The sequence below is a fragment of the Paenibacillus flagellatus genome, from assembly GCF_003217775.1.
In the GTDB taxonomy this organism is placed as follows: Bacteria; Bacillota; Bacilli; order Paenibacillales; family NBRC-103111; genus Paenibacillus_AB; species Paenibacillus_AB flagellatus.
The window spans coordinates 115,344-173,014 of record NZ_QJVJ01000013.1; the positions used below are offsets into that span (position 1 = coordinate 115,344).

Consider the following 57,671-nt stretch of genomic DNA (forward strand, 5'->3'; position numbering starts at 1 on the left):
AGGCGGTCGACGGCGCGGACAAGACGCTGCTTCCGGGCGCCGCGCAGCGGATGACGGTGAAGGCGGCCGTCCCCGACGGCGGCGCGACCGGCCAGTGGTCGCTGCTGTTCGCGAACGGAACGGGTACCGACGCCGTCGTGCTGGACAGCTTGCCGATCGGCGGCGGGCGGAAGGCCGCGACGATCGGGGAAGCGCGTCCGCTGAAGGACGGGCAGGGCCGGGAGACGGTATCGGTACGTGCGTCGTCCGCCGTCATCACCGAAACCGAGGCGGGACTGTGGGTACGCGCCGACGTGACGGTGTCCAACGACAAGCCGCAAGTCGCGGCGCTGCCCGGCTTGTCGGCGGTGTTGCAGGCGAGAGGGGACGACGTGAGCGTACCGGCGAACGATACCGGGACGCATCCGGCATACTTGTCGCAGGGCGAATCCGAGACGTATTCGTTTCGCGCTTTGCTTCCGAAAGGAGTCGCCCCGGACGAGCTGGAGCTGGCGCTGTTCGGCACCCGCGGCGGAAGCGTCTCCTCCGCGGCCGCGGCCGACTCGCAGCGGTCGTCTCCGGCTTACCCGGTGCTGATCGTCGACCTGCGCGGCGCCGAGACGATGCGGCAGGACGAGGGAGCTGACTACCGGCTTGGAGACGCGATCGGCTTGGCGCTCGACGGCAAGCTCGAGGCGTCCGTCACCGAGCTCGAGCTGTACGACAACGAAACGTACGGCTTCAAGACGGCCGTCGCCAAGGTGAAGCTGACGAATGCGGATACGGTGTCGCTGCCGCTTCCGGATCTGGGCTTAGCGCTTGCGGACGATAGCGGACGCGTCTACAGCGGTACGGTCCAGTCCGGCGCCGTCGAAACGCTGGCGTCGGGCTCGAGCTACATGAGGACGTATTCGTTCATGATGCCCGAGGCGGACGAGTCGGGCCGTTACGAGCTGCGGTTCTACGACGGCTCGGACGCATCGGTCTCCCCGCCGCCGCTCGGGTCGGTCCGGCTCGCCTTCGGCGACGACGACTCGTCGGACGACGTATGGAACGTGTACCCGTACCGGATCGAGCTGCGCGACTCCGACTTGATGCTGAACGGTACGCTCGGCACAACGTTTGCCTACGCCTTGACATTCAACGTCCGGCTCGAGCGCAAGGAGCCGGTCGTAAGCGACGCGACCGTCTCCAAGCTCCGGTTCGACCTCGTCGACCCGTTCGGACTCGTCATCGCGAGCCAGTCGCTTCCGTTCCAAGGCGCGACGAAGCTGCTCGACGGCGGCAACAGCGTAACGTTCTCCAACCTGAAGGTCGACCAGTTCAGCTCGACGAACCGCGTATTGGTTTACGAGACGGTGGAGACGCCGAACGGGACCGTGTCGCGAAAGCTCGGGGCGTTGGAATAAAGAAATATGAACAACGAAAGCGTCCCCGGCCGTTGCATCCCGGGGACGTTTTGTTATGCGATGGAGCCCGTTACCGCTGAGGCGCCGTCAAATCTTCGGCGATCCGGATCAATTGTTCCTTGGTCAGCGGACTGTCTTGGATATCCGATAACGTGAAATGCAACCGAGCTGCTCGTTCAGCCATCCCAGCCGGTTTTTGCCCGCCTCTACGGGATGGCTTCCTTCGCCCGCTTGGATATAATAGGCTTCGATTCCGTGGACGAGCAGCTTCTCGGCCGTATCCCGGTCGTTCTGCGTGACCTAATCCGCCGGCGGCCTCGCTCCACCATGCCGAACGGGTTGTCCTCCCCGCGCTTTGAAGGTATGCTGGGAACGGAGCGAACGTTCAGCGGACTTTCAGGCTGCGCTCAGGATGATTTCAGCGGTCCGTCCGATAATAAGACCAAGGACGAAAGCGAATTGCGGAGGGCACATGCCATGCGGCAGATGAAAGGGATCAAACTGTTGCTCGTCGACGACGAGCCGAATATTTTGCAATTTTTGGAGCTCGGGCTCGTGAACGAAGGCTTCGAGGTACAGACGGCCCAGGACGGGCTCTCCGCGATTACGATCGCGAAGCAGTTCCAGCCGCACGTCGCCATCCTCGACGTCATGATGCCCGGCATGGACGGCTTCGAAGTGTGCAAGCTGCTGAAGAAGACGGAGAACGTGGCGGTCATCATGCTCACCGCGAAGGACGAGGTGGACGACCGGGTGAAAGGGCTGACGCTCGGCGCCGACGACTACGTCGTGAAGCCGTTCAGCTTCGAGGAGCTGCTCGCCCGCATCCACGCGCGGGTTCGCAACCAGTTCCCGAACTTGCTCGGCGAGGTCGCGGTCGGCCCGTTCCGCATCGACGACCGGCGCAAGGAGATCGTCTACGACGGGCGGGTGCTCGAGTTGTCTCCGACCGAGTACGAACTGCTCAAGTTCATGGTGATCAATCACGGGATCGTGCTGAGCAAGAGCATGATCTTGGATAAAGTGTGGGGATACGACTTCGGAGGGGAAGAAAATATCGTGGAAGTGTACATCCGGTCGCTGCGCGACAAGCTGAAGGACAAAGAGCATCGCGTCATCCGTACGCTGCGGGGCGCCGGCTACCGGATCGATGCGACATGAAGAACGCCCGTCTCCGCCTACCGCCGATGCTGACGCCGCATTCGCTGCGGTTCCAGCTGCTGTCGCGCTCCCTGCTCGTCATGACCGTCATCCTGCTGTTCATCGGCATTTTCCAATACGTATTCATGCGCGAATTTCTGTTCCAGAACAAAGCGGAAACGATGCAGAGCCAGCTGCGCTCCGTCTCCCGCGACGTGCTGCCTAATATCGTCGGAGGAGTCGACGGAGAGCCGTCCGGCGTTCCGCAAGGAGGTTCCCAACGGGGAGGGCAGGGCGGCTCCCAAGCAGGGCCGCAAGGCGGGCCCGACGGGGCCGGTCCGGGGCGGAAGCCGATGTTTGTTTTCCCGGATATGGCGTTTGCCGTCATCGACAATGCCGGAACGTTCACAAACATGTCCGACTGGCCGGGGGCGGGAACGCCTCCGCAGCTGGCCCCGGAGCAATACGAAGCGGCGAAATCGAAACGGATGGACGCCAACGCCGAAGTGAATTATACGATCGCGCGCGACGCCGAAGGGGACGAGCAGCTCGTCGTCCTGCAGCCGATCGACATGCGCGGCCGCCTGTTCGGGGTCGCCCAATTGAGCATGAAGACGTCGCTGATCATGGATGTGGCGGTCAGCCAGCTGATCGCGTTCGTCTCGCTGTCACTGCTCGCGCTGCTGCTCGGTCTGCTCGCGTTCGTGCCGGTGCTGCGGCGGACGCTCGTCCCGCTGTCGAAAATCGTACGCACGGTGGAGCGGATCGACGCCGGCAATCTCGACGAACGGTTCCCCGCGAAGCAGGGCCAATTGGAGCTGGACCGGCTGGCGATGTCGTTCAACGGCATGCTGGAGCGGCTCGAGGCGTCTTTCGAGGCCGAGAAGGAGGCGAAGGAGCAGATGCGCCGGTTCGTCGCCGACGCCTCGCACGAGCTGCGCACCCCGCTCACGTCGATTCACGGCTTTCTGGAGGTGCTGCTGCGCGGCGCCGCGAACCAGCCGGACCAGCTTCACCGGGCGCTGAACAGCATGTACGGCGAGTCGGAGCGGATCAACAAGCTGGTGCGGGACTTGCTGCTGCTCGCGAAGCTGGACCAGGCCCCGGCCTTCGAGAGAAAGGAAGGAGAGCTGGACGTCCTGCTGCAGGAGATGGAGCCCCAGCTCCGGCTGCTAGCCGGAGGCCGCGACGTCGCGTTCCGCCTCGCTCCCGAGGCGCGCTGCATGTACGACGCCGACAAGATGAAGCAGGTCGTGCTGAATTTGTTCCACAACGCCGTCCAGCATACGGACCCGGAGAGCGGACGCATCGAGATCTCCGTCGGCATCGTTCCGGACGGCGTGGAGCTGACGGTGAAGGACAACGGGCCCGGAATTCCGGAGGAGCACCTGCCCCGCGTCTTCGACCGGTTTTACCGGAGCGAATCGTCGCGCACCCGCAAGTCGGGCGGAGCGGGGCTCGGCTTGTCCATCACGCGGTCGATCGTCGACCTTCACGGCGGCACGATTCGGGCGGAGAGCCGAGCCGGGGAAGGCGCGGCGTTCCATGTCACGCTGCCGGCGCCGCGCACGGCGGCCGTTTCCGCGGACGGATAACCGGGAAGCCGCCGAAGACAATCGCCTATAAGCGAAAGACGCCATGATCCGTTCATGGCGTTATTTTTGCGTTCCCCGAATACTCCCGCAAGCATAAGATGGGGCTTGCCGACAAAGGATAAAAACGCCAGTTTTGGCCATCATCTTGCGGGGGGTCGAGCGATGCGGCCGGACAAACCTTTCACCGTCCTGCAAATGTATGTCGTCCTCATGCTTTCCGTCGGCATATCCAATCACGTCATCTTGACGCCGGTGCTGCTCGGCATCGCCAAGCGGGACGCCTGGGTCGGCGCCGTCGCGGCGACGGTGCCGACGGCGCTGTGGGCGGTCGCGCTCGTGGCGGCGATTCGCAGAACCGGGAACGGCTCCTTGGCCGACTGGATCAAGGAGCGGTGCGGCCGATTCGTCCGCGGGGTCATCCTCGTACCGTTCGCCGCATACCTGTTCGTGACCGCTTGGGTATCGCTAACCGACACGGTTACGTGGGCGCAGGTGTCGTACTTGCCCAGGACGCCTCGTATCGTGATCGTTCTTTTCTTCATGACGGTATGCTTCTTCGCCGTCAAAGCGGGCATCCGGGCGATCGCCATCACGTCGGGGCTGCTGCTGCCCGGCGTCGTCCTGCTGGGCGACATGGTCGCAACCGCCAACCTGAAGTACAAAGATTATACGCTGCTGCTGCCGTTGTTCACCCACGGCTACGGCCCCGCCCTGAAGGCGATGGCGTACACGTGCGGCAGCTTGTTCGAGCTGGTCGTCATCCTGCTCATGAAGCATCGGCTTTCGACCCGTATCCGGATCGGCGGCATGACCGCATTCGTCGTCCTGCTGATCGGACTGACGGTCGGCCCGGTGACGGGAGCGATCTCCATGTTCGGACCGTTCGAGGCGGCCGAGCAGCGGTACCCGGCCTTCGAGCAATGGCGCATGGTGACGATGGGAAAATTCATATCCCATCTCGACTTTTTCTCGATCTACCAATGGATCGCGGGCTCGTTCGTCCGCGTCTCGCTGCTGCTCTTGCTGCTGTCGGAGACGATGGCCGGTGACGGCGCCGGCAAACGGACCTGGCTGTCCGCCGGGCTGTGCGCCCTGCTGGCGGCCGGAACGCTGCTGCCGCTGAACGACGCGGCGCTGATGGCCGTTATTGTGCACGGGTACTATCCGTCGGCGCTCGTCTTCGCGGCGTGTTTGCCGATATTGCTGCTGGCACTGTCTTTGCTGCCGGCGCGAAGAAAGGAGGGGACGACCCCATGACCGTCGAGCTGCCGGAACTGAACGAGCCCAAGCTGCGGGAGCTGTTCGCCCGCTCGGACGATATCCGCATCGAATCGTGCGAGTTCGGCCCGGCACCCGTCCGGCATCAAGTCGTGCTGCTTTATTGCGAAGGAATGGCCGATACGAAGCTGATTCATCAGCTCTTGCTCCCCCGCCTGCACGAGATGCTCGGCGGGGTGCGTACGATCGATCGGGAGCTGGTGGAGCGGAACGAAACGCTGCTGCTCCGGCCGATCCCCGGCGTCGGCGGGAAGGAAGGGCTCATGACGAGCTTGTACTCGGGGATGCTCGTCCTTTGGTTCGAGTCCGCGGGCTTGTGGTACGCGCTCGATATTTCCGATCCGCCGAACCGCAAGCCGGAGGAATCAAGCACGGAAGTGTCGATCAAGGGGCCGCGGGACGCTTTTACCGAAAGCGTGACGACGAACGTGGCACTGATCCGCAAACGGTTGAAATCCCATTCGCTGCGCTGCGAGAAGACGGATATCGGCGTACGCAGCCGGACGACCGTCGCCCTGCTCTACATCGACGATGTCGCGAACCCCGAGATGGTCGGCGAAGCCCGGCGAAGGCTCGCGAGGATCCGGATCGACGGCTTGGTCAGCAGCAAGCAGCTCGAGGAGGAGCTGGTCGACACGCCTTTCTCGCTGTTCCCGCTGATGAACTATATCGGGCGGCCCGATTACGCCGCGGACAGCCTGCTTCGCGGCCGCATGTGCCTGATCGTGGAAGGCTCGCCGATGGCGCTCATCGCTCCCGCCAACCTTGCGTTGATCGTCAAATCGCCGGAGGACGTTCATTTCCCGTTTTACTATGTGGCGATCGAGCGGATGCTGCGTTTTTTCGGACTGCTGCTCGCCATTTTTTTGCCCGGCTTCTACATCGCCGTGACGGCGTTCCATTTCGACCAGATCCCGTTCCCGCTGCTCGCGACCATCACGTCGGTGCGGATCGGCCTCCCGCTATCCGGCCCGATGGACTTTTATATCATGCTGTTCCTGTTCGAGCTGTTCCGGGAAGCGGGGATGCGCCTGCCCAAGGCCGTCGGGCAGACGATCGCCGTAGTCGGAGGCCTCATCGTCGGCGACGCGGCCATCCGCGCGGGGATTACCGGCCCGGCTACGCTCGTCGTCGTGGCGATTTCGACCATGGCCATGTTTACGCTCGTCAACCAATCGTTGGCGGGCTCCGTGACGCTGCTGCGCATTATCATTTTGATCGCCTCCACGGTTCTCGGCATGTTCGGCTTCATGACGGCGGTCGTCGCGCTCGCGCTCTACTTGGCGACGCTGGAATCGTTCGGCGTTCCTTATATGGCTCCGCTGTCGCCTCCGACGTTCCGTGACCTCTTCCTCGCGATCTTCGCGAAGCCGTTCCGGTGGATCGTGCGGCGTCCTTCGTTCCTCCGTCCGGTCGACGGTACGAGGAAACGGGGCGATTCCTCGTGATCCGGCGTCTGGGCAAGCCGGCGATCGGAATGGTGCTTCTTCTTCTGCTGGCCGGCTGCTGGGATATCAAGCCGATCCAGGATACGAACTACATGACCGCCATCGGCTACGACTACGAGGACGGCAGCTATATTGTTTACGGCCAGCTGCTCGACTTCGCCAACGTGTCGAAGCAGGAGGGCGGAAAAGCGAGCCAGCCCGCTCCGGTTTGGTCGGGACGGGAGGAGGGAAGCACCGTCATCGAGGCGATGACCCGGCTCGTCAAAAGCTCGCAGCAGCCCATGTTCTGGGGGCACGTCTCCTCGATCGTCTTCAGCGAAAGAGCGCTGCGGCGCGGAATCGATACGTATTTGGACGGGCTCATCCGGTACCGGGAATTGCGGTATACGCAATGGGTATACGGCACGAAGGAGCCGATCGACCGGCTGTTCGCCGTCAAGCCTTTTTTCAATCTGTCTCCGCTGGCTTCGATTTTGCACCAGCCCGAGGACAACTATCGGCAGCGCTCCTACATTCGTCCGATCCGGCTTCACCGGGCGGTGGCCCACCTGAGGGAGCCTGGTTACACCATGCTGCTTCCTTCGCTCGGCATCGATGCCGGGGTGTGGAAGCGGGACGGCTCGAACGATCCGAAGCTCGTCATCGGCGGCGTGTTCGCCATCGCCCGCTCGAAGCCGGCGGTCTGGATCCCGGAATCGGAGCTGACCGGACTTCGATGGCTGGAGGAAGGGACGAGACGGTCGAGCGTGATCGTCAGCCGGAATGGAGCGGAAGCCGGCACCGTCACGATCGAGCGGCCGCGCGTCGAGGTGTCGGTGCTGCCGTCCGGCGGGAACGGCAAGCCGGAATTCGCCGTCCGCATCCGCGGCAAAGGGAACGTGTCGGAGCTGCTGACGGAAATGGACGTTTCGGAAATCGAGAAGGAAGCGAGCCGGACCATCGTGTCCGAAATCGAGCGAACGTATGCATACGGGCGCAAAAACGGAATCGATCTGTATCACCTCGGCCACGAGCTCTACCGGCGAAAATTTCCGCTCTGGAGCAAGCTGACGCGCTACGGGGAGTCTCCGCTGACGGACGCCGTCCTGAAGTCGATCCAGGCGGACATCCGGGTCGCCCATACGGGGATGTACAAGCTGGATACGGTGAAGTCGGACTATTGACGAATAGGCTCCTTGTTTCCGGACTGGGCGGTCGGGTTCTTTACGGGATTGGGGCCGGACGCTAGCGTCATCCGCCCCGAATCGGTTCGGGAGGGGATCCGGGGACGACTGAAGCGGCAGTTGGACATGTATGCGGCACGAACGTGAGGCCTGATCGCGGCCGCGTGCGGAGGTCCTCTCTCGCCAAAGGACGGTTGAATCGTTCCTCGGGCCAGCATACAATGTCAGTAACGGTCGCCTGACGAAAAATCGGGCTCATGGCGCGGATTTTTCGCGGATCGGGCATCCTATAACCCGAATACTATCCGCATGCGGGGAAGGGCGTGATTTCATGGTGGAGCAGCGGTTCGTGAAGGAATCCCGGTGCTACAAGACGTTCCGCGTATTTCCGACGGACGTGAACAATTACAATACGCTGTTCGGCGGCAAGCTGATGGCCTATATCGACGACATCGCCTCCATCTCGGCCGCCAAGCACAGCCGATGCTCGGTCGTTACCGCGTCCACGGATTCGGTCGATTTCCTGTCACCCATTCCGATGACCAGCTCGGTATGTCTCGAATCGTTCGTGACGTGGACGGGGCGCAGCTCGATGGAGGTGTTCGTCAAAGTCATTACCGAGGATCTGATGAGCGGGGAGCGGAAAATTGCGGCAACGTCGTTTCTGACGTTCGTCGCCTTGGACGACGAGCTGAAGCCGAAGCCGGTGCCGAGGGCGGTACCGGAGACGGAGGAGGAGATCCGGCTGCACGAGACGGCGACGGTTCGCGCGGATATGCGAAGACACCGCCGGGACGAGAGCAAAAAGTTCGCCGATGTGCTGACGACGACCTACTCCTGGGAATAGGGCGCGGGTTTATACCCGTTGCAGGATGGCGCGCTCGAGACGAGCTTCGGCCGGGCGCAGGCGGCGATGGAGGCGGAGCCGGCCGGCGCCACGCTCGAAACGATCGTCCTCGATATCGCGCGGCGCGAAGGCATCGGCTGATTCCGCCCCGATTCGCTCCGCTCCTTTCTTCAAGAGGGAAGGGCGGCGGATGGCCGTTTCCTCCCCAGGACGGCGTTCAGCCGTTCCGTAAGCAGCAGCATGGCCCCGGCCGATAAGACAAGATAGATCGGGAAAATCCCGATGGACGAGAAGCCGGCAACCCATCCGAGAAGCGGCGGCATCAACGTGCTGCCCGTGTACGCAACCGCCATTTGGTATCCCATAAGGGTGGAAGCGTTCGACTTGCCGAAGCGGACCGGCGTCTCGTGCAGCATGCACGGGTAGATCGGTGCCAAGCCGAGGCCCGCGATCAGAAATCCCGCCAGCGCGAACGAAGGTGGCAGCGGCAGCAGCAAGACGATCACCCCGGTCAACGCCACGACCTGACCTCCCCGAATGAGCAGCCGGTTGTTCACTTGGAACGTGATGAAACCGGTGACGAATCTCCCGACGGTAATGCCTGCATAATAAAGGGACACCCATTTCGCCGCCGTGTCTGCGGGCAATTCGTGTTCGCGGACGAGAAAGCTGCTTCCCCAAAGGCCGAGCGTGGATTCAACCCCGCAATACAACAAAAACGAAAGCAAGGCAAGCTTTACGCCCTTCGCTTTGAGGGGCTTCGCGGCGCCATTCCCCGAATCGTCCGCCGATGCCGACACCGACACCGCTTCGGTCGAAGCGCGCTCCGCGGTCCCTCGTCCAAGGGAGCGGCGGTTCCACAACGGTAACGACGCCAGCAGCACCGCCACCAGCAGGCACTGAATGCCGGCAACCGCCAAATAGCCGTCCCGCCAAGCGGCTTGCTGCGAGATAAAGTGCGCCATAATCATAGGACCGGCGGTCGCGCCGACTCCCCAGAAGCAGTGCAGCCAGCTCATATGATGCGCCTTGTAGTGCGCGGCCACGTAATGGTTCAGCCCGGCATCGACGGAGCCCCCGCCTAGTCCGAGCGGAATGCAGCACACGATCAGCCAGAAGACGGACGGGACGAAGGCGAAGCCCAGAAGCGCGCCGGCCGTCATGACGCAGCTGAAGAGCGTTACTTTTCCGGTCCCGAATCGACGTAGCAAGGCTCCGCTCGAAAGACTGGAGACGATCGTCCCGCCGGCAATGACCATGAAGAGCACGCCGGCCATTCCCAAGGGCGCTTGCAATTGCGGCTGCATGGCGGGCCAAGTCGCGCCCAGCAAGGAATCGGGCAAACCGAGACTGATGAAGGCCAAGTAAATGATCACAAGCAATATCGTTCCCATGCGTCTACCTCTCGCTTCCTATTCGATCCGATCTTGCCGGCGCGGCAATCATCAGCTCGATGCCGAGCTGCCGCAAGCCGTATAAATAGTCTTCTTTCCAGTCGCTTGCCGTAAGCTTCGGGAGATGCTCCCGGGGGAAGTAAGCCGCGCTTCGTTGCGCAATGCTCTCCAGTAGGATGGGGTCGACCTCGTTATCGCTGAAAATGAACGTGTCGGGGTTCAATATGGCCGAGATCGCGGCCACCAACCGGCCGACCGCGTCGACCCCGTCTCCCTCGTTCCACCGCGGGCTTCCCGATGCTTCGCTTCCGGTCAGCGCCTGCAAAAAATTCCGGTCGTCATATTGTGGAACGAACGATACTTCTCCCGCGAAAAACGTACTGCCTCGCACCACGTCTCCGTTGACCAGAATGCCTGCGCCCGGACCGTTCTGGCCGAAATAAAGGTAAACCATCGTAGGAGGGCTCGCGATGCTCCGCTTCTTGTAATACCCCCGGACGGCGGCGTTCATATCGTTCTCTACGAGGACGGGAATGGAAAATCGCGCTTCGAGATACCTCTTCAGGTCGAAACCGCGATAAGTCTCATACCCGGGAGTATAGATGATGCGGCCGTTGTCGACGGATGCGGGCACTCCGATCGCCAAAGCGCCTACCGATGGGTGGGAATCGACGACGGATTCGACGAAGGCCGCCAGCTTCTCCACGCCTTCCGTCAGAAAACTCGAAGTGACGTCCGCGTCCTTTATTTCGCCGAAACCGTTGTATAGCGTAAAATAGGTTTCCGTCTTCTCCAAAATAACGGCAAGTCCCAGCCGATAATCCGGATTGTAGGCGTAACGCTGCGCCCTTCGTCCTCCGCTCGATTCGTCGAGTCCGACGAGGGACAGCTCCCCGTCGTTCTCCATTAGGGTTAGAAATTTGCTTGCCGTCGGGAAGCTGATTCCGAGCCTTTCGCTTAGCTCCGCCTTCGTCTTGCTCCCCTCGTTAAGCAGGACCGCTCTTATTCCGCTCCGAATTCGTTGGCCGTTCTCTTTCGGGTTCGCGGGACGCTCGATCATGAAGCTATCACCTCCGATAACTTATTAAACAGATTTAATAAGTGCTCATTCATCATAACCGAAAAGGACGGCAAAGAGAAGAGCCGCATTGCCGTTACCTTTGCCCCAAAAAGCCCGAGGGACCGGTCGAACGGTGACATTCGGTGTCACCGTTTCCTGCTGCGATAATCGGGAAAGTCATTGACGTTCCTGTACCTTCAATGTTACGTTGTAATAATACCCATTTTATGGGTCTTATTTTAAGGAGTGTTTGGCATGAAGTTACCCGTCCATGAACGATTCATTGAGAAGGCTGTGGAGTGTTTACGCCAAGATCGACGATTTACAGGTCTGCTTGCGGGCGGCTCTATGGTGTACGGTGCAATGGATGAGTATAGCGATCTGGATTTGATCGTGGTCTACCGGGAAGAATTCCAAGGCGAGATCATGGAACAACGCCTTCGTATTGCGGAGAGTCTCGGCCACCTGCTGTCGGCATTTACCGGCGAGCACGTAGGCGAGCCCCGTTTGCTTATTTGTTTATACGGACCCGAGCCGCTCCATGTCGATCTCAAATTCGTACAAGCGCGGGAGCTTGGATCCCGCATCGAAAATCCGCGCATTCTTTGGGAAAGAGGTTCCGATATTACAACGGTGCTGAACCAAACAACGCCGAAACCCCTTTGCCTTGATCCGCAATGGATCGAGGATCGCTTCTGGATCTGGATTCACTATGGAGCAACGAAGCTGGGGAGAGGCGAGTTGTTCGAAATCATAGATCTTCTAACCTTTATGCGAAGCACCGTATTGGGGCCGCTGGTGCTCATTCGGAATGGACGGCAGCCGCGGGGAGTCCGAAGACTGGAGAAGTACGGTGCCGAAGCGCTGGAAGAGCTTAAAGAAACGGTTCCTTCCCACAGTTTTGAAAGCTGCTACCGGTCGTTAAAGATTACGATACAGATGTACCGACGTTTACGGCAAGATTCGGACCTGGTAAAGAAAGAGGAGGCGGAACGCGTCGCCGTCGAGTATCTAGACCGAATATACGCAGCCGGCGAGCAATAAGAAGGGATTGATGTACACAACGAACAGTTGCCGCATTGCAGCTGCTCGGGTCGCAAGGAATGCGAGGCGGCCTTGGGCATTGGAGCTTCTTCAGCTTGAAATACTTCCGAACGGTAGCCCGATTGGAGCCTATGACCGAGGCTGCGGGGGAATTGTATATTACGCAATCCTCGTTGAGCAAGACGATTCAACGATTGGAAGAGGACTTGGGCGCCTCCTTATTCGACAGAAGCAGAAGCGGTCGCAAGTTTCGGCTCAACGAGTTCGGACATTGCTTTCTTCAGCGTGTGGAGAGGGCTTTGTTCGAATTGGAGGAAGGGCGACGGGAAATCGCCGACATGACCGGCGCCGGTCATGGTACGCCGGCATTGGCTGTCAACACGGCTTACATGCGCGAACAACAAGCTTCTGATGTACAACCCATCATAAGGAACATGCTGCATCGATTCAAACGCGTTTGAATTTATACAGCGATTGACTGGAAGGAATACCGAAACGGTTGCGAATCGGTATCCCCGGTCTCCCGACGGGATCGATCTGTCAACCGTTCGCCATGCCGGGAGAAGCGGGCCTAAGCGGGGCATACTGAGAAGCGTATATGCCATTTTGCCGCAAAGGCGCGAAAGGTTGGAGAATGTTCATGATAGTGGCCGAACCGAAAATCGCCAAGCAGCTGTCCGAGCTGAAGCCGCTGATCGTCCGGGAATCCCGGGAGTTGACCGCATTCCGCATGATCGAGCAAGACGTTCCCGGTGCGTACCGCCCCGATTTCGACGATTCGGGCTGGCGCGATTTCCGCGTCGGGGACGAATGGGGCGGCTACGACGTAACGGCCTGGTTTCGCGGCATCGTCGAGGTGCCGGACGGCTGGAGCGGCGAGAAGGTCGCCCTGCAGCTGCGCGTCGGCCCCCGCGACGGCGGAGAATCCGCAGCCGAGGCGCTGCTGTACGCCGGCGGGGAGCCGCTGCAAGGCATTGACGAGCATCACGAGGAGGCGTGGCTTCCGCCCAAGCTGCTCGCCGAAGGCCGGTTCCCGATTGCGATCAAGGCGTGGAGCGGCGTGCCGAACGTCCCGGAGCGGCGCCGCTTCCGGACCGCCCGGCTTGTCCGGATCGACGGTTCCGCCGAGCGGTTTTACTACATGGCGGATACGGTGTTGAAGGCGGTGGACGAGCTGGCGCCGGAAGACTTGAGAAGGACGCGGCTGCTTCGCCTGCTCGACGATTCGATCCGCAAGCTCGATTGGCGCCAGCCGCAGTCGAACGCGTTTTACGAATCGGTCGGCGAGGCGCTCGCCTTCTTGTCGGACGGGCTCGCCGGCTTGGCCGAGACGAAGGAAATCCGGCCGAAGGTAATCGGCGTCGGCCATTCGCACATCGACATGGCTTGGCTGTGGAGGCTTTCGCATACGAGGGAGAAGGCCGCACGCACGTTCTCGACCGTTCTTCATCTGATGAGCCAATATCCCGAATTCCGTTACCTGCACACGTCGCCGCAGCTGTACCGGTATTTGAAGGAGGATTACCCGGAGCTGTTCGCCAAGGTGAGGGAAAAGATCGCTTCCGGCGAATGGGAAATATCCGGCGCCATGTGGGTCGAGCCGGATACGAACGTGCCGAACGGCGAGTCGCTCATCCGCCACATTTTGCTGGGCAAAGCGTTTATCCGCGACGAGTTCGGACAGGAGACGAACCTCGTCCGGCTGCCGGACGTCTCCGGCCATACGTGGGCGCTGCCGCAAATCGTCCGCAAAAGCGGCATCGAGCGGCTGTTGACGTCGAAGACGAGCCGGAGCTCGTTCAACCGGTTTCCGTACGACACGTTCGTCTGGAGAGGCATCGACGGAACCGAGCTGCTGACCCACTTCGTCACGACGCCGGAGGAAGGGGGCTCCTGCTCCACGTACAACGGCAGTGTCGACCCGCGTTCGGTCAAGGGGCTCTGGGACGAGTACCGGCAAAAGGACGTCAACGAGGAGCTGCTGCTCCCGTTCGGCTGGGGAGACGGCGTCGGCGGGCCGACGAAGGACATGCTCGAGGCGGGCCGGGCGCTCGCAAGCATCCCCGGCCTGCCGCAGTTCGAGTTCGGCAAGGCGGAGCCGTTTTTCGACCGGCTCGCGAAGCGGCTCGAGAACGCGGAGCTGCCCGTCTGGGACGGCGAGCTGTACCTCGAATCCCGTCGCGGCACCTATACGTCGCACGGCTGGATCAAGCGGGCGAACCGGAAGGCGGAGACGCTGTATCACCACGCCGAATGGTTCAACGTCGTGGCCGATTTGCTGACGGGCGGAGACGGGTACCCCGCCGAGGCGCTGCGGAAAGGGTGGGAGCTGCTTCTCCTGAACCAGTTTCACGACATTTTGCCGGGCACGTCGCTCCGGCAAGTGTACGAGGACGCCCGCGAGCATTTTCGCGAAATCGCCGATATCGGGGAGAAGGCGTTGGATCGCGCCGAGCGCGCCTTGCTCGGCAAGCTCGGGCTGGAGCGGGACAGCGTCGTCGTGTTCAACAGCTTGTCCTGGGAGCGGAGAGGTGTCGTCGAGCTGCCGCTGACCGAGGCGGTCAACGGCAAGACGATCCTCGGTTCGGACGGCTCGCCGGCCCGCACGCAAATCGTCGAGGAGGACGGCGGCGAGCTGCTGCTCGTCGAAGTGGAGGACGTGCCCGCGATGGGCTACGCCGCTTACGCGCTCGTGGCGAGACCGCTGCCCGACGTGCCGTCCGGCTCCGCCGAAGGTGACGACCGGGGCGGCGGTAGAGGCGATAACGAGCTGAACGTGAGCCGCGATTCGCTCGAAAACGCGTTTTTCCGCATCCGTCTGAACGAACAGGGCCAAATCGAATCGCTGTACGACAAGAGAGCGCGGCGCGAGGTGTTGGCCGAAGATCGGCCGGGCAACGTGCTGCAGACGTTCGAGGATCGGCCGCTGCGGTTCGACGCGGGGGATATCGACATCGATTACCGCGAGAAAATGACCGAGATCGGAAAGCTCGCGGAAGCGGTCGTCGAGGAGGAAGGGCCGGTGCGCGGCGTCCTTCGGCTCGTCTGGACGTTCGGCGATTCGCGCATCGTGCAGCGGCTGACCGTGTACCGCTCTGTCCCGCGCATCGATTTTCGCACCGAGGTCGACTGGCGGGAGAAGCGGACGCTGCTGAAGGCCGCATTCCCGGTCGACATCCGGGCGACCCGGGCGACGTACGACATCCAGTTCGGCGCCATCGAGCGCCCGACGCATTGGAATACGAGCGGGGATAGGGCGCGCTTCGAAGTATGCGCCCACAAGTGGGCCGACTTGTCCGAGGGCGGCTACGGCGTCAGCCTGCTGAACGACTGCAAGTACGGCTACGACGTCAAGGACGGCGTCATGCGCCTGACGCTCATCAAGTCGCCCGTCCTTCCGGATGAGACGGCCGATCAGGGGCGCCATACGTTCACGTACAGCCTGTACCCGCACTTCGGGGATTGGCGGTACGGCCAGACGCCGCGCGCGGCTTACGACTTGAACGTGCCCCTGCAGGCGGCCGTCGCCGGACCGGGCAGCGGGGCGCTGCCGTACGCGTACAGCTTCGTATCCGTCGACGCCGACCACGTCTTCGTCGAGACGGTGAAGCAGGCGGAGGCCGGCGACTGCGCGATCGTGCGCGTCTACGAGGCGATGCAGTGCCGCAACGGGGCGGTAACGCTCCGGTTCGGCCAAAATATCCGCAAGGCGGCCGAATGCAATTTGGTCGAGGAGGGCGAGGAGCAGGTCGAATTCGCCGGCGCCGAGCTGACGTTCCCGATCCGGCCGTACGAGATCAAGACGTTCAAAGTCTGGTTCTGACCGCGGCGAATAAGTTCATATTCAGTTCATAGAACCCGGTTATAGTGTTCCCATCGACCTTAAGGAAGAAGAAGGAGTGGGAACGATTATGACCAATGCAAAACCGAAAGTCGGTCTCGTCTTGACCGGCCTGCTGCTGGGGATGCTGCTCGGGGCGCTCGATCAGACGATTATGGCGACCGCGATGCCGACCGTCATCCAGCAGCTGGGGGGCTTGTCGCTGTACAGCTGGGTGTTCTCGGTCTATATGCTCGCCTCGACGACGAGCATGCCGATCTTCGGCAAGCTGGCCGACCTATACGGGCGGCGCCGCATCTATATCGTCGGCATGGCGCTGTTCATCGGCGGGTCCGCCTTATGCGGGCTCGCGACGAACATGACCGAGCTGATCGTCTTCCGCGGCATCCAGGGCATCGGCGCGGGCGCCTTGATGCCGCTCGCGATTACGATTCTCGCCGACATCATGCCGCCCGAGCGTCGCGCCAAAATGCAAGGGATATTCGGCGCCGTCTTCGCGCTATCGAGCATCGTCGGCCCGGCGGCGGGCGGCTTTATCGTCGACCGTCTGAGCTGGAATTGGATATTTTACGTGAACCTCCCTATCGGCCTCGCCGCCATCGGCATCATCGCCGTCGCGCTGAAAGAGAATCGGACGGCCGGCAAACGCTCGATCGATTGGCTCGGCGCCGTCCTGCTCAGCGGCTCGATCGTCTCGATCCTGCTCGCGCTCGTCTTCGGAGGCGGTACGGGCGAGGCGTCCACGAGCTACGGCTGGGGCTCCATGCCGGTGCTCGGCCTGTTCGCCGCCGGCGCGGCGCTGCTCGCCCTGTTCCTCTGGGCGGAGACAAAGGCGAAGGAGCCGATTTTGCCGCTCGACATGTTCCGCAACCGCGTCATTACCGTTTCGTACGCGGCCGGCTTCCTGATGAACGCGGCGATGTTCGGCGCGATTACGTACATCCCGCTTTACGTGCAGGGCGTCATCGGCGTCAGCGCCTCGCTCGCCGGCTACATTCTGACGCCGCTCATGCTGTCGGTCGTCGTCTCCTCGATCGTGTCGGGCCGGCTGCTGGCGAAGGTGCCGTTCCGCGTCTTGATCGCCGGCGGGTTCGCGATCATGGCCGTCGGCTTCTGGCTCATGTCGACGATGGACGTCGATACGACGAAGACGACGGTCGTGCTGTACATGATCGTGGCGGGACTCGGGATGGGACCGCTCTTGCCCGCGATCAATACCGCCGCTCAGGAAGCGGCCGACAGCCGGATGCGCGGCGTCGTCACCTCGTCCGTCCAATTTTTCCGTTCGATCGGTGGGACGATCGGCGTCAGCGTTCTCGGCGCCCTTTTGTCGGACCGGCTGAACGACGGCTTATCCGGGCTCGGCGCGAAGCTTGCGCACATTCCGGCCGACAAGCTCGCCCACATGGCGAACCCCCGCCTGCTGACCGACAAGGCGGCGATGGCGGCGCTTCCGCACGAGGTCGTCGCGGAGCTGCAGCGTTTGTTCACGGGTGCCGTCACCGGGCTGTTCCTGGCCGGCGCGGTTATCGTCGCGATCGGCATCGTCGTCAGCTTCTTCATGGGCAACGCCAAGCTGTCGCGGGAACGGCACGCGGAGCGAGGCTCCGTTCCGGGCGCCTCGCCGGGATCGGCGGTCCGCGAGCCGGACGTCGCGGCGAAGAGCGCGGAGCTCGTCTGAGCGAGAAGCATGGTGTATGCTAGAGGAAAACGGAGGAGGGGGCGAAGGCGATGACCAAGCTGCTGATCGTCGACGACGACCCGCATATTCGCGAGCTGGTTAAGCTGTTTTTGGAGCGGGAGGGGTTCGAGGTCGCGGAGGCGTCCGACGGCAACGAAGCGCTTGCCGTGATGGCGTCGGCGCCGGTGGAGATGGTCGTGCTCGACGTCATGATGCCGAACATGGACGGCTGGGAGCTGTGCCGGGAGCTGAGGGAGCATTACGACCTCCCTCTGCTCATGCTGACGGCCAAAGGGGAAACGGCGCATAAAGTGAAGGGGTTCGAGCTGGGTACGGACGATTACCTCGTCAAGCCGTTCGAGCCGGCCGAGCTGATCGTCCGCGTCAAGGCGCTGCTCAAACGGTATCGCATCGCGACGTCCCAGACGGTTCAGGTGGGCGAGCTGTCGCTCAACCGGAAAACGTACGAGACGGTCGTCGGGGGCCGTGCGGTGACGCTGCCGCTGAAGGAGTTCGAGCTGCTGTTCAAGCTGGCGAGCTATCCGGGCAAAACGTTTTCGCGCGACCAGCTGATCGAGCAAATATGGGGGTTCGATTACGAGGGCGACGAACGGACCGTCGACGTTCACGTCAAGCGGCTGCGGGAACGGTTTCCCGAAGAACGCCATTCGTTCAAAATCAGCACGATCCGCGGACTCGGCTATCGGCTGGAGACGACGCCATGAAGCGGGGGCCGGAGTTCGACCATGGCGGAAGCCCGCCCGCCGGCGTGAAATTGATGCAGAAGCCGCCGCTATCCAAAGTCGCGCAAGCGATCCTGCTCCTGTTCCTCGTCTTTTACGGAATGTGGACGGTCGCCTACGCGGCTTCTTCGCTCATCCATAGCCGCGCGGACAAAGAGGCGCTGTGGGGCGCCTTGCTCGAGGAGCTCGATACGCTTTCCGCCGTCCGGGAGGAAACCGGGGGAGAAGCCGGACCGTGGGCGGACCGGCTCGCCCGCACGATGGGCATTCGCGCGGGCTGGCTCGATCCGCAAGGCGCCGGACGATGGTACGGCGAGGAGCCTTCGCCGTTGTCGGAAGGCATAGGCGCCGCCGAGCTGGAACGCGTCTATACGGGAGACACGGTCCGCAAGCTGGAGAGGCCGAACCCGTTCCGCAGCGGCATCGCGACAGTCGGCCGATCCGTACCGATCGGGCAGGGCGGCGCGAGAGCGGCGCTATTCGTTCAGGCGGAAGCGCCCGGCTTGTTCCACGGCTTCGTGAAACAGCTGACGCCGCTATTCCTCATCAACGCGATGCTGCTGCTGATCGGCATCCTCGCCTTCATTCACGGCACCCCGCACCGGATCCGATTATGGACGACGGTCTTCGGCGCTCTGAACCGGATCGCGAAGGGGGACTACAACGTGACGATCGACATCGAATCGATGCAGGGCCGCAAGCCGAGCCGTCGTTTCCGCCGGGGCGGGAAGGGCGGGGGGCAGCGGAACGACTTCATTCAGCTGACCGAAACGATCAACGACATGGCGGCCGGCTTGAAACGGATCGAGCGGATGCGCCAGGAGTTCGTCTCGAACGTCTCGCACGAAATCCAGTCGCCGCTCACCTCGATCGGCGGCTTCGCGCGGGCGCTGCGAAGCGGCAGCCTGACCGACGAGGAACGGGAGCGGTATTTGTCCATCATCGAGACGGAGACGGGACGGCTGTCCAAGCTGAGCGACAACCTGCTCAAGCTGACGTCGCTCGATTCCGAACGGCATCCGTTCGAGCCGAAGCGGTACCGGCTCGACAAGCAGCTGCGCCGCGTCGTGCTGGCGTGCGAGCCGCAATGGGATGCCAAGCGGCTCGAGATGGACGTCGAGCTTCAGCCGACGGAAATCGCCGCCGACGAAGATTTGATGAGCCAAGTATGGACGAACGTGCTGCACAACGCGATCAAGTTCACCCCGGAAGGCGGAACGATTCGCGTCCGGGTCGGGAGCGGTCAGGGAGAAGCGGTCGTCGCCGTAACCGATACGGGCGTCGGGATGGCCGAGGAGGATCGGCTGCATGCGTTCGAACGGTTTTACAAAGCCGACAAGTCGCGCAACCGGTCGGCGGGCGGAAGCGGCCTCGGACTGGCGATCGCGAAGAAGATCGTCGACATGCACGGCGGGGCGATCCGGTTGGACAGCAAACCGGGAGAAGGGACGACCGTCACCGTGGCGCTTCCTTTCTGGGATCGGCAAGCGAGCGGCTGACGCCGATAGCGGCTTTCGCAAACCGCGCTTCGCGGGCGTCCCCCGACGATATCGTGCGTCTGTATGAAAGATGCCCGTATATGGCAATCTAAAATGCGGAGAACCGTTTGCAATTCAGACGGCTCATGATAAAATGAGGGGGATCGACGATTGGAAGTCGTCGGTTTTAGCCCCGCGGGGGAACGAAGCATGGACGCGCAAGCGGATATGAAGGCGGAGCCGATTCATCGGCGGCTCCAGTATATAAGCAGCTATACGGGCAAGCTTTTACGGCAAAAGTTCGGGCGCGGACCCGAAGCTTGCTTCGCTTTTGCGGGAGGCCCGTTCCTTCTTATCGAAATCGGCGGCTTCGTAACGCCGATGGAGGAAGCGCTCTTCCGTCAAGGGCAGTCGATCGCCGTCGACACGGTTCGCCAAGCGATCATGACCGGTATTCTGGAAGAGCTGAAAGGCGTTATTCAATCGATGCTGGAACTGGAAGTTCGGATGATGTTCCACGATTGGAATTTTCCGAACAACTCCGGGCTGATCGCCGCCGCTCTCGATCGGGAGCTGCCGACCGAGGCGCCGAAGACGCCGTCCTTCGAGCCGGACTACCGGTTGGTCGAGCACGAAGTGAGCCGGCTGAGCGCGCTCGTCCAGAAAGTTCCGGAAGAAGTGCGCACGTATCGGATCAATGAACGGTTTTGCGTCGTCATTCGCAGAGGGATTCTGGTCCCGATCGAGAAGGCGCTGATCGCCAAAGGCTACGAGCAAGAGCTGCTGAATACGAAGGACGATTTGGAGAAGACCTACTTTCACCGGGATGGGACGTTTTCAGACCTTTTCCGCGCGCCGGTGGCCGACATTTTTCTCGACTGGTCGTTTCCGAACGATCTCGGGTTCATCTGTTTCGTACTTGAATCTCGAAGGTAAATGTGTGAATTTATTGCGCTTCGCAAATAAACGTCACTTACATGACCTAACTTTTCGCCCGAGGGGCCGAAGGTTAGGTCTTTTTATTTGCCTATCCGAAAGGGGATGCTCCGCCATGCTGCATAACCGTACCCGCTTCCCGAACGTACCGCTGCCGATCTGGCTGGCGGCCGCGGCGGTCCTGCTCGTCGCCGCCGATCAATATGCCCTGTACCGGCCCGTCCGGCCATGGGGAGAGGCGGTGTGGGAATCGCTGCTTCATGCGGCGGGGACCGTAGTCGTCGGTTGGGCGGCTTATCGGATCGGCCGGGGGCGGAAAGCTGCCGGTTTCCCGGCGGGCGAACGGGACGAGCTGACGGTGAGCCGCCGGAAGCTGGAGGAGTCCGAGAAGCTGACCACGATCGGCGTATTGGCGGCCGGAATCGCGCACGAAATTCGCAACCCGCTAACGAGCCTGAGAGGCTTCGTCCAGCTGCTGAAAGCGGGAGGAGCTTCCTACACGGATATTATGCTGTCGGAAATCGACCGGATTAACGGGATCGTCGGGGAGCTTCTGCTCATCGCCAAACCGAAAGAAGCGAAGGTCGAGGATGTGGACGTCAACCGGCTTCTCGAACAAACGGTACAGTTCATGCTGCCCCAAGCGATGCTCTCCGGCGTTCGGATCGAGCTGAGGACGGATGGAGCGTTGAACGGCGTTTCCATTCGGGGGGACGAGAATAAGCTGAAGCAGGTGCTGATCAACGTCATCAAGAACGGGATGGAAGCGATGCCGAAAGGCGGGACGATCGTCGTAGCCGCGGAGCGAAGCGGAGAAGAAGCCGCCTTATTCGTCACCGATTCGGGGACGGGCATGGCGCCGGAGCTGCTCGAGCAAATCGGACGGGCCTTTTATTCGACGAAGGAGGAAGGCACCGGTCTCGGACTAATGGTATGCAGCAGCATCGTAAAGGAGCACGGGGGTACGATCGAGTTCGACAGCGCGCCTGGAGACGGCACGACGGTACAGATCCGGCTTCCCGCGGACATGAGCGCGGAAGCCCCCGCACCTGGACGATAAACGATTTGGAGGAGACGGACAAGTGAAGGAATCGAAGCAAGCGCAGCAGCCGCCCGCTCCCTCGCAGCCGTTGCAGCACATGCAGCAAACGATCGGCAGCTACGTGGGCAAACGGCTGCGCGATACGTTCGGCAAAGGGCCCGAATCGGTTTTCGTGTCGATCGGGCATACGTACATTGCGATTTATTTGCGAAATTTTATGGCTCCGCCCGAACGCGTGCTGCTGGAGCAAAAGCAGGAGGCGATCGTCCGGCGCATGCGGGATTATTTGATGAAGCCGCTGCTGCCGGATGTGGCGGATTATATCGGGACGGTCGCGGGCATCCGTCCGAACGAGGCTTTTTACGACTGGGAGCTGTCGAACCGCAGCGGGATGATCGTATTCGGCTGTGGCGATCCGATCGCGGACAGTCCGCCGCCGGACGGCGATTATCCCGGCAAGGAGGAGGTGGAACGCGAGCTGGCCTCCGCAGGCGTGCACCCGCTGATCGATCGGGACGGCGTCCGCTCGTTCGAGATCAACCCGCGTACCATCGTCGCGATCCGCCACGGCATTCTCCTTCCGATCGAGAGGGAGCTGCTGAGGCTCGGCCACGGCGAATCGTTGAAGGAGCTGAAGCGGTCGATCGAGAAGCAGCGTCCGGACCGCCGGATGGCGTTCGAATCGGCCCTTCGGCGCACGGTCGTCGATCTGTTCGTCGACTGGGATTTCGAGCGGGACAAGGGCGTCTTCGTGTTCGTGTTGAGTCCGAAGCCGCCGCGGTAACGCACCGGACGAATCAATGCGGTCTGCGTCTGCGGAAAAGCCGGACGATCACGAGGATGACGGCAATCCATATGACGAAGCTGAACAAGGATAAGACGGGAAAGCCCAGCGAAAAGCCGGCGAACGGATTGAACAAGGAGCCGAGTATCGTGCCTAGCGCCAAGCCTCCGAACATGCCCCCGAGAAATCCGCCGAAGCCGGTCCGCGGAGCGGGCGTCGTGCGGGGAGCGGTCGGAGTGCGCGCGGCATTGTCCGGCCGGGCGGGCGTCGTCCGGTTGACGTTGCCTGTACCGGCGCCGGCACCGGGATTGTACGTGCGCGGCGGCGAACGGTAGCTGCCGCGCTTCAGCGGGTGCAGCGTGCCCGACTCGTCGCCTTCTTCTTGAACGGCATCGGCCGTCTCCCCTCGGACGATCGGCGTCGAGCAGCCGAAGAGCAAGGTAGCCGCGAGCAGTGCGGTTAAAAGTCGTTTCATGGAATGAGTCACACCTCCACCCGTAGCGTACCCTAACCCGTCGAGAACATTCGAGGGTGTCCGAGGGGGCCGCGGTAGAGGAAACGGCAAGACCGCCGAAACGTTGGACGTTCGGCGGTCTTGCCGTTTTCAAGCTCTTGAAAAGTGATCCGCAGGCTATGCCTACTTCCACTTTTCGAATTCCGCCTCCAGCGTGTGCTTCGTCACCTTGCGGCGGTGTAGGGAAAGGCTGGGAGCCTGGACGTTCATCTGGACGATTTTCCGGTTAATATCGTGAATGTGCTCGTCTAAAGCCGGATGATCGGGATCGGCTCGCAGCAGCTCGAGCGCGTACTCGATCGAGGTTTGGATATCTTGACGCAGCATGATCCATGGAGGCGGTACTTTGGCATTTTTCAAAATCGACGTGAGCACGTCTTCCGTCGGGACTTCGATCGGCCGCCCTTTGCCGGGCAAATCGTCGAAGCCGCCGTTTTTGCGGCAGTTCTCGAACGCTTCGTCCAGCCAATCGTTCATTCGTTTGTAATGAAGGCTGGCCACGTGGCGGTCTTCGAACGTTTCCGCGGGAAGCGGAACGATCGGTCGGTCTCCGGGAACGAATTCGCGGTCGGACGGGCTGCCGCGTCGGCGATCGGCCATTGTAATTCCCCGCTTTCGTCGTCGTATGCACGCTCTTCGCCCCAAGCTTAGCGCAGCCGGCCGCATGCGTCAAGGCGAGGAAGCCCGGACGGCTCGAATTGTCGCAAAACGTTCATACTAACGGAGGAACAGGAGGGGATACGCGTGGCGTTCGAGCCGATCATTTTCCCGGAGGAGCGTCCTCCGGAGCATGCCGCCTTATGCGACCGGTGCGAGCTGTCGGGACATCGGAACCGGGTCGTCTGGGGGGAAGGCAACCCGGGGACGTCGCTCGTCGTGCTGCTCGACAATCCGGGGGCGCGGGAAAACCGCGAAGGCGTCCCGTTCGTCTGCGGCACGAGGGAAACGCTGCAGCAAGCGGCGGCCGAAGCCGGATTCCGGCCCGACGAGCTGTATGTAACGTATGTCGTCAAATGCCGACCGCGCAAGGCGTACGACAAGCCTGCAGCGCGGCGGGCGTGCTCGGCGCACCTGTCGTTTCAGCTGATGCGGATGCGCCCGAAGCTGCTGTTCTGCTTGGGCAACGTCGCCTTGCAATCGTTTCTCGGCGATCCCGAGGCGGAAGTGAAAACGATGCGGGGCTCATGGATCGAACGAGCGGGCATGGCGGTCGCCGCCTCGTACCATCCGCTTGCCGTCCGGCGCCGACCGGTGCTGTACGCCCACTTCTTGGAAGATTGGCGCCGAGTCGCGGCGCGGTACCGGGCCGAAACGGCGGCCGGCTCGCTTGCGCAGGCCGGCAAGGCGGATAATCCGCCGTCTCGTCAACCATACTAACCCTATTCGTGTGATCCACTAACGGGGAGGGAACGCCTATGAAGCGTCTGATCGCCATCGCCGCCGCAGGATGCGTCTTGCTGACGGCGGGCTGCGGGCAGCGGGCCCCTTCGGCGGACGAAGGAGGAGGCGCCGGCGGGCCGTCGTCGTTCGCGGAACGGGCCGTTCCGGCTCCCGCTCCGGGGGAGCCGACGGCCGGGCCGGACGGAGCCGCTCTTCCGGCTCCCGGCGGCCCCGCCCCGCTCTCCGCGGACGGCCGGACGTCCGGGACGCAGCCGAACGCGGCGGCGCCCGTTCCGACGCCGGCACCTGCGCCGGCCCAATCGGTCCCGGCCCCCGAACCGGCCAAGCCGAACGCGAAGGCGGAAAAGCCACGCCAGCGGGGGCCGGCCAAGCCCGAGCCGAAGGCGCCGGCCGTCAGCGTGCAGAAGTCGCAGTCCTCGGCGGCCAAGAAGCTGTCGCTCTCGGAGCTGAGGGCCAAATACCCGGAAGCGTTCAAGGTAAGCGGGGCATCAAAGGAGCGTAACGTCGCGCTGACGTTCGACGACGGCCCGGACGACCGGTTTACGCCGCAGGTGCTTGACGTTTTGAAGGCGCACGGCGTGAAAGCGACGTTTTTCCTGCTTGGCAAGCGGGCGGAAGAACACCCGGACATCGTCCGGCGGATCGTCCGGGAAGGACATGCGATCGGCAATCATTCGTACCGCCACCCCCAATTTCCGAAGCTGACGGTGGACCAATTCGCCCAAGAGATCGAGCAAACCGAGGAAGTGCTGAACCGGTTGACCGGCTACCGTCCCAAGCTGCTCCGCCCGCCGTACGGCGCCATCGACGAAGAGCAGCTCCAGTGGGCGAAGAGCCGGGGATATATGATCGTCAATTGGAACGTCGATTCGCTCGATTGGAAAAACCTCGGCGAGCAGCAGGTGTCCGGCAATATTTTGGGCCATGCGAAAGCCGGCTCCATCGTGCTTCAGCATTCGGCGGGAGGGGACAAGCAGGATTTGAGCGGAACGGTCAAGGCGCTGCCCGGCATTATCGCCAAGCTGCGGGAGCAGGGGTACGGACTCGTCACCGTTCCGGAATTGCTGCATTTGTCGAAAAGCAAGTAGAGCCGCGAGCGATGTCGCGGCCCTTTTGTTGTTCGGGGAACGGTTATTCGAGCACGTAAACCGTCACGTTTTGGAAACCGAACGTTCGGGCTTCGTCCGGCGATCCCGGCACGTAGATGTCGATCCGGTTGTTCTGGATCGCGCTTCCGGTATCGACCGCCTTGGCGACCATGCCGCCCTCCGGCAGGCCGTCGTACCGATAGCCGGTCACGTAAACCGTCGATCCGAGCGGGATGACGTCCGGGTCGACCGCGATCGTGCCGACCTTGAGCGGATTGCCGAAGTAATCGACGGCGCCGAAGCCGCCGTTTTCCGTGGCGCTGCCCGTATAGGCCGAAGCTTGCGCCTCGATCGTTTTCTTCGGCTCGACCTTCTTGCCTGCCACCGCCACCGCTTCGCTTTTCGCGGCTGGGGCTTTTTTCGCGGCAGGCGCTGCGGAAGAAGCAACCGCCGCCTTCGGCTTCTGCTTCGGCTGGGCCGGCGCAGACTTGGCCGGCGTCGCTTTCGGCGCGGCCGTCGGGGCGGCAGCGGCTGTAGCGGCTATGGCGGCCCGATCCGGCACGGACAAGGTGGTCGCCTGTACGAGAAGAGCGGCCATTTCCGCCGCGGCGAGCTCCGGCTGAAGCAACGGTTCCGCTTGTGCCGCTTGCGCGGCGGAGGAATGCACGTCTTTCCAAATCGAGAAGTAATCTTGCTGGAACGCTAGCGGCAGCCAGCGGGCTTGCAGCTCCGGCATATAAGGACGGCCCGTCGCATGGGCGTTCGAGCCGGACAATACGAACAAAACGAAACCGCCCGCAAGCAGCGCGCGCTTCCAGGTGCATTTCGGCATTACGGCAATCTCTCCTTTTATGTTCGCCTACGAGGTTAGTTGTCGGGTTCGGGTTGAGGATACAACCCTACGCGGCTTACAGCCCGCGATTCACCCCGAACGGCTAACGGCTTCCGGTTTTCCGGCGCCGCCCGTATTGATGCGTCCCCCGCACATCAGGCTTCGAAGTTTCGGCTACTTGTAAAAGGCTACCATACCCTTGCGGACGAAGAAAACCCTCAATTATTGGAAATCGGCCAGCTCCGCATGGCGAAAGCAGCTCGTGACGTGATCCTGCACCATGCCGGTCGCCTGCATCAAAGCGTAGCAAATGGTGGGGCCTACGAACGTAAATCCCCTTTTTTTCAAATCTTTGCTCATCGCCTCCGAGATCGGCGTCGTCGCGGGGACGTCTTTCAGCTCCGCCCACCGGTTTCGGATCGGCCGGCCGTCGACGAACCGCCATAAGTACGCGTCGAACGTGCCGAACTCCTCCTGCACGCGCAAAACCGCCCTGGCGTTGCGAACGGCCGATTCGATTTTGAGCCGGTTGCGGACGAGTCCTTCGTTCGCGAGCAGCTCGGCCCTTTTCATCTCGTCATAGGCGGCTACCTTCGCCGGGTCGAAGCCGTCGAACGCCTCCCGGTAATGCTCTCGCTTGCGCAAAATCGTATACCAGCTCAGTCCGGCCTGGGCGCCTTCGAGCACGAGCCGTTCGAACAACGCCCGATCGTCGTGAACCGGGACGCCCCATTCGCGGTCATGGTAATCGATGTACAGCTGGCTGTCGTTCACCCAGCCGCAACGTGTCGGTTGCTTCGTCATCGCGGTCGATCCGCCTCCTTCGTCCCGTCCAGTATACCATGTCCGTTCAGGAGGGGAGCAAGCGCAGCGTCGTCGTCCATCGGACGATCGCGCCGGTTTCGAGCGGCGCCGGAAGCTCGATGACGATTGGCGCCGAAACGCCGCTGACGGACAAGAGCGATCGCGTCAGCTCCATCTCCATCGACGTCGATTCCGGACAGGTCAGTTCGTAGGAGGCGTCTCCGAACCGAAGCTGCAATCCGCCTTCCGGCCGAGCGGCGACAAGGAGGGCGTCGCGGCCGTCGTGCACGAGCACGGGGACGATGTGGCGGCACGACCGGAGCGGGCGCTTCGCCTGCAGCTCGTAGCTCCAGCGGATCGCATCGCCGGCGACGGCGATCGTCTTCGTGCATGCCAGCGCGTCGCGATCGTCGATCAGCCGGATGCCGTCTTCGACAACCGTCCATTCCGCGTTCGTCTTCCGGTCGGGAAACGTCTCGACTCCCGCTTCGTCGGTGACGGCGTAGCCTTCCCAGACGCCTTCGCGGATGAGTCTATCGACCGGGACGTGGGGGCCGGGCAGGCGAGCCTCCGGAATCGGGACACGCCGGCTTTCGAGCCGGAAATGAAAGCCCTGCATCGCCGGCGCGTATTGCCGGTTGTGCATGCGAAGGGCGCAGCCGAAAAAGCCGCCGCCATTCCGGAAAAAGGCGTAGCCGCTGGCCGGATCGACGAATCCCCCGTCTCTCGCCGGGACGAGCGCTTCGGCGCCGGACAGGCGCACCCGGCGGGCGAGCATCCGCTCGGCGACCGCGACCCCGGTGAGCCCGAGCAGGTTGTACATGTTCAAGTGCGTATACGATTCGTATCCGGTTCGCAGCGAATGGGGGAGACGGTTCGGCGTGCAGCCGTACGTTCCGTCATCGTGCCGGTAAGGCAGCCAGCTGGCGAAGGCTGCGGCGACCGAAGCGCCGTACCGTTCGCCTTCGGGATCGGCGTAGGCGAGCAGAGCGGTAAGCGCTCCCCAGGTGAACGTCTGGTAGCTGCTCCGCTCGACCATCGCGAACGTCCCGTCCGGGGTGATCGCCCGTCCGAGCCAGTCGACGCCCCGCCGGACGATCCGCTCCGCCTCGCTTCGGGTCGAGGCGTGACGCTCCGGCCACCGTTCGACGACGGCGAACGCGCTAGCGAGCAAAAACAGCGTGAACGCATGATAGGCGATCGGCATGCCGTCGTGGCTCATCTTCTCGTCGACCTCGTCGTTGATAAAGCCCGATTCGAGCTGCGCCTCCGCGATAAACGACAGCCGATGAGCGAGCAGCCTTTCGTCGGCGGGACGCAAGCCGAGCGCGTCCGCGTACAGCTCCATCGCCCATTGCAGCGCCGCGCAGTTCGTATTGACGACGGCGCAGTCGTCCTCGTAAGCGGCGAACGCCGCTCCGTGCCGTCCGATCAGTTCGACGCGAACGTTCGGCGGCGCGAGGAGCATCGCCATCAGCCCGTAATGGTACAGGAACACGCGGCAAAACGGGCTGACGCCGGCCTTGTCGGCGAGCAGCTCCGCGGTGCGGGCCAGCATGGCGTCGAGCGGATCGGCCGCTTCCGGCGCGTCCCCGTTCCGGCATACGGAGGCGAGTACGGAGGCGGCGTTCGCCGGCGCGTAATTTTCGCTGTAGATCGTCTCGTACGGATCGGGCAGACGCCCGTCCGGCGTCATCCAGCCGCGAATGACCGGTACGGCGTCGCGCAGCGTCTTGCGCATGCGGCCGATCGCCGCGTCGATGTCGAAAGCGTGTTTCATCGTGGTTTGTCGGGCTCCTTTCGCCGCCCAAGGCGCCATACGTCCGAACGGCGCCTTCCCGGTGCGGGCTTGCCGACCGGAGAGGCGCCGTCCGGCTTATGGCCGGCTGGGACGGGTTACTTTTTCGCGGCTTTGATGCCGTCGTTGATTTCTTTCATGATTTGGGCGCCGCCGCGGCTTTTCCATTCTTCGGCGACCTTGTCCCAATCGGCCATCGGGCGCTGGCCGGAAATCATTTTCGTCTGCTCGCCGAGCACGAATTTATCGAGCTCCGACCCTTTGGCTGCCTGCGTTTCCGAGTAGACGAGATAGGACGGGTCGTCGTACGGCGTTTTGTTGTATGTTTTTTCCATTTGCTCGATCGTCGCGATGAACGCCTGCATTTCTTTCGAGTTGTACGACGCTTTCGAGTATTCGTTCGCCTCGTCGCTCGGCGCCCACGGCTTCCAAAATTCGTGGCGCTGCAGCATGTACTGGATCGGCGTATTCGCTTCCTGGCCGGCCTTCGGCACCGCCTTGCCGTCGACCATCTCGTAGCCGACGCCGTTGCCGCCCATGATCCAGTCGAACTGCTGGTTTTGCGGATTGCGCTGGTCGACCGGAATGAACTGGCGGCCGTAATCGAGAATTTCGAGAATTTTCTTCACTTTGTCCGGATCGTCCTTCAGCTTGGCGGACAGTGTCGTGAGACCGAAGAAGCCTCTCCCTTTCGGGTTGCCCTGGGAGCCGTCCGGCGCCTTGAAGAACGGGATCGGCGCGACCTTCGCCGTCGGATTGACCTTCAGCAGCCCCGTGTAATATTCCTCGACCATCCCCGTCGGCGTCCCGATGAAAATGCCCGCCTTGCCGGAGTAGAACTCCTTGTTCGTCTGCGCCCAGTTGAGCACGGCGAAGTCTTTCGTCACCGCGCCTTCCTTGTACGCCGCGGCGAGCGTCTCGATCACTTCCTTTCGGCCCGGGCCGATCAGGCCGGGCATGAAATTGCCGTCCTTGTCCTTATGGTACCACGCCGGCGACCAATATGCTCCCATCGCGTGCGTAGGCGAGATGTCCTGACCGAGCGCGAAGCCGTACGTATCGTTTTTGCCGTTCTTGTCCGGGTCGTTTTTCGTGAAGGCGATGGCGACGTCGAGCAGCTCCTTGTAGTTCGTCGGCATTTTCAACCCGAGGTTGTCGAGCCAGTCTTGGCGGATCGTGCCGGAGAACGTGTACGTCGGCGCATACATCGGGATGCTGTAAATTTTGCCGTTGACGCGGAACTGGTCGTAAATCGTCTTCGGCACCGCCTTGAACGTCGCATACTTGTCGATATAGTCGTCGAGCGGCAGGAAGGCGCCCTGCTTCGCCCATTTGTAGTAGTTCGCGTCGAGATCCTTGATCGCCACGACGTCCGGCATGTCGCCCGATGCCATGATGACGTTCAGCTTCTCCTTGTAGTCGGATTGGAGCACGAATTGGGCCTTGATGTTGGCGCCGAACTTTTGCTTGATCGCTTCGACGCCTTTGCCGTTCGGGTCCGGGAAAATGGTGTAGGCGAAGTTCAGGAAGCCGATGTCGTGCACTTTCTTGGGCGCGTTCGCGTCCCCCGTCTTCGGCGCGCCTGCGCCTCCGTCGTTGGCGGCTTTGTCTCCGCCGCCGGAGCAGGCGGCCACGGCCAGGGCGAGCGTCGTTACGGACGTCAGGCTGGCGAATGTTTTTCCTTTCACGAGCGGACACCTCCGATGGGATAGGAATGGTTGCCGGCCGGCAGCCCGAGTTTACCGGGCGTTTGCGATCGGGCCGGTTTGCTGTAAGAGCGTGACTTGTCGAGCGCAGCTGGCCGAATGTGCGTACGTAACCGAACGAATGTACCTTTTTTGAACGGATTGGCTTTGCCAGTGCGCTTTGCTGAATGAATATACTTGCCGATCAGATGTACTTGGACGAGCGAACGTACCTTTTGAACGATCGTGCCCTTTTGAACAAATGTGCCTTTCCGAACCAGCTTAACCCCCGCGTGACCAATCATCCTTTGACCGAGCCGATCATCACCCCCTTGGCGAAATGCTTTTGCAGAAACGGGTAGACGATCAAAATCGGCACCGTCGCGAGCAATATCGCGGCCATCTGGATCGTCTCCGCCGGAGGCGGCTCGACGAGCGTCTGCTCGGTCAGCAGCGAGCTCGTGTCGTTAACGACGACGATTTGGCGCAGCAGCACTTGAATCGGCCACAAGTTCGGGTTGCTCAAGTACAAAATGCCGGAGAAGTAGGAGTTCCAATGCATAACGGCGTAGAACAGGCCGAACGTGGCGAACGCCGGCTTCGACAGCGGGACGATGATGCGGCTGAATACGGTGAATTCTCCGGCGCCGTCGATCAGCGCGGCTTCGTTCAGCTCCTCGGGAATGCTTTTGAAAAATTGACTGAACACGATCAAGTTCCACGGGCTGATCAGCACCGGGAGAATGAGCGCCCACACCGTATTGAGCAGCCCGGTCGCCTTGACGATCAAATACGTCGGGATAATGCCCGCGCTGAACAGAAACGTAAACAGCACCATGAACAGAAACACCCTTTGACCGAAAAACGGTTTGGCCAGCGCATACGCCATCGTCGACGTGAAGACGAGATTGAGCGTCGTGCCCAGCGCCGTAATAAGGACGGTGACGAGCACCGATTTGACGAATTTGTCGTTGGCCAAAATGTACTCGTACGCGTCCGTCACCCAGCGGTCCGGCCACAGGATGAAATCTTTGCTCAAATATTCCTCCATCGAGGAAAACGAAACCGAGAAAATGTACAGGAACGGCACGACCATGGCCGCGGCGATGACGAGCAGCAGGAGCGCGTTCAGTCCGTCGGCCGCCCGGTCGAGCCACGTTCGGTGATGCATGGGCGCCGCACCTCCTTTCGTAAGATCGAGCGTTGGAGTAAGTATCCGGGGTCCCCGAAACGTAATCGGAATAAGCTGCAACGGATTGCTTCACTTTTTGGGGCGCAGAATCCGGGGTCCCCGAAACGTAATCGGAATGAGCTGCAACGGATTGCTTCACTTTTTGGGGCGCCTAGTAGATGCCCTCCTCGCCGAACCGCTTGGCGAGCCGGTTCGCGGCGACGACAAGGACGAGCCCGACGACCGACTTGAACAACCCGACGGCGGTGGCGAAGCTGAAGTCGGATTGCAAAATCCCCTTGTAGTACACGTACGTATCCAGCACGTTGCCGACCTCCTGGACGTACGGATTCAGCATGAGGAAAATTTGCTCGAACCCGTTGTCGAGCACCGTTCCGAGCCGCAGGATCAGCAAAATGACGATCGTGCCGCGGATGCCGGGCAGCGTAATATGCCAGATGCGCCGCCACCGGCTCGCGCCGTCGACGATCGCCGCCTCGTACAGCTCCGGGTTCACCCCGGCGAGCGCCGCCAGGAAGACGATCGTGCCCCAGCCGGCCTCCTTCCATATAATCTCGAGCACGATCAGCGGCTTGAACAAATACGGCTGCTGCAGGAACAGCACCGGCTCCATCCCGAGCACATTCACGAGAAAGCTGTTGACGACGCCGTCGCTGCGCAGAAACAGCGTGACGAGGCCGATGACGACGACCCACGACAGGAAGTGGGGCAAGTAGACGAGCGATTGGACGAACCGTTTGAACCATTCCTGGCGCACCTCGTTCAGCATGAGCGCCAGCGCGATCGGGACGGGAAACGCGAAGGCGATTTGCAGAAACGACAGCGTGATCGTGTTGATCAGCACCTGCACCACCTCGGGATTGTCGAAGATGCGCCGAAAGTGGGCGAAACCGACCCAGTCGCTGTGCAAAAAACCTTGGAACGGGCTGTACTCTTGAAACGCGATGACGGAGCCGAGCAGCGGGACGTACTTGTATAGAAGGAAGTAGATCGTGCCCGGCAGAACGAACACATACATCATCCGGCTGCGCCACAGCTTTTTGCTCGTCCGGGCCCAAGCGCCCGCCGACGGTCCGGGCGACGATGGCGATGCCGGTTTTGCAACCGTTCTCATTTGTGAAACCCCCCTTTCCAGGCCGTATCCCCGGTTCGTGATACCCGGTATGGCGTTATCATAGGCAATGGCGGGCCGCCCCGTAAACGATCCATTTTTTCGCCGCCTCGTGCAATTCAGGATACGCTTCGGCAAAACGGGAAACATGTCCGACGGTGCAGGAAAGGCGGCGTCCGACGGACAAAAAAAGCCTTCCGCCCGGATGCGGTGCTCACGGACGGAAGGCGGCGAGAACGCGAGAAAGGGCAAAGGCTTTTTTGAATTCGGGGGTCGCTCGGGAGCTGCGGCCGCAGCTCCGGTATCGCCTCCCGGGGCGTCAAGCGCCGCCGCCCTGCTGATGGCGGACCGATTCCCGGTATTGGCCGGGAGACATCCCGGTCGTTTGCTTGAACGCGCGCGAGAAATTTTGCGTCGTCGTATATTGGAGCCGGTCGGCGATATGCTTGATCGGCATGTCGGAATGGACGAGCCATTCCTTTGCGCGCGACATCCGCATCTCGATGACGTAATCCATGAAGTTGACGTTCATCTCGTCCTTGAACATCCGGCTCAGCTGCGAGGGGGACAAACCGAACCGGGAGGCCGCCTCCTGAAGCGACAGCTCACCCTCCGCGCCGCTGCGGACGTATTCGGCGACCTGCCGCACGATTCTCGTCTGGTTCGGCACCGTCAGCCGCTCGTAATGGGTGCGGAACGCCGGGAAGAACTGGTGCCGGAACCAGTCGTTCAGCTGGTCGAGCGACTCCGCCTCGTTCACGCGGGCATAGACGTCGTACGGAAACATCGCTTGCAGCTCGAAGCCGAGCTGCTCGAGCAAATGATCGATTTCCCCGATCAAGTTCGTGAATATGCCGGTTACCGGCTTGAAGCCGATCAGCAGCCGGGGAATGTCCAGGACCATCTGCCCGAACTCGTCGTACGCCGATTCCATGTCGCCTTCCGCGATCCGCTTCACGATGGCACGCTGCCGCTTGATCAGGCTGCGCGCCGACTGCTTCACCGTCTCCATCGATTCGACAGCCCGATGGCTGATCGTCAAGTCGTGTCCGAGCAGCAGGCGCAGCTTGAGCAGATCGACCGCCTCGCCGTAGCTTTCGTGGACGCGGCGCGGCAGGGGGCGGGCTCGGCTGACGCCGGCGGACAGCGTGAAGCGGAAGAGCTCCTTCGCCTTGAGCCGAATCCGGCCGCACAAGTCTTCGACTGCGACGGTTGCCGTCTCGTCCGGTTCGTCCGCATCCATGCCGACGATGAGCGCCACCTGCCCGGGGGACGGGGCCACCGCTACGGAACGGAACAGAGGGGCGGCCATCTCGGCGACGAGCTTCGTCAAGGCGTACATCATAAGCGCGCGGTCTTTGCCCCTGTAGCTCGTCCGGAACTCCATAAAAGCGTCCACCTCGAACACGCAGACGACGAACGAGCGTCCCTCCAGCGGCAGCGCATAATGCTTCGTCATCGCCGCGAAATCGGCATCGGTCAGCTCGCCGTTCAGCAGCTTGACGATCGTACCGTCCCGCAGCTGCGGCAGCTGCTCGCGCAGCTCGCTGTCGAGCCGCCGGTTTGCGTCCATGACCTGCTGCATGAAGGCGCCGATTTGCTGCAGTCCGTCCTGAGACGGCTTCGCCCGCTGGGGGAGCTTCTGCAGCAGCGAGCGGATCGGGTTGTACAGCCGGTTCGAGGCGAACAGCGCGATCAGCCCCCAGACGAGCGCGAGACAGCCCGCCATCAGCCACGTCACCTGCTTGATCAGGCTCGATTTGGCGGTCAGCTCGCCTTGCGGCGCGATGATGACATACGTCCAGTCGTTGTACCCCGACCGGTGAACCGACACGTGGTACCGGTCGTCGCCATAAGGCACCGTATCGGTCGGCTTGGACGGAGCGGTCTGCGACAGCCGCTTCGCGAACGGCAGCGGGAGCGTCGTGCCGATTTCCTGCGGCTCGCGGCTCAGCACGATGCGACCGTCGCGGTTGACGGCCACCAGCTGGCTGTCGTCCGTCATGCGTACCGATTGCAGCAGCTCGTAAAAACGCGCCGGCTCCACCTCGAGGAAGAGGACGCCGTCCACCGTGGAGGAGCTGCCGATCGGGCGGACGATCAGAAATTCGCGCTGGTTCGGGTACGAATTGGACGGAACGAACCAGGAGCCGGTAAACTTCGGTTCATATTGGCGGAGCGCGTCATAATATGGGAAATCCGTTTTGGCGAGCAGGCCGTACTTGTTCGAATACACCGTGTCGTACCGGTTGTACACGACATAGGCGTTAAACGGGACGTCCGACAACGAGCGGTACTTGCGAAGCGTCTCGACCATGTCGAGCGTCGTCTCGAGCGCCTCGCGGTCGTCCATCGAGATGCCGAGCCGGACCGACCGCTCGATCGTCAAGTCGCCCGCGATCTGGATCGACAAATAATCGAGGCGCTTCAGCAGCGAGTCGACCTGCAGCTCGATTTGGCGCAGCGTCGCCTCGTGCTTCGCATTCGCTTCGCCCTGGATGCTGGTCGAGGCGACGAACGAAGCGGCGGTGCCGAGCAGCAGCACGGGAAGCACGCTCAGCAGAAGCGACGACACCAATAGCTTTTTGTGAAAAGGGAGATCGCGGAACAAGCGGATCCGCCCGGCCATGTCGATCACCGTCCTTGACGTGAAGTTCCGAATAACGACGTCCATGCATTGTAAACGCTTTATTTTTATCATAGCCGATATTGCCGGCCGTTCCAACGTCTCTTTGTTGTCCATAATAGGGGGGGATTCAAAAAAAATGAATTTCGGGTGTTGACATTCGTCGAAAAATGAGTAATATAGTAAAAGTGTGATTCACACAAAACGCTTCGCTGATGTAGCTCAGCTGGTAGAGCAACGCATTCGTAATGCGTAGGTCGGGGGTTCGAATCCCTTCATCAGCATCTTACCAACCGGTACTAACGCGCCTTCTCGATGTCGAGGGGGTGCGTTTTTTATTTCGTCCACCGCACCTTCACGGCGAGAACACAGGCGGACGTCCGGTCCACCGTTTCCCTTCCCGTCGGGCTCCCGGTTTTTCGCGCGCGGCAATCGACGGGCACGCCATATTGAATAAACGGCTCGCCTCCGCATATAATAGGAACATACGTTCGATATGGTGGAGGTGATCGTTCGCATGTCGAACCCAACCCGACCTTCCGGCGCATCGGCCGAGGAGCTGCAGCTGCTCCGCAACGCCGCCCTGCTGCCTGTCGTTCTTTCCGTATTCGAGGCCGACTTGGCCGTTGCCCGCGACGAGGGAACGTTCCCGATCCCGGGGCCTTATATCGCGCTGATCCGGCGCGCCGTCCGTCGACTGGCCGGAGACATCGCCCGGACCGAGCGGCTCCTGCGCCAGTGCGGGATCGAAATATGGGGCGAGGGTCGAAGCCATCGCGAAATCGCGCTGCAGTACGACTGCCGCGGGGACAGAGGGAGGTACGCGCTAACGCGGGGAATGTTCGCCGGAGAGCTGGAGCTGTTGATGGATTATTATCTGGGGTTGTTCGACGGACGCTGACGATAGGATGCCCGCGACTTGTCGCAGACGGGTATACGTCCGGTCGGCCGCCTTTCGATCCGACAAGAGGGAAGGCCGGTTTTCCATGAACCGGTCTTTTTCGGCATAATGCATCAAGCGAAGCCGAACACCTTCATATAAAAATACGTTATCCCGACGGAGAGAACGTAGGCGACGACAGGCAGCCGGTGATGCAGTCGCAGCATCGGGAACATGACCAGATAAAATTGGACCGACCATCCGAACGACCATCCATGCTGGTACGTAATAAAACCGGCTTCGTGCTGGATCCATTCGATCAAGGAAAAAGCGATTGCGAAGCCGAGTATATATACAAGCCGATGACGAGGCGGGTACTTGGACAAAAACAAAAAAGCGATCGCCGGAGTCACGACGAATATGTACAGGGCGTCGGTAACGTTATGCCCGAGAAACGGGGACACGAATACCCATAGCTTCTTCGAGCCGGTAATGAAATTGTACGTCAAGTTGCACAGCGCTATATACAGCATCGTCGGGTGATAGCTTTTCCAATTCCGCCAATCCCCCAAAACGATGACGCACGATAGGAGAACAATCGTAATGAACAGATTCATACCTTCACTCTTCCGCGGCGTTAATAAGCTCCGTACTAGGATAACCATAACGTTTCCGGCTCATCCTTCGTCCGTGCGGTTGGCCAAGCCGCTTCCCGCCTTTCGTCGAAGCGAACCGGAAGTCCCGTCCTGCCGACATAAACCGTACGGCTCCGCATACAATGTACTACGCTTGGAACATCCAGGCGATCCGATGGAGGGATCAATATGGGAGACGGCGAAAACGAAATCGTGTTGTCCGAAGAGCAGGAGATCGTAGAGACGGCGGTAGAAGCTTCGGAAGAGGAAGCCGAAGAGTCGGGCGGCGAGGAAGCGGCGGACGATGCCGACGAGCAAGCCGCCGACGATGAAGCGGACGATGACGAAGCGGCCGACGATGCGGAAGACGAGGATGAAGACGAAGCGGAAGACGACGCGGACGAAGACGACGCAGAAGAAGAAATGGAAGACGAAGCAGGGGAAGATGGTGAAGAGGACGACGCAGATGCCGATGCGGAATCGCCGGACGATTCGTCCGAGCCGGAGGCGGAGGACGAACTGCCGGAGGGCGATCGAACCGATTGACGGCCGTTCCCCGATCCCGAACTCCATAAACGATCAAGCCGCCGGCCGTGAAGCCGGCGGCTTTTGTATGCGCAGGGTTCAGAACAAAAACAGTTGCTCCGCAACCGGCCGTTCGCCGGTGTCCTCTCCGCCGAACGCATCCTGCCGGGCGTCGGCTGCGGATCGGAGCGGTTCTGCGGCCGGCAAGCCGTATCGGTCGAGCAACGCGCGAATCGTATGCTTCACCGGGGCGCGGTACGCTTCCGGGGCGTAGGTGGAGCCTCGGTACATGGAGGCGTACGTCTCGGTCAAATGCGGGTGCTTCTCGCGCAGCACACGGAAAAACCACAGCTTCACTTCCGGTTTGTTCAGCCGCAAAAACGAGGACATGACGAAGTCCGGCCGGCATTCGGCCAACGCTTCGACAAGCGCCTGCAAATCGTCCTCGCCGTCGCTCAGCAAAGGCAAAATCGGGGCGACGAACACCCCGACGGCGATCCCTTCCTCGCGAAGCCGTGCGACCGTCTCCAGCCTTTGGCGAGGGGAGGGGGTGGACGGCTCGAAATCGCGCCATATATCGGACCGGAGCGTGCCGATGCTCATATTGACGGTCAAGCCGGGGAGGCGGCGGAGCAGGTCCAGGTCGCGCAAAATAAGCGGAGATCTCGTCGTAATGGAGACGGGCACCGGAAATTCGGCCAACACCTCCAGACAACGGCGAGTCAGCATCGCGCTTCCTTCGACCTGCTGATACGGATCGGTCGCCGTGCCGATGGCGATTCGTCCGGCTCCCTTCAAGCCCTTGCGGGAGCGGGCCATCTTCGCGAGCTGTTCGCGAAGCGCCTCGGCGGCGTTCGTTTTCATAAAGATGCGGTTTTGAAACGTATCGTCGGCTTCGACGCCGAGGAAGGCGTGCGTAGCCCGGGCGTAGCAAAAGGCGCAGCCGTGCTGGCAGCCCCGATACGGGTTGATCGACCATTCAAACGGCATGGACTGCGTTTTGACCGCGTTAAGCACCGTTTTGACCGGCATGTTCTCGTAACGGATGTTGCGTTTCATGCGGGAACGTCCTCCGTTGATCGTATGACATAGGAACGCATGTTCCTATTATACCTCGGATAACCGGTAACGCAACCGTTCCGCCCCGATTGCCGTAAAGTACCAGCGTTTTCAGGTCGTTTTCCGGACGATCGCGAAGCGGAGCGCCAAGAAAACCGTTGTCGCTTGCGGCGTCGTAGCTTATAATGTCCCGAAACGGGCCGTTTGACGGCCCCGCAAAGAGGAGGCAACCTGAACATGATATTGGAAGCGGCCATGCTGCAAGTGAAGCCGGGAGAAGCCGAGCGGTTCGAGGCGGCTTTCTCCGAAGCGTCGTCGATCATTTCGTCGATGCCGGGATACGTCTCCCACGAGCTGCAAGCGTGCTTGGAGGTCGAGCGGAAATATTTGCTTCTCGTTCGTTGGGAGTCGCTGGAGGACCATACGGTCGGATTCCGCGGATCGGCGCAGTACCTCGAGTGGAAAAGGCTGCTCCACCATTTCTACGATCCGTTTCCGACGGTCGAGCATTTTCGCCCGGTTTATCCGTAAGCGCCAATGGAACACCGGTAAGCCCCCGTCATCCGCGAGCCGCGTCCGCCCGGCCGAACGGCCAGAAGCCCGCCCCGACCTGCGGAGGGGCCTTCGCATCGGCTTAGGTCCGATTTTCCGCGCCGGCTTCGATGGTACAATAAAGCCATAACGAAGCGGGCTGCGCCATCGCGGCCGGGAGGAGAACGAACATGAGCTTATCGCGATCGATGAAATGGGTGACGGGCGGGCTGGAAGCCTTTCTCGGCATTCCGATATTGGGAGGAGCCTTCGTCATCTTCAGCGGGTACACCGCTTTGTGGGTGATGCTGGCGCTTCATATCGTCACGCTTCTGATCTGCCACAAGGAACGGACGGGAACGCTCGGCAGCGTCGTCGGCATCGTCACGTCCTGCCTCGCATGGATTCCGGTGCTCGGCATGATTCTGCACATGGTGTCCGCCGTCGTCCTGCTGCTCGGCGCCTTGGCCCAGCAGGACAACCGTTATGCCGGCCCATACCGACGGGTTCGTTAAACGGAGCCCTGCGGACGAACCTCGTCTGGCGTACCGCCGAACTTAACGTTTCGGCGGTTTTTTGCATTTCTTGAACCGGTTCAGGTGTCCGCCCCAAGAGCAAATGGTGTACAATGGTAATCTAAACAAAACACGTCCGGCGAACCTTATCGCCGGAAGGAAACGGAGTGGGGACTGGTCATGATCCGGATCGAACAAGCCCGGTGGGCGGTTGAACGGGAGCCGTTGGCGACGCCGTTCGGCTTCAAAGGAGGATATTTGAGCGAGCTGTGGCAGACGGCCGTCCGTCTGCAGGGCGAATCGGGTCGCTCCGCGGTCGGGCTCGGCATCCAGAGCGTACTGTGGTCCGATCCGCGCGTTTTTTTCGCGACGGACGAGACGGCGGGGAACGAGATCATGCTCGGGATGACGAAATATGCATGCCGTCAAGCCGAAGGCAGCTCGTACGAAGAACCGCCGGAGCTGCTGGAGAGGCTGGTGCGGCCGGTGCTCGACTACGGTCGGGAACGGGCCGGCCGAGCGGATTTGCGGGAGACGTTCGCGCTGAACGCGCTCGTGCCGCTCGACCACGCCGCCTGGCTGCTGTACGCGCAGGAGAAGGGGACCGGCGATTTCGACGCGATGGTGCCGGAACGGTTCCGGCATGCGCTGGATTACCGTCATCGCGTCTTGGCCTGCACGCCGGTCGTAACGTATAATCACGGCGAGAAGGACGTTCTCGCCATGCTCGACGAAGGGTATTTCGTCCTGAAGCTGAAGCTCGGCTCCGATCCGGACAAAGACGGCGATCCGGACAAAATGCTCGAGTGGGACAAGCGGCAGCTCGAGCTCGTCCATCGGCTCGCCTCGGAGCGGACGACGCCGCATACGGAGAGCGGCAAGGTCGTCTACTATCTGGATGCGAACGGACGGTACGACACGGTCGACCGGGTGCTGCGCCTGCTGGACCATGCCGACAGGATCGGGGCGCTGGAGCGGACGATTTTGCTCGAGGAGCCGTTTCCGGAGGAGAACAAGACGTCCGTCGAGAGCATCCCGGTACGCGTTGCCGCCGACGAGAGCGTCCATGGCGAGCGGGACGCGTACGAGCGGATGGATCTCGGCTACGGCGCGATTACGCTGAAGCCGATCGCCAAGACGATGAGCGTCACGCTGAAGGTCGCCCGGGCGGCCCGGGAACGGGGGGTTCCTTGCTTCTGCGCCGATTTGACGGTGAATCCGTGGATGGTCGACTGGAACAAAAACGTCGCCGCCCGGCTCGCTCCGATCCCCGGCTTGAAGGTGGGGCTGATCGAGTCGAACGGGCCGCAAAACTATGCGAATTGGGACGTCATGAGCGGCCGGCATCCGTACGCCGGCGCGCCATGGACCCGCGCCGACAACGGCGTGTTCCGGCTGGAGGACGATTTTTACGCCGAAAGCGGAGGATCGTTCGGACGGAGCGCGCATTACGACGGATTGCCGTTCTCGCGCGACTAGTCGTTTTTATCCCCCAACATCATCGTCAACCGAATATCGACAAATCGAAAGCTCCGGCCCCGCGGCCGGAGCTTTCTGGCGTTTCGTCAGGCCTGCTCCAAAAGTCCGTAAACCGGGCGCAGGAACGGATTTCGCTTTTATACAGATCGTACGGATGCCTGGACTGTAAACAAAATTTCTCACTATATTCGACATAAAATCTGCGGTATCATTGTCGAAATAGGAGTTTATTTATCGAATTATGTAGAAACGATCGCAAGCATCGTCTTAACGAAATTTAATGGAAATTTCATTGGGGCGGCGCATATTCCCAGGAATTGTTATGATATGATGATAGAAAGAGTTTGAAATTAGTCCCAAATAACTAGTAAATAGGATCGTTTTCGAGCGATATGCCGATTTTGTAGACGCGTGGGTATGAAGAACTAATTCGACAAGGAATCCGCATGGAATCGCCGGGGAAGAAGGGGATCCGCGATGAAAATCATATTGCTTTCCGGAGGATCCGGCATGCGGTTGTGGCCGATGACCGGCGGCGACCGTCCGAAGCAGCTGCTTCGGCTGCTGCGCGACGAGAAGGGTCGCCCCGTCTCGATGCTGCAGCACGTCTGGGAGCGGCTGCGGCGCCGGGGACTCGAACGGTCGGCCGTTATCGCGACGTCCGCCGCACAGCGGGAGACGATTCGGGAGCAGCTGGGCGAGTCGGTCGATCTGGTGCTGGAGCCGGTGAAACGCGATACGTATCCCGCCGTCTTGCTGGCGGTCGCTTACTTGCATGCGTACCGCGGACTGACGCGGGACGAACCGGTTCTGGTCATGCCGGTCGACAGCTTGGCGGACGAGTCGTTCTACGACGAGGTATTCCGGCTGCCCGAGACGCTGGACGACGCCGGAGCCCGCTTGGCGCTTATCGGCATCAAGCCGCGCGAGCCGGCGGAGAAATACGGTTATATCGTACCCGAAGAGGGGGATGCTCCTTCGTCCGGATACGTCCGGGTCGGCCGGTTCCGCGAGAAGCCGCATCGTGACGAGGCGGAACGGCTGATGGAGGCCGGAGCGCTGTGGAATGGCGGCGTCTTTTGCTTCCGCGGCGGTTATTTGCTCGACCGGCTGGAGCGGACGGGCGGTACGCTGACGTACGAGGAGACGCTGGCCGAATTTCCGGATATGGAACAACGGAGCTTCGACCATGCGGTCGTGGAGTGCGAGCGAAGCATCGCGGCGCGCGTATACGAAGGCTCGTGGAGCGACCTCGGCACCTGGTGCTCGTTGGTCGAGTCGATGCCCGTCTCCGTATCCGGGAGGGCTGTCGCGTCCGACGATTGCGTCAATACGCATATCGTGAACGAAACGAATATCCCGGTCGTCGCGATCGGACTGGCCGATACGATCATTGCCGTCGGGCCGGAGGGCGTCCTGGTGTCGCGCAAGCAGGCAAGCATGCGGCTGAAGGACGCACTGAGCCGGCTGGCGAAGCTCGGTCCGACGCCCCCCGCCCCCGGAGCGGAGTCGGCGACCGATCCGCCCGTGAAGACGCTCGACCGCGACATGCCGGGCGACGGCATCACGGTCACGACGCGGAAACTCCGGCTGGAACGGGGCGAGAGTCGGAGCCACGGCACCGTCGGTCCAACGGCGGCGGTCGCGTGGACGATCGTGCGCGGCTCCGGCCGGTTGGAGAAGGAGGGCGTCTCCGCCGCGGTAAGCGGTCCGGGTTTTACCGTGACGCTCGGACCGGGCGAGACGGGCGTCCTGACGGCGGAAGAGACGCTTGACATCATCGAAGTGTCGACCGTTTTCGATTGACAAGGAGGGAAGACGGCGTATGGGCGACATGACGCTTTTCGGTTACAATCCCCGCAAAGTAAAAGCATATATGGATCGTCTGGAGGAAGAGGCGGACCTTCTCGAGCGCCGGCAGCGGGAGATGTCGGACGCGTTTTCCGCCGCGCAAGCGGAGCTGCTGCGGCAAATCGGGGAGGCCGAGCGGCAGCTGGCCGAAATCGAATCGATGGAAGCGGGCTTGAAGAAGTGGATACGAAGAAACCGGGGTTAGGCATCGCCTTTCTCGGGCTCCGCAGGAAGAAAACCGCCGGGGAAATCGCCGAAATCGAAGCGTGGCTTCACGACTTCGAGGAGCGGATCGAGCGCGAAAGGCGCGAGCAGGACAAACGGCTGCTCGAGCTGGAGCGCAAGCTGCAATGGCTCCGGACGGAGTGCGCCAACAAAAGCAAGCTCGTCGACGAGCTGCTCGAGCAAAAGCTGAGCATCATGGAGCGGGAAGGCTTCGCTCCCGCCATGGCCGACGAGCCGGCCGGCGGCAAAAAGCTCCGTCTCGGCGACCGGCTTATCGACGAAGGTTTCATTACCCCCGAACAGCTGAGCGAAGCGATGGATCGGCAAAAGCGCGTCGGCGGACGGCTCGGCGATCTGCTCGTCGAGATGGGGTATGTGACGAAGGAGCAAATCGAGCGCGTATCCGGGCCGGCCGTACCCAAAGGCCGACTCGGCGAGCTGCTCGTCGAGTCGGGGGCGATTACGAAGGAGCAGCTGGACGAGGCGCTCGAATTTCAGCGGCGCAGCGGCGGCATGCTCGGCGACATTCTCATGTCGCTGCGCTTCATCGAGCCGGAGAAGCTGTATCGTCTCGTGGCGACGCAAAACAATTTGGGCCGGATCGGCTCCGAGTTCGCGTTCGACAATTTGACGAAGCTGCCCGAGCAGACGGCCCGCCGGTACAATGCGGTCGTCGTCCATCAGGATTTGAACCGCTTCCTGTTGGCCGTAGGCTCGCCGCTCCAGGAGGAGGAGCTGCTCGAGCTGGAGCGGACGCTCGGCCTGCCGGTCGAGCAGGTGCTGGCGACCCGGGAGGAGCTCGAATTTTTTTGGAAAGAGATGTACGCGTCGGAGCTGCTCGTCGAGAGCACGCGGAAGCTGGTCGAGGAGCAGCCGCAAAACTCGGCGCACGTCACGTTTACGAAGCCGCAACTGGCGTTCGCCGGCGTGTCGGCGTTTCTGCTGCTCGTCTGTCTGGGCATCGACTGGCTGCAAACGCTGATCGTCCTCAATATCGGGGTGCAGCTGTTTTATTTCACGATGACGCTGTTCAAGTTCCTGATTATTTTGTACGGCACGCGGGACTCCGCGCAAATCCGGTTCACGCCCGAGGAGATCGACCGTATCGACGAACGGACGCTGCCCGTCTACACGATCCTCGTGCCGATGTACAAGGAAAGCGAAGTGATCCCGCAGCTGCTGCGCAATTTGGAACGTCTCGATTATCCGAAGGCGAAGCTCGACGTCCGGCTCTTGATCGAGGAGGACGACGTCGAGGCGCAGCAGATGCTGAAGGAGATGAAGCTGCCGCCTTATTACACGACGATCGTCGTCCCGCACAGCCTGCCGAAGACGAAGCCGAAGGCGTGCAATTACGGGCTCATCCGGGCGCGGGGCGAATACGTCGTCATCTATGACGCCGAAGACCGTCCGGACCCCGACCAGCTGAAGAAGGTGCATGCCGCCTTCCGGAAGAGCCCGGACCACTGCGTCTGCGTCCAGGCGAAGCTGAACTATTTCAACAGCGGGCAAAACCTGCTTACCCGGTGGTTTACGCAGGAATACAGCATGTGGTTCGAGCTGCTGCTGCCGGGCGTCATGCAGCTGGACGTGCCGATTCCGCTCGGCGGGACGTCGAACCATTTCAAGATGTCGGTGCTGAAAGAAGTCAACGCCTGGGACCCGTACAACGTGACCGAGGACGCCGACCTCGGCATCCGGCTCTACAAATCCGGCTACACGACGGCGATCGTCGATTCCCGCACCTGGGAGGAGGCGAACAGCCGGACCGGCAACTGGATTCGTCAACGGTCCCGATGGATCAAGGGCTATATGCAAACGTGGCTCGTGCATATGCGCAACCCGTTCCGGCTCTGGAAGGAGCTCGGTCCGAAAGGGTTTCTCGGCTTCCAGGTCATGGTGCTCGCAACCCCGATGCTGCCGCTGCTGAACCCGATCTATTGGCTTATGCTCGTGCTCTGGTACGGCTGGCGGCTCGAGGTCATACCGCAATTTTTTCCGGGCCCGATTTATTACTTCTCGGCGATGGAATTTTTGTTCGGCAATTTCGTGTTTATCTTCACCAACATCGCCGGCGTGTATTGGGTCATCCGCGAGCTCGAGGTGAAGCGGAGGTACGAGTTTTCGTACGGCATGGTCAAGTACGCGCTGCTGACGCCGATCTATTGGGCGCTCATGAGCGTCGCCGCGTTCAAGGCGGTATGGCAGCTCGTCACGAAGCCGTTTTATTGGGAGAAAACGACGCACGGGCTCGCCGCCGAGACGCAATCGGCGGAGTCGAGAACGGTCGGGGGAGGGATGTAGCATGGCGCAGCCGGAAATCGCAAGCGCGCCGCCGATACCGGCGGCCCTCGGCGCGGCCGGCGCCGGCCGCCCGTTGCGTCCCGAGGAGGCCGTCCGCCGACGGCGGCCGCTCCTGATCGGCTTGTTCGCGTTCGTGCTGCTGGCCGAATTCGCGCTCGGGTTTTATTACGCCTACGTCATCGGGTATATGCACTCCGACGCGATGAGCCGGGTCGCCAACGCCTTCTACGTGCTCTACAGCCGCGACCCGCATCTGGCGGCGATCGGCTTCGTCTGGAATCCGCTCCCCAGCCTGGTCGACATGCTGTTCCTGCTGCTCTACCCGATCGTGCCCGCCATGGCGTCGGCGGGGCTGGCCGGCATTATCATGAGCTCGCTGTTCGCCGCCGGCACGACCGTCCTGCTCGCGGCCGCGGGCATCCGGTACCGGCTGGGTACGGCGACGAGCGTGGCGCTCGCGCTGCTGTACAGCTTGAATCCGTTCGTCTTCCTGTTCGGATCGAACGGATTGAGCGATGCGCCGTTCAATTTTTTCATCATTTGGTCGGTGCTGTCGTTCATCCGCTGGTTCCACGAGGAGAAGCCGTTCGGGCTCGTCGCGGCCAGCTTTACGCTGGCGCTCGCGTTCTGGACGCGGTACGAGGCGGTGCCGTTCGGCGTGGCGCTGTTCGGGGGAACGCTGATCGCGACGCTCCTCATTCACCGGCGTGCGAAGGCGAAGCCGCTCGAGCAGCGCCGATGGGGCTACCAGTCGGTAAGGGCGGAAGGGACGCTCATCCTGCTGCTCGCGCCGGCCGTCTATTCGGGGCTGCTGTGGGTATGGTGGAATTACCTCATCATGGGCAATCCGCTGTACTTCCTGAACTCGGAATACTCCAACGTAGCGCAGGCGGCGCCGCTCATGGGGGACACCACGTTCAAGAGCATGGTCGGCAATCCGTGGCTTTCCTTGATCAAGGTGGCCCGGAAGACGGCGTACTATGCGATTCCGCTCGGCGTCATCGTCTTGCTCCGGCTGCTGTCCCGCCGGCTGCTCCAATGGGATTTCGCCATTCTGTGCCTCATGTTCGTCTCGATCCCGGCGATGCAGTACGTCATGCTGATGAAAGGAACGACGTTCGCCTGGTTCCGCTACTTCATGTACGTCTTCCCGATTACGGTCGCTTGGCTTCCTTACGAGCTGAGCCAGGCGAGGGGGCGGATCACCGCCCGCGCGCTCGTCTTCGCGGGGCTGCTCGGCAGTGCGGCTCTCTTGACGTACGCGATGACGAATCCGAAAATCGCGCCGGACGAAAATACGTTTCTGACGCTCGGCACGTATTACGACAGCCAAAAGCTCGACCGGTCGATCGCCGATTATTTTGACCGGGAAATGCCGGACGCGACGATCATGATGGATTCCTCGTCGGCGTTCACGATCATCGTCAATTCGAAGAAGCCGCAGCGGTACGTCATTACGAGCGACCGGATATTCCGCCAAGCGTTGACGGAGCCGATCGCGCACGGCGTCGACTACATTCTCATTCCGAAGCCGATGCCGGAATCCTCGCTCAGCACGATCAACACCACCTACCCGAACCTGTACGAGAAGGGAGCGGTTTGGTGCGAATTTTACAAAGATTTCGGCGGCGGGAAATGGAGAATGTACAAGGTGACCGGCTTCGCCCGGCCCGACCTGCAGCGGCAAACCGGAAAGGAGTGAGCGATTATGCCGGATGGAATCGCGAATGTGGAGCTGTCCGTCGTCATCCCCGCCTATAACGAAGAAGCGCAGCTGTCCCGGACGCTGCAGACGGTCGCCTATTACGCGCAGGAAGCGAGTCCGCGGTACGAGATCATCGTCGTCGACGACGGATCGTCCGACGGGACGTGGGACGTGCTGCTGCAGTGCGCCGGGCGTCTGCCGCGCCTGAAGGCGCTGCGGCTGAGCCGCAACTTCGGCAAAGAGACGGCGCTGTGCGCCGGTCTCGAGAGCGCCCGCGGCGCCGCCGTCATCGTCATGGACGCCGACCTGCAGCATCCGCCGGAGCTCATTCCGGAGCTGGTGCGCGTATGGCGGACCGACGCGAAGGCGGATATCGTCGAGGGCGTGAAGCGGATGCGCGGCGACGAACCGTGGACGAAGCGCATCGGCGCCCGGCTGTTCTACGGGACGCTGACGCGGCTGACCGGCCACCGGTTCGAAGGGGCGACCGACTTCAAGCTGCTGGACCGCAAGGTAATCGACGCCTGGCGCAGGCTGCCGGAGCGCACGACGTTTTTCCGCGGCATGGTCGTCTGGCTCGGCTTCCGCACCGTCAGCGTCGAATTCGACGTGCCGCCCCGTTCGGGCGGGCAGACGCGCTGGAGCTTTCTCGGGCTGGCGAAGCTCGCCCTGAACGCGATTATCGCGTACTCCGCTGTGCCGCTGCGCATCGTCGGCGCGGTCGGGCTGCTGTTTCTGTTCGGGGCGTTCGTGCTGGGCGCGCAGACGCTGTACCGGAAGCTGGCCGGCGATGCCGTAACCGGCTTTACGACCGTGATTTTGCTGCTGCTCGTCATCGGCAGCGCGGTCATGATCTCGCTCGGCACGATCGGCGAATACATCGCGGCGATCTACAACGAAGTGAAGGGGCGGCCGCGGTATTTGATCCGCGAGCAAATCAGCTGCGAAACGGAGGGGAACGAGGTTGCGGCTTTTGTCGGCCGGGCTGCAAAGTAGGCTGTTGAAATACGGGCTCGTCGGACTGCTCGGGACGTTCGTTCATTTCGTCGCGCTGATCGCGCTCGTCGAGGGGGCGGGCGTGCGGCCGACGTATGCTTCGGCCGCCGGCTTCGTCTTGACGGTGATCGTCCAGTACGGCCTGAACCGAAGGTGGACGTTCCGGTCGAATGCGCGCCGGTCTCCCGAGTTTTTGCGTTACGCCGCCGTATCGGTGTCCGGGCTTCTGCTGAACGGCGGGATCATGTATGCTTGCGTGGACGTGCTCGGCGCGCACTATATCGTCGGTCAGCTGCTCGTCACCGTCGTTATCCCGCTGTCGAACTACGCGCTGAACCGGGTGTGGACGTTTCGCGAGCCGACGGAAGGCGGGCGGGCCGCGGTCGCGGCAAACGCCCCGCACGAGCGCGGGGCGGCGGGACGGTAACGGGCCGCGAGGCGGGCATAACAAAACGACCGCCCGGATCGCGGTCGTTTTGTTATGGGAACAGGCCGACCGGGCTTTCTCCGGCTGGTCTTTTTTTATTGCAGGCTAACGCGAAGCGCCGCTCTCACTCCAGCTCGCGGTTCCACAGCCGGCGCATTTCCTCGCTCCGCTCCAGCAGCTCCTCGAGCGTTCCTTCCGCTTCGAGCCGCCCGTCCTTCAGGACGAGGATGCGGTCCGCATGAGCGAGCGCCGCCTTCCGGTGCGAGACGACGAGGCAGGTGGCGGCGCGGCGCTCGAACAGCCGCTCCCACAGCCGGCGCTCGGTCTCGACGTCGAGCGCGCTCGACAGGTCGTCGAAGACGAGCAGCTCGGCTTCGCGCACGAACATGCGGGCGGCGGCGGTGCGCTGGGCTTGGCCGCCGGACAGCTTCACGCCTCGCGGGCCGATGACGGTGTCGAGCCCGGCCGGAAGCCCGGCGATATCCGTCTCGAGCACGGCGGCGCGGATGGCCGCGTCGAGCTTCGCCGGATCGTCGGCCGCGCCGAGCAGGATGTTGCGCTTCAGCGTGTCGCTGTACAGCCGCGGCACCTGCGACGTGTACGCGCTGCGCGGCGGCACGAAGAAGCGGGCCGGGTCGCCGACCGATCGACCGTTCCAACGGATGTCGCCGCCGTCCTTCGGCAATAGCCCGAGCAGCGTCCGCACGAGCGTCGTCTTGCCGGAGCCGATCCGGCCCGTGACGACGGTGAACGAGTGGCGGGGCAGCCGCAGGTCGATCCCCTCGATGCCGCGGCCCGTCTCGGGGTACCGGTATGTCAGGGCCGTCGCTTCCAGCAGGTGCAGCTCGTCCTCCGCCGTCTTCGCGGGAATGACCGGCTCGGGCAGCGGTCCGCGCAGACGAAGCGGATGCGGCTCGACGAGACGGTCCGGCGGGGCGTCCTGCAGCAAGCTTTCCATGCGCTGCTTGGCCACCTCGGTCTGCTTGAAGTACGTCAAAAATTTGCCGAAGTTTTGGATAAACTGCGTGACGAACGTCAAGTAATAGACGAACAGCGCGAAGTCGCCCACGGTGAAGCTGCCGCTCCGCATCGCTTGAGCCCCGAGCAGCAATATAAGCCCGGTGCCGAGATTGACGGCGTTGGAGAAGACGGAGTCGAGCGTCTGGTTGAGCAATTTGTCCTTCAGCACCGCGCTGCGGCGTTGGTCGCCGAGCGCCTTGAACCGGTCGATGACGCGGCTTTCCGCGCCGGCGACCTGGATCGCCTGGACGGCGCCGAACATTTCGCTGATCGCCTCCGTCACCTGCCCGGTCGCTTCGCGGCTGGCCGCCCGAACCTTTTGCAGCAGCGAGGTCGACAGCTGGGCCGCCGTCACGACGAGCACGAGCGGCACGAAGACGAGCAGCGTCAGCTGCATATCGATGCGCACGAGGATGAAAAACGAGACGACGGCGAACACGGTCATGCCGAACGCGTCGACGGACCAGCTGATCGCCTCCTCCGTCTGCTCGACGTCGTCGCGGAAGTTGCTGATCGCCTCGCCCGGCGATACCGGAATCGCCTTCGCTCCCGGCTCGTTCAATATATGATGCAGCATGTTGCGCCGCAGCAGGCCGCCGATGCGCATCCGGAAGTTGACGTCGGTGATGAAGCCGGCGACGATCAAGCCGGAGCGGGCGGCGGCGGTGCCGAGCAGCAGCGCGATAATCGCCCATAAGCCGAGCTTCGCGGCCGCCGAGTCGGACAAGGCGTCGAAGAACGCTTTCGTCAGCAGGCCGGGTGCGATCGGGGCCAAATAAATGAGTGTCCACATCGCCGCATTGGCCGTATACAGAAGCGGCCGGTACTTGACAAGCCGCCACAGCAGTTGAAACGTCGTCATGCGAGCACCTCCTCCATGCCCGCCTCGAGCATGCGGCTGAAGCGGGAATCCGGGTCGGCGGCGAGCGCCTCCCGGTCGCCGAACTCGGCGATCCGTCCGCCGTCCAGAATGAGAATGCGGTCGGCGCGCTGCACGGTGGCGAGACGGTGGGCGATGATGATGCACGTCCGCTCGCGCAGCAGCTTCGTGACGGCCGCCTCGAGCCGCTGCTCGGTGGCGGGATCGAGCCGGGACGACGCCTCGTCCAGCAGGACGAGACCCGGATCGGACAAGAAGACGCGGGCGAACGCCAGCAGCTGCGCTTCGCCGGCCGACAGTCCGCCGCCGCCCGATTCGAGCGTCGTATTCAAGCCGTGCGGGAGCGAGCGGAGCCAGTCGTCCAGACCGAGCTCGCTCAGCACCTCGGCGATCCGTTCGTCGGGAATCGATTCGTCGTAAAACGTCAAATTGTCGCGCACCGTTCCTTGGAAAATTTCAATGTTTTGCGTCACGAGGCCGACGCGTCCGCGCAGCTCCGACAGCTTGGCGTCGCGAATCGGCACGCCGCCGAGACGAATTTCGCCTTCCTGCGGATCATAGAAGCGGAGCAGCAGCCGGGCGAGCGTAGTCTTGCCGCTGCCGGTCCTTCCGAGCAGGCCGAGCGTCCGGCCGTGCTCCAGCTCGAAGTCGATCCCGTCGAGCGTCGCCTTGCCTTCCTCGTACGAGAACGAGACGCCGTCGAACACGACCGAGAGCGGGCCTCGTGGAAGCGGCGTGCCGGCCCCGTCGCGGATCGCCGGCTCCGTATCGAGCAGCTGGCGGATGCGGACGATGCTGGCGTCGGCCTTTTGCAAATCTTCCATTTGCGTACGGATCTTCTCGATCGGCTTCGCCATCAGCTCGGTATAATAAAAGATCATATAGACGGTGCCGATCGAGATCGCCCCCTTCTTCCACAAGTAGGCGCACAGGGCGAAGGCGATCGCGTTGCCGATCGCGAACACGACGAGCGTCGCGATCCACATGGACGCCCAGCCGAGAAAGGCGCGGGTGCGGATCGGCAGCCAGACGCGGAGCAGCGAATGAAATTTGTGCATGACGAAGCCGGTCGCGCCGTTCGCCCGCGTATCTTCGGTCCCTTCCAGATGCTCGCCGAGAAAGCCGTAGAAATCGGCGCTCATTTGCCGAAGCTTGCCCCAATAAGGGATGGCGTACTTGCGGATATACTGGATGGCGTACACGGCGAATACGACGAATACCGTCATGCCGGCGCCGACGATCCAGCCTTCGCGGAACAGCAGCGCGAGGATGCCGACGACGAGGAGCAGGTTGCTGAGCAGCGTAATGACGAAGTTGGAGAAAAAGTTGGCCAGCGCGTTGATGTCGCCGTCCACCCGCTCGATGATCGAGCCGGTCGTATGCGATTTGTGAAACGACATGTCGAGCCGCAGGCAGTGCTCGGCCACGTCGCCGCGCAGCTTGTTCGTGGCGATCCAGCCGACGTTTTCGCCGATGTATGCGGCGACGACGGCGACGACCTGCTGCAGCAGCGAGACGCCGATGAACAAGGCGGCGGCGATCCATAAGGCGCGGTCCGAGTCCGCCCCCTGCGCCGAATCGATGAAGTAGCGGATCAGCTGCGGATTGACGAGCTGCATGACGAGACCGGCGGCAAGCAGGACGCCGAGCCAGACGATCGAAGACCGCTGCGAGCGCAAGTACCGCCGCAGCAGTCCGACGTATTGGCGCAGCGGAATTTTGAAGGCGGGCATGAAGACGCTGTTCTCCTTTCCATTCCGGGCGTTGTCCGGCTAGCGGAGCCGTGTTCATATACTGTAGAAGATTGCGGGAGGGGAGTCAACCGGTTTTTCGCGCCGGCCGTACGGACGGTCCCGGGGGCCGGCGGCATGGCGGCCGACCGTTCCGCGGAGCGGCCTTTGCGGGGAGGTTCCGTGGAATATGGGGGCGCATCGTAGTATAATGACAACCATGAGAACTTTATTTCACCCTCAAATGAAGGATGTTCAGCTGTCGACCGTTTTCTATGCGCTCAGCGACCCCGTCAGGCTCGGTATCGTCGCCCGCCTCGGCCGGGAGAACGAGCTGAGCTGCGGCGGCTTCGGGGGCGATTCGCCCAAATCGACGATGTCGCATCATTTCAAGGTGCTGCGGGAGTCCGGCGTCATCCGGACGCGAATCGAAGGGACGCAGCGGTTCATCTCGCTCCGCCACGAGGAGCTGGAGAAGCGGTTCCCCGGACTGCTCCGGGCGGTGCTGGCGAATGCCGAGCCTTCGGACCCGTGCATGGACCTGAGCCCGTCTTCGCCTTCGCCGCCTCAGCCGTAAGCCGACTTCCCGACAGGGAAATCGGCTTTTTTCGTTTCGTTCCCCTTGTCTCGATCGTGTCGAAAAATGCAAAAATATGGTGAATTGTGGCGAAAAAGATGATATGATAAAGCCACAACTTTAGCAACTATCGGAGATATGCCTATGGAGCTGCAAGGACAATACCACCTCGGATTGGTCATCCTGTCCTACTTTGTCGCGGTTCTCGCTTCCTATACGGCGCTCGATCTGGCGGGGCGCGTCACCGCCGCGAACGGATCGGCGAGGAAGCTGTGGCTGGTTTGCGGCGCGATCGCGATGGGCTCGGGCATTTGGTCGATGCATTTCATCGGCATGCTGGCGTTCCATCTGTCGATTCCGGCCCGGTACGAATACGGGATCGTCCTTCTCTCCTACGTCATCGCGGTGCTATCCTCGGGAATCGCCCTGTACGTCGTCAGCCGCGAGTCGCTTCGGCTGCATTCGCTGCTGGGCGGCGGCCTGCTGATGGGGGCCGGCATTACCGCGATGCATTACGTCGGCATGGCGGCGATGCGGCTCGACGCCGACTTGACGTACGATCCTCTGCTCTGGGGCGTGTCGGCCTTCATCGCCGTCGGCGCGTCGATGGCCGCTTTGGCGCTCGCCTTTTACTTCCGCAGCGCGCGCAGCCGCCTCTACCTGTACGGCAAGCTGGGCAGCGGCTTCATTATGGGGGCCGCGATCGCCGGCATGCATTATACGGGAATGTACGCCGCCCGCTTCCGCACGGACGCCGAGCTCGGCGTCCACGCCGGACACGCGACGAACGCGAACGGCCTCGCCTACGTGGTGGCGCTCGCCGCCCTCATCGTCCTCGGCTTCGTCCTGCTCGCCGCCGTGTTCGACAAAAGACTCGCCTCCCAGTCGGCCCGGCTGACGGAGAGCGAGCAGCAGTTCCAGTCGCTCTTCGACAACAATTCCGACGCCGTCTTCTCGATGGACGCCTATGGCAACCTGATCGGGGTGAACCCGGCGGTCGAAGCGATTACGGGATACCCGCCCTCGCATTTCAAAGGCCGGACGTTGACGGACATCGCTGCGGACAATCGGGAGAAGGCGCTGTACCATTTCTACCGGATGCTGGAGGGCCGTTCGGAAAAGTACGAGCTGACGATCGTGCGCCGGGACGGACAGACGGTCGAGCTCTCCTTGCACCTCGTGCCGATCTCCATTCAGGGACGCGTCGTCGGCGCCTACTGTCTCGCCCGGGACATGACGGAGAGCAAGCGGGCGGAGCGCCGGATGCACCATCTCGCTTACCATGACGAACTGACGGGCTTGCCGAACCGGAGAAGCTTTATGGACGCCGTCGACGAGCGCCTGGCGGCCGGGATCGACGGAAGCGGGCAGTTCGCGCTGTTCTCGGTCAATCTCGACCGGTTCAAATCGTTCTCTCACATGGTCGGCCATACGGTGGGGGACAAGCTGCTCCGGTCGTTCGCGGAACGGTTTCGCGAGTCGGCGGGCCGGTCGGGCGACGGCGCGATACCGGCGCGCATGGGCGGCGACGAATTCGCTTGCCTCGTTTTCCTGCATACGGAGGAAGAGGCGGCCCGAGTCGCCGCGGAGCTGATCCGGCTCGATCGGCCGTTCGTCATTGACGGACGCGAGTACCATCTGGCCGCGAGCGTCGGCTACGCGCTGTATCCCCTTCACGGCGCCGACGGCGAGTCGCTTTTGAAAAAAGCGCAGACGGCGCTCGACCATGCCAAGAAGCGGGGCGGCAGCCAGACTCGGGTGTACGACGCCACGATGGAGGATGCGCTTGAGCGCAAGCTCGAAATCGAGGAAGGGCTGCGCAAGGCGATCGAACGCGGCGAGCTGCTCGTCTACTACCAGCCGCAAGTCGAGCTCAAGTCCGGCGCGCTTATCGGGGCGGAGGCGCTGGTCCGGTGGAAGCATCCGGACAAAGGGCTCGTCCCGCCGGGGCAGTTCATCCCGGTCGCCGAGGAGACCGGCCTGATCAAGCCGATCGGCGAATGGGTGCTGCGGGAGGCGTGCCGGCAGGCGAAGGCTTGGCAGGACGCCGGCCACCCGCCGATCACCGTGTCGGTCAATTTGTCGAACCGGCAATTCGAGGAGCAGCATTTGGCGCAAACGGTAGGCGACGTCTTGGCGGAATGCGGATTGGATCCAAGCTATTTGGAGCTCGAAATTACCGAGAGCATGGCGATGGACGTCATGCGCACGCTCCCGGCGCTCGAGAATTTGAAGGGGCTCGGCATCCAGATCAGCATCGACGATTTCGGCACCGGCTACAGCTCGCTCAGTTATTTGAAACGATTCCCGATCGACAAGATCAAGATCGACAGGTCGTTCGTGCAGGATATCGCCCATCCGAGCGAGAGCGATACGGCGATCGTGTCCGCCATCGTCGCCGTCGCGCACCACCTGAAGCTGAAGGTGATCGCCGAAGGCGTCGAGACGGCGGAGCAGCTCGAGTTTTTGCGCCAGCAGCGGTGCGATTTGCTGCAGGGCTACTATTACAGTCCGCCCGTTCCCGCGGATCGGTTCGAGCAGTTGATCCGCGATTTCCCCGGCCGCTCTACGCCTGCGTAGGGCGGTTTTGCTTTACCCCGCTTTCTGCTACAATGGGACGTATCGCGGCACGAGCCGCTTAACGGAAAGGTGGCGTTCTCTTTGGAATTCATCCGTATTACCGGTATCGACGATCCGTATTTTCGCCAAATGCACGAGCTGATGGGACGCATTTTCCCGCCGGAGGAGGTGCTCGCGTTCGACCTGTGGGCCGAGCCGCTCCGCGACGAGGGGCTTCGCGTCTGTGTCGCCGTTCACGAGGGGGAGGTGGTCGGAGCGACCGAATACCGGTACTACCCGGACATGGGCGTCGCGATGACGGATTTTACGATCATCGGGCGGGAAGGGCTCGGCATCGGCCGGTTTTTGGCACAGGAGCGGCAAGCCGATTTGTTCCAATGGGTGAAGCGGACGGGCGGCGCGTTGACCGGCATGTTCGCGGAAATTTACAACCCGTATCTCGTGGAGGAACACGCCTTCGGCGGCATCAAGCCGATGGACCCGTTCGTCCGCCGCGAGGTGCTGTCGCATCTCGGCTACCGGCGTCTCGACTTCCCGTATGTGCACCCTTCGTGGGAATTGAACGGGGAAGCGGTAACCGGGCTCGACTTGTGCTTCCTTCCTTACGACGAAACGATCGGGGAGCTTCCGGCCTCGCTCGTCGCCAAGTTTTTGACGACGTATTACGCGATCCAGGAGCGGAAGCCGGAGGCTTGGTACGGCATGATCCGCGATCTGGAGAACAGGGATACGATTCCGCTGCGGCCGATTTGACGGAGGGACGCGCATGTTCAATCGGTTGAAGGAACGGGCGAAAGGACCGGACGGCGCGGTCGATTTTTTGCGGGACGACTATGTCGCGGAGGCCGGCGCCGCGATCGGGCTGCCGGAGGAGATCGTCGGGGCGATGCGTGCCGGGGCGGCCGCGATTCGCGATGACGGCGCGTCGGCCGAGACGGCCCGTACGTTGTACCGGGAGCTGTTCGTCGATGCGCTTCCGCCGGGGCCGGTCAACGAACGGCTGTTGGCGTCCGGGCCGTACGCCGGGATGATGGCGGCGCTCGTCTATTTGGGCGCGCTGCCGCCGCTGATCGAACGGTACGAATCGAGGCGCATTCCCGAGCGGGTGCTCGTCATGACGATGGAGGACATGACGATCTGGATGCGCCGCCACCGGGAGCTGCACGGGGAATGGGGGCTCAGCCAGCTCGGCTGGCTGATCAAGCATTGGACCGGCTCGCTGTTCCGGCTCGGCCGGCTGCAGTTTACGTTCATGGCGTACGACAAGCCGTTCCGGGCGTTCCGCAGCCGGTCGACCGGACAAGTCGCGGTGCTGTGCGAGGCGGGCGTCCGTTACCGGGCGGACGGGCAAGTCGACGGGACGAACGGCACGTACGACCCGAACGGCGGCTGGGTATCGTCGTACGCGTTCGACGGGGCGGTTCATACGGGCAGCCCGGTGTCGCCGGCCGGAGCGGCGGTCCGTACGCCGATCGCGCTCGACGGGGCCGAATGGGAGCCGGCGCTGGAAAGGGGAGACGTCGTGCTGGACGTCCACATTCCCGAAGGCGGCAAAATGTCCCGCGACCTGTGCCGCGAGTCGTACGGGCAAGCGATCGCATTCGCCGCGGAGCATTTCCCCGAGAAGCCGTTCCGCGCGTTCGTCTGCGCGTCGTGGCTGCTCGCGCCGCAGTTTCCGGGTCTGCTTCCGCCGGACTCGAACATCGTGCGGTTCCAGAGCGATTATTTCATCACGCCCATCCTGTCCGACGAGGAGCAGACGCTCGAGCGGGTATACGGCTTCGGCACGAAGCTCGCCGATCTGCCTCGCGTCCCCCGCGACAGCTCGCTGCAGCGCAT

The 57,671-nt window shown here is 62.1% G+C and carries 49 protein-coding genes, 1 tRNA gene, 1 pseudogene and 1 riboswitch (2 of these 52 cut by a window edge); of the genes and pseudogenes, 36 read left to right on the forward strand and 15 right to left on the reverse strand.

Features of this window, described 5'->3' with window-relative positions; genetic code table 11:
* From DLM86_RS25460 to DLM86_RS33045, 9 genes are all read left to right on the forward strand, one after another.
* On the forward strand, positions 1-1,388 hold the 3' portion of the coding sequence (locus DLM86_RS25460; RefSeq protein ID WP_110842889.1) for a hypothetical protein. The gene continues 715 nt to the left of window position 1, outside the view; only the last 1,388 of its 2,103 coding nucleotides appear in the window; its start codon lies off the left edge, out of view; the stop codon is at positions 1,386-1,388.
* A 477-nt stretch (positions 1,389-1,865) separates the two neighbouring features.
* A complete protein-coding gene (locus DLM86_RS25470; protein WP_110842890.1) occupies positions 1,866-2,549 on the forward strand; it encodes a response regulator transcription factor in 684 nt (227 codons plus the stop codon).
* A complete protein-coding gene (locus tag DLM86_RS25475; RefSeq protein WP_245954909.1) occupies positions 2,546-4,123 on the forward strand; it encodes a sensor histidine kinase in 1,578 nt (525 codons plus the stop codon). The genes DLM86_RS25470 and DLM86_RS25475 overlap by 4 nt, the downstream gene beginning before the upstream one ends.
* A 162-nt stretch (positions 4,124-4,285) precedes the next feature.
* The gene (locus DLM86_RS25480; RefSeq protein WP_158289662.1) at positions 4,286-5,380 is read left to right on the forward strand and encodes an endospore germination permease; all 1,095 of its coding nucleotides are present in this window, start codon (positions 4,286-4,288) and stop codon (positions 5,378-5,380) included.
* Positions 5,377-6,849: a spore germination protein gene (locus DLM86_RS25485; protein ID WP_110842892.1), complete on the forward strand. Its 1,473-nt coding sequence runs from the start codon at positions 5,377-5,379 to the stop codon at positions 6,847-6,849. Before DLM86_RS25480 ends, DLM86_RS25485 begins: the two co-directional genes overlap by 4 nt.
* Positions 6,846-8,012, forward strand: coding sequence for a Ger(x)C family spore germination protein (locus DLM86_RS25490; RefSeq protein WP_110842893.1), 1,167 nt, complete (start codon positions 6,846-6,848; stop codon positions 8,010-8,012). The genes DLM86_RS25485 and DLM86_RS25490 overlap by 4 nt, the downstream gene beginning before the upstream one ends.
* Before the next feature lie 12 nt (positions 8,013-8,024).
* Positions 8,025-8,159: a WCX domain-containing protein gene (locus DLM86_RS33290; protein ID WP_484216275.1), complete on the forward strand. Its 135-nt coding sequence runs from the start codon at positions 8,025-8,027 to the stop codon at positions 8,157-8,159.
* 187 nt (positions 8,160-8,346) lie between these two features.
* Positions 8,347-8,859: an acyl-CoA thioesterase gene (locus tag DLM86_RS25495; protein WP_211326590.1), complete on the forward strand. Its 513-nt coding sequence runs from the start codon at positions 8,347-8,349 to the stop codon at positions 8,857-8,859.
* An 18-nt stretch (positions 8,860-8,877) separates the two neighbouring features.
* Positions 8,878-9,000 carry a hypothetical protein gene (locus DLM86_RS33045; protein ID WP_281272196.1) on the forward strand — a complete coding sequence of 41 codons (123 nt, stop codon included), beginning with the start codon at positions 8,878-8,880 and terminating at the stop codon, positions 8,998-9,000.
* A gap of 29 nt (positions 9,001-9,029) precedes the next feature.
* On the opposite strand, the gene DLM86_RS25500 is transcribed toward DLM86_RS33045, so the two are convergent.
* Entirely contained in the window at positions 9,030-10,253 is a 1,224-nt protein-coding gene (locus DLM86_RS25500; protein ID WP_110842895.1) for an MFS transporter, read from the reverse strand.
* 4 nt (positions 10,254-10,257) lie between these two features.
* Complete coding sequence (locus DLM86_RS25505; RefSeq protein WP_110842896.1) at positions 10,258-11,313, reverse strand: ROK family transcriptional regulator; 1,056 nt, start codon at positions 11,311-11,313, stop codon at positions 10,258-10,260.
* 255 nt (positions 11,314-11,568) lie between these two features.
* On the opposite strand from DLM86_RS25505, the gene DLM86_RS25510 reads away from it, so the two are divergent.
* From DLM86_RS25510 to DLM86_RS25550, 9 genes and pseudogenes are all read left to right on the forward strand, one after another.
* Positions 11,569-12,357 carry a nucleotidyltransferase domain-containing protein gene (locus tag DLM86_RS25510; protein WP_110842897.1) on the forward strand — a complete coding sequence of 263 codons (789 nt, stop codon included), beginning with the start codon at positions 11,569-11,571 and terminating at the stop codon, positions 12,355-12,357.
* Positions 12,358-12,416: 59 nt separating this feature from the next.
* Positions 12,417-12,743, forward strand: a pseudogene (locus DLM86_RS25515) (LysR family transcriptional regulator); the annotation flags it as partial.
* A 254-nt stretch (positions 12,744-12,997) separates the two neighbouring features.
* Positions 12,998-16,180 carry an alpha-mannosidase gene (locus DLM86_RS25520; RefSeq protein WP_158289663.1) on the forward strand — a complete coding sequence of 1,061 codons (3,183 nt, stop codon included), beginning with the start codon at positions 12,998-13,000 and terminating at the stop codon, positions 16,178-16,180.
* A gap of 88 nt (positions 16,181-16,268) precedes the next feature.
* Positions 16,269-17,879, forward strand: coding sequence for an MDR family MFS transporter (locus tag DLM86_RS25525; protein WP_110842899.1), 1,611 nt, complete (start codon positions 16,269-16,271; stop codon positions 17,877-17,879).
* A 50-nt stretch (positions 17,880-17,929) separates the two neighbouring features.
* Positions 17,930-18,604, forward strand: a complete 675-nt coding sequence (locus DLM86_RS25530; protein ID WP_110842900.1) for a response regulator transcription factor — start codon at positions 17,930-17,932, stop codon at positions 18,602-18,604.
* Positions 18,601-20,121, forward strand: a complete 1,521-nt coding sequence (locus DLM86_RS32855; RefSeq protein ID WP_245954910.1) for a sensor histidine kinase — start codon at positions 18,601-18,603, stop codon at positions 20,119-20,121. Before DLM86_RS25530 ends, DLM86_RS32855 begins: the two co-directional genes overlap by 4 nt.
* A gap of 189 nt (positions 20,122-20,310) precedes the next feature.
* Positions 20,311-21,036: a Na-translocating system protein MpsC family protein gene (locus tag DLM86_RS25540; protein ID WP_245954911.1), complete on the forward strand. Its 726-nt coding sequence runs from the start codon at positions 20,311-20,313 to the stop codon at positions 21,034-21,036.
* 115 nt (positions 21,037-21,151) lie between these two features.
* Positions 21,152-22,096 (forward strand): ATP-binding protein, encoded by a 945-nt coding sequence (locus DLM86_RS31810; RefSeq protein WP_158289664.1) that lies wholly within the window; start codon positions 21,152-21,154, stop codon positions 22,094-22,096.
* 22 nt (positions 22,097-22,118) lie between these two features.
* A complete protein-coding gene (locus DLM86_RS25550; RefSeq protein WP_110842901.1) occupies positions 22,119-22,862 on the forward strand; it encodes a Na-translocating system protein MpsC family protein in 744 nt (247 codons plus the stop codon).
* A gap of 13 nt (positions 22,863-22,875) precedes the next feature.
* On the opposite strand, the gene DLM86_RS25555 is transcribed toward DLM86_RS25550, so the two are convergent.
* Positions 22,876-23,337, reverse strand: a complete 462-nt coding sequence (locus DLM86_RS25555; protein WP_110842902.1) for a hypothetical protein — start codon at positions 23,335-23,337, stop codon at positions 22,876-22,878.
* Between the two features lie 162 nt (positions 23,338-23,499).
* Positions 23,500-23,976 carry a DnaJ family domain-containing protein gene (locus DLM86_RS25560; RefSeq protein WP_158289665.1) on the reverse strand — a complete coding sequence of 159 codons (477 nt, stop codon included), beginning with the start codon at positions 23,974-23,976 and terminating at the stop codon, positions 23,500-23,502.
* Between the two features lie 144 nt (positions 23,977-24,120).
* Between DLM86_RS25560 and DLM86_RS25565 the strand changes: the two genes are divergently transcribed.
* A complete protein-coding gene (locus tag DLM86_RS25565) occupies positions 24,121-24,753 on the forward strand; it encodes a uracil-DNA glycosylase (RefSeq protein WP_211326586.1) in 633 nt (210 codons plus the stop codon).
* 38 nt (positions 24,754-24,791) lie between these two features.
* Complete coding sequence (locus DLM86_RS25570; RefSeq protein ID WP_110842905.1) at positions 24,792-25,865, forward strand: polysaccharide deacetylase family protein; 1,074 nt, start codon at positions 24,792-24,794, stop codon at positions 25,863-25,865.
* A 43-nt stretch (positions 25,866-25,908) separates the two neighbouring features.
* On the opposite strand, the gene DLM86_RS25575 is transcribed toward DLM86_RS25570, so the two are convergent.
* The 7 genes from DLM86_RS25575 to DLM86_RS25605 all read right to left on the reverse strand — a co-directional run bounded on the left by DLM86_RS25575 (position 25,909) and on the right by DLM86_RS25605 (position 35,916).
* On the reverse strand, positions 25,909-26,697 hold the full coding sequence (locus DLM86_RS25575; protein ID WP_110842906.1) for a 3D domain-containing protein: 789 nt from the start codon (positions 26,695-26,697) through the stop codon (positions 25,909-25,911).
* Positions 26,698-26,706: 9 nt separating this feature from the next.
* A riboswitch (cyclic di-AMP (ydaO/yuaA leader) is annotated at positions 26,707-26,883 on the reverse strand.
* Between the two features lie 36 nt (positions 26,884-26,919).
* Positions 26,920-27,501: a DNA-3-methyladenine glycosylase I gene (locus tag DLM86_RS25580; protein ID WP_110842907.1), complete on the reverse strand. Its 582-nt coding sequence runs from the start codon at positions 27,499-27,501 to the stop codon at positions 26,920-26,922.
* 46 nt (positions 27,502-27,547) lie between these two features.
* The gene (locus DLM86_RS25585) at positions 27,548-29,281 is read right to left on the reverse strand and encodes a hypothetical protein (protein ID WP_110842908.1); all 1,734 of its coding nucleotides are present in this window, start codon (positions 29,279-29,281) and stop codon (positions 27,548-27,550) included.
* Between the two features lie 116 nt (positions 29,282-29,397).
* Positions 29,398-30,987, reverse strand: a complete 1,590-nt coding sequence (locus DLM86_RS25590; RefSeq protein WP_245954912.1) for an extracellular solute-binding protein — start codon at positions 30,985-30,987, stop codon at positions 29,398-29,400.
* Between the two features lie 298 nt (positions 30,988-31,285).
* On the reverse strand, positions 31,286-32,155 hold the full coding sequence (locus DLM86_RS25595; RefSeq protein ID WP_110842909.1) for a carbohydrate ABC transporter permease: 870 nt from the start codon (positions 32,153-32,155) through the stop codon (positions 31,286-31,288).
* A 172-nt stretch (positions 32,156-32,327) separates the two neighbouring features.
* A complete protein-coding gene (locus DLM86_RS25600; RefSeq protein ID WP_110842910.1) occupies positions 32,328-33,290 on the reverse strand; it encodes an ABC transporter permease in 963 nt (320 codons plus the stop codon).
* Positions 33,291-33,606: 316 nt separating this feature from the next.
* Positions 33,607-35,916 carry a helix-turn-helix domain-containing protein gene (locus DLM86_RS25605; protein WP_158289666.1) on the reverse strand — a complete coding sequence of 770 codons (2,310 nt, stop codon included), beginning with the start codon at positions 35,914-35,916 and terminating at the stop codon, positions 33,607-33,609.
* A 208-nt stretch (positions 35,917-36,124) separates the two neighbouring features.
* On the opposite strand from DLM86_RS25605, the gene DLM86_RS25610 reads away from it, so the two are divergent.
* Positions 36,125-36,197: transfer RNA gene (locus DLM86_RS25610), tRNA-Thr, on the forward strand.
* Positions 36,198-36,430: 233 nt separating this feature from the next.
* Complete coding sequence (locus DLM86_RS25615; protein ID WP_146250291.1) at positions 36,431-36,814, forward strand: YhjD family protein; 384 nt, start codon at positions 36,431-36,433, stop codon at positions 36,812-36,814.
* Positions 36,815-36,927: 113 nt separating this feature from the next.
* Here the strand turns inward: DLM86_RS25615 and DLM86_RS25620 are convergent, their stop codons facing one another.
* Positions 36,928-37,410, reverse strand: coding sequence for a CBO0543 family protein (locus tag DLM86_RS25620; protein ID WP_110842913.1), 483 nt, complete (start codon positions 37,408-37,410; stop codon positions 36,928-36,930).
* 207 nt (positions 37,411-37,617) lie between these two features.
* On the opposite strand from DLM86_RS25620, the gene DLM86_RS25625 reads away from it, so the two are divergent.
* Positions 37,618-37,974, forward strand: coding sequence for a hypothetical protein (locus DLM86_RS25625; protein ID WP_110842914.1), 357 nt, complete (start codon positions 37,618-37,620; stop codon positions 37,972-37,974).
* Between the two features lie 78 nt (positions 37,975-38,052).
* Here DLM86_RS25625 and DLM86_RS25630 read toward each other — a convergent pair whose 3' ends face one another.
* Positions 38,053-39,012: an SPL family radical SAM protein gene (locus DLM86_RS25630; protein ID WP_110842915.1), complete on the reverse strand. Its 960-nt coding sequence runs from the start codon at positions 39,010-39,012 to the stop codon at positions 38,053-38,055.
* Between the two features lie 237 nt (positions 39,013-39,249).
* Here DLM86_RS25630 and DLM86_RS25635 point away from each other — a divergent pair, with 237 nt between their 5' ends.
* From DLM86_RS25635 to DLM86_RS25675, 9 genes are all read left to right on the forward strand, one after another.
* Complete coding sequence (locus tag DLM86_RS25635; protein WP_110842916.1) at positions 39,250-39,543, forward strand: antibiotic biosynthesis monooxygenase family protein; 294 nt, start codon at positions 39,250-39,252, stop codon at positions 39,541-39,543.
* A 191-nt stretch (positions 39,544-39,734) separates the two neighbouring features.
* A complete protein-coding gene (locus DLM86_RS25640) occupies positions 39,735-40,058 on the forward strand; it encodes a hypothetical protein (protein WP_110842917.1) in 324 nt (107 codons plus the stop codon).
* A gap of 180 nt (positions 40,059-40,238) precedes the next feature.
* The gene (locus DLM86_RS25645; protein WP_110842918.1) at positions 40,239-41,537 is read left to right on the forward strand and encodes an enolase C-terminal domain-like protein; all 1,299 of its coding nucleotides are present in this window, start codon (positions 40,239-40,241) and stop codon (positions 41,535-41,537) included.
* A gap of 477 nt (positions 41,538-42,014) precedes the next feature.
* A complete protein-coding gene (locus tag DLM86_RS25650) occupies positions 42,015-43,343 on the forward strand; it encodes a sugar phosphate nucleotidyltransferase (protein WP_110842919.1) in 1,329 nt (442 codons plus the stop codon).
* 19 nt (positions 43,344-43,362) lie between these two features.
* Positions 43,363-43,593 (forward strand): hypothetical protein, encoded by a 231-nt coding sequence (locus DLM86_RS25655; RefSeq protein WP_110842920.1) that lies wholly within the window; start codon positions 43,363-43,365, stop codon positions 43,591-43,593.
* A gap of 242 nt (positions 43,594-43,835) precedes the next feature.
* On the forward strand, positions 43,836-45,917 hold the full coding sequence (locus tag DLM86_RS25660; RefSeq protein ID WP_484216276.1) for a cyclic di-GMP-binding domain-containing protein, MshE-related: 2,082 nt from the start codon (positions 43,836-43,838) through the stop codon (positions 45,915-45,917).
* 1 nt (position 45,918) lies between these two features.
* The gene (locus DLM86_RS25665; protein WP_110842921.1) at positions 45,919-47,619 is read left to right on the forward strand and encodes a glycosyltransferase family 39 protein; all 1,701 of its coding nucleotides are present in this window, start codon (positions 45,919-45,921) and stop codon (positions 47,617-47,619) included.
* Between the two features lie 6 nt (positions 47,620-47,625).
* The gene (locus tag DLM86_RS25670; RefSeq protein ID WP_110842922.1) at positions 47,626-48,618 is read left to right on the forward strand and encodes a glycosyltransferase family 2 protein; all 993 of its coding nucleotides are present in this window, start codon (positions 47,626-47,628) and stop codon (positions 48,616-48,618) included.
* The gene (locus DLM86_RS25675; RefSeq protein WP_245954913.1) at positions 48,587-49,045 is read left to right on the forward strand and encodes a GtrA family protein; all 459 of its coding nucleotides are present in this window, start codon (positions 48,587-48,589) and stop codon (positions 49,043-49,045) included. Before DLM86_RS25670 ends, DLM86_RS25675 begins: the two co-directional genes overlap by 32 nt.
* Positions 49,046-49,169: 124 nt before the next feature.
* On the opposite strand, the gene DLM86_RS25680 is transcribed toward DLM86_RS25675, so the two are convergent.
* Complete coding sequence (locus DLM86_RS25680; protein WP_110842923.1) at positions 49,170-50,927, reverse strand: ABC transporter transmembrane domain-containing protein; 1,758 nt, start codon at positions 50,925-50,927, stop codon at positions 49,170-49,172.
* The gene (locus DLM86_RS25685) at positions 50,924-52,678 is read right to left on the reverse strand and encodes an ABC transporter ATP-binding protein (RefSeq protein WP_110842924.1); all 1,755 of its coding nucleotides are present in this window, start codon (positions 52,676-52,678) and stop codon (positions 50,924-50,926) included. The genes DLM86_RS25680 and DLM86_RS25685 overlap by 4 nt, the downstream gene beginning before the upstream one ends.
* Before the next feature lie 217 nt (positions 52,679-52,895).
* On the opposite strand from DLM86_RS25685, the gene DLM86_RS25690 reads away from it, so the two are divergent.
* The 4 genes from DLM86_RS25690 to DLM86_RS25705 form a co-directional block, all read left to right on the forward strand.
* Positions 52,896-53,252, forward strand: coding sequence for an ArsR/SmtB family transcription factor (locus DLM86_RS25690; RefSeq protein ID WP_110842925.1), 357 nt, complete (start codon positions 52,896-52,898; stop codon positions 53,250-53,252).
* Positions 53,253-53,396: 144 nt separating this feature from the next.
* Positions 53,397-55,832, forward strand: a complete 2,436-nt coding sequence (locus DLM86_RS25695) for a bifunctional diguanylate cyclase/phosphodiesterase (RefSeq protein WP_211326587.1) — start codon at positions 53,397-53,399, stop codon at positions 55,830-55,832.
* 81 nt (positions 55,833-55,913) lie between these two features.
* On the forward strand, positions 55,914-56,585 hold the full coding sequence (locus DLM86_RS25700; protein ID WP_110842927.1) for a GNAT family N-acetyltransferase: 672 nt from the start codon (positions 55,914-55,916) through the stop codon (positions 56,583-56,585).
* 13 nt (positions 56,586-56,598) lie between these two features.
* Positions 56,599-57,671 carry the 5' portion of an acyltransferase domain-containing protein gene (locus DLM86_RS25705; protein WP_110842928.1) on the forward strand. 103 nt of this gene lie beyond the right edge of the window, so 1,073 of the gene's 1,176 nt are visible here — the first part of the coding sequence; its start codon is at positions 56,599-56,601; its stop codon lies beyond the right edge, outside the window.

Excerpts from the sequence above, each read along its gene's own strand:
- DLM86_RS25470 (WP_110842890.1), top strand. The coding sequence starts at position 1,866 with ATGCGGCAGATGAAAGGGATCAAACTGTTGCTCGTCGACGACGAGCCG.
- DLM86_RS25475 (WP_245954909.1), top strand. The coding sequence starts at position 2,546 with ATGAAGAACGCCCGTCTCCGCCTACCGCCGATGCTGACGCCGCATTCG.
- DLM86_RS25480 (WP_158289662.1), top strand. The coding sequence starts at position 4,286 with ATGCGGCCGGACAAACCTTTCACCGTCCTGCAAATGTATGTCGTCCTC.
- DLM86_RS25485 (WP_110842892.1), top strand. The coding sequence starts at position 5,377 with ATGACCGTCGAGCTGCCGGAACTGAACGAGCCCAAGCTGCGGGAGCTG.
- DLM86_RS25500 (WP_110842895.1), bottom strand. The coding sequence starts at position 10,253 with ATGGGAACGATATTGCTTGTGATCATTTACTTGGCCTTCATCAGTCTC.
- DLM86_RS25505 (WP_110842896.1), bottom strand. The coding sequence starts at position 11,313 with ATGATCGAGCGTCCCGCGAACCCGAAAGAGAACGGCCAACGAATTCGG.
- DLM86_RS25510 (WP_110842897.1), top strand. The coding sequence starts at position 11,569 with ATGAAGTTACCCGTCCATGAACGATTCATTGAGAAGGCTGTGGAGTGT.
- DLM86_RS25520 (WP_158289663.1), top strand. The coding sequence starts at position 12,998 with ATGATAGTGGCCGAACCGAAAATCGCCAAGCAGCTGTCCGAGCTGAAG.
- DLM86_RS25525 (WP_110842899.1), top strand. The coding sequence starts at position 16,269 with ATGACCAATGCAAAACCGAAAGTCGGTCTCGTCTTGACCGGCCTGCTG.
- DLM86_RS25530 (WP_110842900.1), top strand. The coding sequence starts at position 17,930 with ATGACCAAGCTGCTGATCGTCGACGACGACCCGCATATTCGCGAGCTG.
- DLM86_RS32855 (WP_245954910.1), top strand. The coding sequence starts at position 18,601 with ATGAAGCGGGGGCCGGAGTTCGACCATGGCGGAAGCCCGCCCGCCGGC.
- DLM86_RS25540 (WP_245954911.1), top strand. The coding sequence starts at position 20,311 with ATGGACGCGCAAGCGGATATGAAGGCGGAGCCGATTCATCGGCGGCTC.
- DLM86_RS31810 (WP_158289664.1), top strand. The coding sequence starts at position 21,152 with ATGCTGCATAACCGTACCCGCTTCCCGAACGTACCGCTGCCGATCTGG.
- DLM86_RS25555 (WP_110842902.1), bottom strand. The coding sequence starts at position 23,337 with ATGAAACGACTTTTAACCGCACTGCTCGCGGCTACCTTGCTCTTCGGC.
- DLM86_RS25560 (WP_158289665.1), bottom strand. The coding sequence starts at position 23,976 with ATGGCCGATCGCCGACGCGGCAGCCCGTCCGACCGCGAATTCGTTCCC.
- DLM86_RS25570 (WP_110842905.1), top strand. The coding sequence starts at position 24,792 with ATGAAGCGTCTGATCGCCATCGCCGCCGCAGGATGCGTCTTGCTGACG.
- DLM86_RS25575 (WP_110842906.1), bottom strand. The coding sequence starts at position 26,697 with ATGCCGAAATGCACCTGGAAGCGCGCGCTGCTTGCGGGCGGTTTCGTT.
- DLM86_RS25580 (WP_110842907.1), bottom strand. The coding sequence starts at position 27,501 with ATGACGAAGCAACCGACACGTTGCGGCTGGGTGAACGACAGCCAGCTG.
- DLM86_RS25585 (WP_110842908.1), bottom strand. The coding sequence starts at position 29,281 with ATGAAACACGCTTTCGACATCGACGCGGCGATCGGCCGCATGCGCAAG.
- DLM86_RS25595 (WP_110842909.1), bottom strand. The coding sequence starts at position 32,155 with ATGCATCACCGAACGTGGCTCGACCGGGCGGCCGACGGACTGAACGCG.
- DLM86_RS25600 (WP_110842910.1), bottom strand. The coding sequence starts at position 33,290 with ATGAGAACGGTTGCAAAACCGGCATCGCCATCGTCGCCCGGACCGTCG.
- DLM86_RS25605 (WP_158289666.1), bottom strand. The coding sequence starts at position 35,916 with ATGGCCGGGCGGATCCGCTTGTTCCGCGATCTCCCTTTTCACAAAAAG.
- DLM86_RS25615 (WP_146250291.1), top strand. The coding sequence starts at position 36,431 with ATGTCGAACCCAACCCGACCTTCCGGCGCATCGGCCGAGGAGCTGCAG.
- DLM86_RS25620 (WP_110842913.1), bottom strand. The coding sequence starts at position 37,410 with ATGAATCTGTTCATTACGATTGTTCTCCTATCGTGCGTCATCGTTTTG.
- DLM86_RS25625 (WP_110842914.1), top strand. The coding sequence starts at position 37,618 with ATGGGAGACGGCGAAAACGAAATCGTGTTGTCCGAAGAGCAGGAGATC.
- DLM86_RS25630 (WP_110842915.1), bottom strand. The coding sequence starts at position 39,012 with ATGAAACGCAACATCCGTTACGAGAACATGCCGGTCAAAACGGTGCTT.
- DLM86_RS25635 (WP_110842916.1), top strand. The coding sequence starts at position 39,250 with ATGATATTGGAAGCGGCCATGCTGCAAGTGAAGCCGGGAGAAGCCGAG.
- DLM86_RS25640 (WP_110842917.1), top strand. The coding sequence starts at position 39,735 with ATGAGCTTATCGCGATCGATGAAATGGGTGACGGGCGGGCTGGAAGCC.
- DLM86_RS25645 (WP_110842918.1), top strand. The coding sequence starts at position 40,239 with ATGATCCGGATCGAACAAGCCCGGTGGGCGGTTGAACGGGAGCCGTTG.
- DLM86_RS25650 (WP_110842919.1), top strand. The coding sequence starts at position 42,015 with ATGAAAATCATATTGCTTTCCGGAGGATCCGGCATGCGGTTGTGGCCG.
- DLM86_RS25655 (WP_110842920.1), top strand. The coding sequence starts at position 43,363 with ATGGGCGACATGACGCTTTTCGGTTACAATCCCCGCAAAGTAAAAGCA.
- DLM86_RS25660 (WP_484216276.1), top strand. The coding sequence starts at position 43,836 with ATGGCCGACGAGCCGGCCGGCGGCAAAAAGCTCCGTCTCGGCGACCGG.
- DLM86_RS25665 (WP_110842921.1), top strand. The coding sequence starts at position 45,919 with ATGGCGCAGCCGGAAATCGCAAGCGCGCCGCCGATACCGGCGGCCCTC.
- DLM86_RS25670 (WP_110842922.1), top strand. The coding sequence starts at position 47,626 with ATGCCGGATGGAATCGCGAATGTGGAGCTGTCCGTCGTCATCCCCGCC.
- DLM86_RS25680 (WP_110842923.1), bottom strand. The coding sequence starts at position 50,927 with ATGACGACGTTTCAACTGCTGTGGCGGCTTGTCAAGTACCGGCCGCTT.
- DLM86_RS25685 (WP_110842924.1), bottom strand. The coding sequence starts at position 52,678 with ATGCCCGCCTTCAAAATTCCGCTGCGCCAATACGTCGGACTGCTGCGG.
- DLM86_RS25690 (WP_110842925.1), top strand. The coding sequence starts at position 52,896 with ATGAGAACTTTATTTCACCCTCAAATGAAGGATGTTCAGCTGTCGACC.
- DLM86_RS25695 (WP_211326587.1), top strand. The coding sequence starts at position 53,397 with ATGGAGCTGCAAGGACAATACCACCTCGGATTGGTCATCCTGTCCTAC.